Source organism: Gordonia gummivorans, assembly GCF_022513585.1.
Taxonomy (GTDB): Bacteria; Actinomycetota; Actinomycetes; order Mycobacteriales; family Mycobacteriaceae; genus Gordonia.
The window spans coordinates 1-57,671 of the sequence record NZ_JAKWBF010000029.1 but is presented as its reverse complement, the minus strand read 5'-3'; the positions used below and the strand labels follow the sequence as shown (position 1 = coordinate 57,671).

The window sequence follows — 57,671 nt, the reverse complement described above, 5'->3', positions numbered from 1 at the left end:
CAGACCCGCGAGCAGAGCATCGTTGACGTTGCCGGAGAAGACCTCTGGCACGGCGGCGAGCAGGGTATCGGTGACATCTGCGGCGAATCGGTGCGCGATGGTCTGGGAGGTGTGCTGCCGATCCCGGCCACGATCGATGGCGGTACCGAAATCTGTGGGCTGCAACGGAAGTCGCTGCAGCCAATGTCCGATCTCGTCGGTGCGCACCGAAAGCCGTTCAGCGAGTTCGCCGAACCAGGTGCGGGCCGAGGTGCTGTTCTCGCGCAACTGATACGGCTGTCCCGCCGTTCGTTGCGCCCAGGCGGTGACCAGGTCCTCGATGATGGCACGCCACGAGACCGCGTCGACACCGATGTGGTGGATCACCATCAGGATGCGCTGTGCGCCTGCGGCATCGCGAACCAACACGGCGCGAACGAGCCGGCCGGTCGCCGGGTCCAGTCGCGCGGCAGCTTGAGCGTGGGCGGCAATCAGGTCTGCGTCGAAGCCCTCTGTACCGACCGTCGCGGTCGTGGACAGTTCGGTGACCGCGGCGATCTCGTCGAAGTCGCCGCCGGCGACCAGTTGCCAGCCGTTCGGCGTCTCGGTGAGTACGGCGGTGAGCATCGGATGATGCCGGACGACGACACCGAGAATCTCACTCAGTGCGCCTGGGGTCAGGTCGGCCGGCGCAGCCAGGACCAGAACCTGCGAGTAGTCGGCGAAATCCGCTGGTGAGTCCGAGAACTCGAGCATCCACGAGATCACCGGTGGCAGCACCGCTTCTCCCGTACCGCCGCCGGGAAGCTCGGCGAGGTCCGGCAGCGCGGTCCCCTCGCTCTTCATGGCCGCGGCCATCGCCCGGACGGTCTTGTGCTCGAAGATCTGTCGTGGGGTCAACGGATGACCGGCCGCGCGCATCGCGGACGCCAGCTGGATGGACATGATCGAGTCACCGCCGAGCGCGAAGAACGACTCGGTGACGCCGACCCGCTCGACGCCGAGCAGACCTGCGACCACGGTGGCCAGTTGCTGCTCGAGCGTCGACGCCGGAGCAACGTACTCGGTGTCGAGGACTCCGAAGTCCGGCGTCGGCAGGGCGCGCCGGTCGATTTTACCAGCGCTGCCCAGTGCCAGCTCGTCGACTGTCATCCACAGCGACGGCACCATGTAGGACGGCAGCGCTTCCTCCGCCACCGCCTTGACCGCCGCCACATCCACCGACGCCGGGGTGAGGAACGCGACCAGATGATCCGCCCCGCCGGGGGTCTGCACGACCGTGGTGGCCGCCATGACCACACCCGGCGCACCCGCCAGCACCGCCTCGATCTCACCCAACTCGATCCGCTGACCACGCAACTTCACCTGGAAGTCCGTGCGCCCCAGATACTCGATCTCACCTCCGGTGTTCCACCGCACCAGATCACCCGTGCGATACAGGCGCGTCCCCGGCGCACCGAACGGATCGGCCACGAACCGCTCCGCCGTCAGCCCCGGCTGCCCGGCATAACCGCGCGCCAGCTGCACCCCACCCAGATACAACTCACCCGGCACCCCCACCGGCACCGGACGCAACCGGGCATCCAACACCAGCATCGAGGTGTTCCACACCGGCGCACCGATGCTCACCACCTCCGGCGCATCCGACACATCCGCCCACGAGACGTCCACCGCGGCCTCGGTCGGACCGAACAGGTTGTGAATGCCCACCCGCTCGGGCAACACCGCCCGAGCCTTGGCCACCACCGCAGGCGCCAGCGCCTCACCCGAGGCGAACAACCACGTCAGACTGTCCAGACCCGCCAGCCGCTGCGGATCGACCACATCCAGGAACACCGACAACATCGACGGCACGAAATGCACCGACGTCGCCGCCGACTCCTCCAACAAACCCACCAGATACTCAGGATCCGTATGCCCACCTGGCCGCGCAATCACCATCGACGCACCCGCCATCACCGGCGCGAACAACTCCACCACCGACACATCGAAGGTGTAGGGCGTCTTCAACGTCACCCGATGACCTGTCGTCCAGACGAACACATCCAGACTCCACCGCAACCGGTTGACCACAGCCCGGTGGGACACCGTCACACCCTTCGGGCGGCCCGTCGACCCCGACGTGAACAAGGTGTACAGAGCGTGATCGGCACGCAACGGCGCCAACCGATCAGCGTCGGTCACCGCCGGCGCAGAAAGATCCACAGCGCCCCGCGCATCAACCTCCACGACAACGACGGCGGCACCACGCCCGACGAGCTCATCAAGCCACGCCGGACGCTGCCCGGCCGCCACGAGAACCGCACGCACACCCGCGGTCTCGCTCATGTACCGGGCACGATCAGCCGGCGCTTCGGTGTCAATCGGCACATACTGCCCACCCGCAGCGACCACCGCATGGATCGCCACCACCATCTCCACGCTGCGGTCGATCGCGACGCCGACCGCCACATCCGGGCCCACCCCCGCTCCGATCAACTCCCGCGCACACACATTCACCCGCGCACCGAACTCTCGGTACGACACACTGCGGCCCTCGAACCACAACGCCTCCGCCCCCGGAGTTGCTGCCACCTGCGCCGCAACCGCATCCGCCATCGTCTCCGCAGGCACCGCGTGCACCGGACCCGACGACGCCGACAGCAAGGTCAGTCGCTCCTCCTCAGAGCCCAGCACCGCATCCGCCACCGGCCGCGACGGCACCGATGTCAGGTCCTCCAGCAGCCCGACGAACCGCGCCATCATCACCGACACCGACGACGCATCGAACAGATCCGTGGCGAACACGGCCGTCCCGGCCCAGTCGCCCTCGGTACCGGACCGGATGATGACCGACAGATCCAGCTGCGCCGGCACCACCGGCGGATCGAGCAACTCGAAGCCGACACCGGCCACCGAGACCTCGAGGTTCTCCGCAGAACCCGCCGGATCAAACGACAACATCACCTGGGCAAGCGGCGAAAACGCCTCGCTGCGGACAGGATCCAGCGCCTCGACCACCGACTCGAAGGGCACATCGGCATGCGCGAACGCGTCCAGATCGACAGTGCGAACCTCGTCGAGCAATTCGTTGAACGAAGCGCCACCGTCCACCCGGGCCCGCAGCACCAGTGTGTTGACGAACATGCCGACCAGATGGTCCAAGGCCGATTGTCCACGCCCCGCGATCGGCGTCGCCACCGCGATGTCGTCGGTCGCGCTCAATCGCGACAGCAGCACCGCCAGCGCGGCGTGTACCACCATGAACGCCGTGGTCCCGCTGCCCCTGGCCAACTCACCGATGCGCTCGCCCACCTCGGCCGGAATCGTGAACGCCACCTGGTCACCACGATGTGAGGCGGTCTTCGGTCGCGGACGATCCGCCGGCAACTCCAGAACGTCGGGAAGGCCGGCCAGCTCCTCGCGCCAGTACACGATCTGCTTGCCGATCACCGAGTTCGAGTCGTCGGGAGAACCGAGGACCTCGTGCTGCCACAGTGCGTAGTCGGCGAACTGCACTGCGAGCGGGGCGAAATCGGGCTGCGAGCCGGCGACGCGTGCCTGATAGGCGGTCACGATGTCGCCGACCAGCGGTGCCATCGACTCGCCGTCGGCGGCGATGTGGTGGACCACCAAGGCGAACACGGCGGAGCCGTCGTCCTCGGTGAGCAGGCGGGCTCGCACCGGCCAGTCCCGTGCGACGTCGAAGCCGGTGGCGACGGCTGCCACCACGTCCTCGCGGGACGACACGACCTGCCAGTCCAGTCGTTCACGCACGTCGTCCGCCGGGGACACCTGCTGCACGGGTGCGCCATCGCGGCTCGGGAAGACGGTGCGCAGCACCTCGTGACGGATCACGGCATCGACCACCGCTGCCCGCAGCGCCTCGACGTTCAGGTCTCCGGTCAGCCGCAGTACCGCCGGGAGGTTGTAGGTTGCCTCGCTCGGATCGAACTGGTTGATGAACCACATCCGGGCCTGCGCAAACGACAGCGGCACGGTCGCCGGCCGCGGATCGACCTTGACGATCGGCGGGAGCCCGGCCTCGACGTGGCCGGCCCGCTCGGCGAAGGCACGGACCGTCGGCGCTTCAAAGAGGTCCCGGAGGTTGAGTTCGACGCCGAGTTCGTCGCAGGCCCGCCCGACGATCCGCGCTGCCAGCAGCGAGTTGCCGCCGACGTCGAACACCGACTCCACCACGCTGATCTCGTCGAGGCCGAGCACCTCGGCGAAGGCTCGGGCGATGACCTCTTCGGTCGGCGTCGCGGGCGCGACGAACTCGGCCTGGGCGGTGATGACCGGCTGCGGCAGGGCTTTGCGATCGAGCTTGCCGTTGACGTTCAGCGGCAACTGCTCGAGGGTCATGATGATGTCGGGCACCATGTAGTCGGGGACCTTGGTCGCGGCAGTTCGCCGGATCTCGGCGGGGTCGAGTTCGCTGCCGTCGGCGTTCGCGCCGACGACGTATCCCACCAGCTGGTCGGGGAAGCCCGGGCGGGACTTGATGGCCGCGGCGGCCGCGTTCACCCCGTCCGCGGCCAGCAGCCCGGCTTCCACCTCGCCGAGCTCGATGCGGTAGCCGCGCAGTTTCACCTGATCGTCGGCGCGGCCGAGAAATTCCAGGCTGCCGTTACGGAAGATCGCGACGTCGCCGGACTGGTACATCCGCTCGCCGGGACCGCCGTACGGATCGGCGACAAAACGGGTGGCGTTCAGTTCGAATCGGCCGGCATAACCGCGGGCCAGCTGGTCGCCGGCCAGATAGAGATCACCCGGCACGCCGTCCGGGGACTTGGCGAGCCGCGAGTCGAGGACGTACATCCGAGAACCGGGAAGCGCAGCGCCGACGTCGCTGGCGGTGGTCGCCACGACGAAGTCCAGGGTCAGCACCCGCCGGGTCATGTACACCGTCGCCTCGGTGGGCCCGTACATGTTGTTCAGTTCCGGACCGTCGTTGCCGTCGTAGCGCCGACGGTCGGCGAACCAGCGGCGCACCTGCTCGAAGTCGAGGGCTTCGCCGACGAAGATCATCGAACGGACCGACTGCGGCATGGTGCCCGGCGCCGGCTCGCGAACTGCACCGGCGAGCTGGTAGAACGCTGACGGAGTCAGATTAACGATGGTCACCGATTCCTCGGCGAGCACCTCGACGAAGCGGTCCGGCGTTCGGGTGGTGAGGTAGTCGAGCACCACCAGACGGCCACCGAACGCGAAGGCCACCCAGATCTCGCCGACCGATACGTCGAAGGCGTACGACTGGAACATCGTCCAGACGTCGTCGGGCGAGTAGTCGTACTCCTGGCCCATCGCCGACAGCAGCGTCACCACATCGTCGTGGGTCACCACCACGCCCTTGGGCTTTCCCGTCGACCCCGAGGTGTACATGACGTAGGCGGGGTGCGAGCCGCGCACGCGCTGCGGGATCGCCTCGTGACTCCGTGCGGTGGCCCGGGCGGTCACCGTGTCGATGGTGGCCAGTTCGACGTCCAGATCGGCCCACGCTGCGACGGTCTGCGAATCGGTGAGCGCGAGCACGGGATGCGCATCGTCGACGATGGCGGCAAGTCGGTCGAGCGGATGCGACTGGTCCAGCGGCAGGTAGGCGGCGCCGGATTTGACCACGCCCAGCAGCGCGACGATCAGGTCCGCGTCGCGTGGGAGGGCGACGCCCACCAGTTCCTCGGGACCTGCGCCGGCGGCGATCAGGCCCGCAGCGAGAGCATCCGACCGCGCGTCGAGCTCGGCGTAGGTGAGCTGGGTTCCGGCCATGTCGGTCAGCGCGATCCGGTCGCCGAACCGGGAGGCGATCGACCGGAAGATGCCCGGGAGCGAACCCAGATCGGTGCTGCCGACGAGCGCGAATGCCGCCTTCCGCACCTGGTCCAGTGCGTCCTTGGTGGCCTCGGCGATCTCTTCGGGCGCCCGTCCGGCGGCAACGGCCGGGGTGACCGCGGCACTGACGGCGACATCAGGATCGAGGCCCTGTGCGGCGAAGACACCTGCGGTCGCTGCCACCTGTGTGTTCAGTGTGGTGAAGGTGACCGGCCCGGCCACCCCATCGAAGGCGGTGACGTCTGGTCCGGCGACGGCGGCGAACGCGATCAGATCCGCTGTGGCCGGTGACGCCCCCCACGTCCGAGAGAAGCTTGCCGCCAGCACAGTGAGATCAGACACCAGTATCCTGCTCCGTCAAATCGGTGATGTTGCGGTGGGTAGAAGTAGAAATTGCCTCGGTCGCGTTGCTCCGGATCGTCTCCAGCGCCACGCCGAGCCCACCCGGACCATCGGTGGCCAGAGACGGGACAAGACTCATCAGCGCGGTCACCAGCGCCGAGTCGGCATCCGGCAGCGCTGCCGCCATCGCCGTCGTCATCGCGGCCAGCGCGGCGAAGGTGACCTCCGAGCCTACTCCGGACAGGGCCGGGGCCTCCGGCGCCCGATCCGCGGCTTGGGCGACCAGTTCCGGAAGCGGAGCCGCCGGCTCCTCGGTGGCTTCCGGACCGGACGACAACTCGTCGCCGGTCGCGATCGAGATGTCGCCGACCACGATCGACGGATCGTCTGCGATCTGCTCCAGGATCCGCAGGTATCGCTGCGCGTACTTCTCGACGGTGGATTCGTCGAAGAGGTCCGTGGCGTACAGCAACTCCCCGCGCATCGGTCCGGGCGCCTGGCCCTGACCGAGATCGGCGGGATCGTCGGGGAACAGCGTGAGCTGCAGATCGACCTTGGCCGCGGTCAGCTCCTCGTGCACCGGCGAGACGGTGAGCTCGCCGAGGGACACCGACGGGAACTCGATGTTCTGGAACCAGAACATCGCCTGGAAGACCGGGCTGATCGCCGACGTGCGGGCGATGTCCAGCGCGGTGGTCACCTCGTCGAAGGAGACGTCGGTGTTGGCCAGATCGGCCAGATCGTCGGCTCGCACTCGCGCCAGCAGAGCCGCGAATTCCTCCCCGGGATCGACGGTGGTCCGCAACGCGAGGGTGTTGACGAACATGCCGATCACGTCATCGAGGGCAGCATCGCTGCGGCCGACGTACGGTGTGCCGACGACGACGTCGGTACTCCCGGACAGCCGGGCCAGCATCAGGGCATAGGCGGCCTGAGTCACCATGAACAGCGTCGCGTTGAACCGAGCGGCAACCGACTCCAGACCCGCGACCAGTTCGGCCGGAATCTCGAAGGGCACCGTGGCACCGTCGAAACTCGGCGTGGGCGGCCGTGGGCGGTCAGCCGGGAGGTTCAGCGACTCCGGTGCCCCGGCCAGGCGCCGGCGCCAGTAGGCCAGCTGGCTGTCCCGTTCGGTGATGCCGGCGGCGTCTGCCGCGGCCAGACGTTCGGCCTGCCACAGTGCGAAGTCCGCGTACTGAACTCGCAGTGGCACCCAGGTCGGCTCGTGGCCCGCGGTCCGTGCACCATAGGCGAGCATGAGATCACGCGCCAGCGGCACCATCGACACACCGTCGGCACTGATGTGGTGGATGACCAACACGACGACGTGCTCGTCGGCCGCGACATGCAGCAGGGCCAACCGGACCGGCGGGGCGATGGTGACATCGAAGCCGCGACCGGTGACTGCGGCGATCGCCGGTTCCAGCGCGCCGTGGACCGTCACCTCTTCGAGCGTGACCTGCCGGACGACCGAGTCGACGGTGCCGATGAATTGTGTTGGCTCACCGTTGATCATCGGATAGCTCGTCCGCAACGACTCGTGGCGTGCGAGGACGTCGGCGACCGAGGCCCGCAGGGCCGACACGTCGAGGGCGCCTCTTAGGCGCAGCGCCAGCGCGATGTTGTAGACCGGAGAGTCCGGGTCGGCCCGGTTGAGCAGCCACATGCCGCGCTGGACACCGGAGACCGGGACAGCCTCGGCGCGGACGTGTGGTCCGAGCGGAACCGCTGGCCGGCCGCCGATGAGTTCGACCGAACGTTCGGCCAGTGCGGCCACGGTCGGGGCGTCAAACAGCGCGGCCACCGGGACATCGGCGTCGAGTGCGACGCTCAGTCGCGAAGCGACCTTGGTCGCGGAGAGGGAGTTGCCACCGAGCGCGAAGAAGTCGTCGTTGACGCTGACCCGTTCCAGGCCGATCACCTGCCCGAAGATGTCGGCGATCACCGATTCGAGCTGGGTCCGGGGCGCCTCGTAGTCAGCACCCGAGGCAAAGTCGATGAGCGGCAGCTTCTTACGGTCGATCTTGCCGACCGGGGTCCACTCGAATTCCTCCACTATCTGTACGGCGCGCGGAACCAGGAAGGCCGGCAGCCGGTCAGCGACATAATCGGTGAGTTCACCGGACGTCACCTCACTACCCGGGACGAGCGTCACGTACGCTGCCAGAACCGTGTCTCCTGCGGGTCCCGGAATGCCCAGGGCGATCGCATGGGTGACCGCAGGGTGATCCATCAGTGCCGCTTCGAGCTCGCCCGGCTCGATCCGCTGGCCACGGATCTTGAGCTGGAAGTCCTGACGACCGTGGTAGTCGAACCGACCGTCGGGTCGCTGGGTGGCGCGGTCGCCGGTGCGATACATCCGGGTTCCCGGGGCAAACGGGCTCGCGACGAAGTTCGCAGCCGTCAGGTCCGGGCGGTCCAGGTAGCCCAGGCCCACCTGCTCACCGAGCAGATACAGCTCCCCGGTGACGCCGGTCGGGACCGGCCGCAGCCCACCGTCGAGGAGGACCACCCCGATTCCCTTGTCGACGGCGCCGATGGTCACGTCGTCACCGACGCGGAACGGCCCGTCCCAGGTGACCCAGACCGCGGCCTCTGTCGGGCCGTAACCGTTGTTGATCTTTCGGTCACCCAACCTGGCCCACCGGTGGACAACCTCTGGCGAGAGTCGCTCGCCGCCGCACAGAAGCCATTTCAGAGTCGGCACGTTGACCGGTTCCAGGGTTGCCGCCGCAGCGGGGGTGAGCACCGCATGGCTCACCTGATGTTCGGAGACAAAGGCTTCCAGTGCAGCCCCGGCGAAGGTGTCGAAGTCGGCGACGGCGATCTTCGAGCCCGCCAGCCAGGCCGGCACCAGCTCGCATATCGCCGCATCGAAACTCGGTGCACCCACGTGCAGCATGCACGAGGTCTCGGTCAGTTCGAGATTGCGTGCCGTGTTCACCGCAAGGTTGGCGGCGGCCCGATTGCTGACCACCGCACCCTTCGGTTTTCCGGTCGAGCCGGACGTGAACAGGATGTAGGCGGCGTTGTCCGGACGGACCGGCCGCACCAACTCGGCATCGGTCACCGTGCGGCCGCTGTGCCCGGCCAGCTGCAGTTCATCGGTCTCGGAGTCGAGGACGATCCAGTCCACCCCGGCCGGCCGATCCGGCACCTCCGTGGAGGTGAGCCCCAGCGCCGCACGCGCGTCGGTGATCAGCCCGCTTCGGCGGTCGGCCGGGTGTCGTGGATCGACCATCACGAACGCGGCTCCGGCCTTGGCCACCGCCGCCATGGCCACCACCGACTGATGCGACCGCGGGATACTCACTGCGACGACGTCGCCGGCGCCGATACCGCGTGAGATGAGTTCGCGGGCCAGCTGATTGGTGCGCGAGGCGAACAGACGATATGTGAGCGTGCCATTCCCGACGATCGCCGGGCTCAGCGGAGCCGCCTTCGCGGCGCCGGTCTCAATCAGTGCGCGCAACGTTCCGGGGGTCTCCTGCGCGACGATCGGTTCCGACAGTGCCCGGACGGTTGCCTCATCGAGCAGGTCGATGCGGCCGAGCGGCGCATCCGGCCTTGAGACCAGCGCCTCGAGCACGGTGCCCAATTGGTCGCTCAGGGTCTCGATCCGGGAGGGATCGAAAAGGTCAGTGGCATAGCAGAGTTCGATCGTCATACCGCCGGAGGTGTGAGTCCGATCGGTCACCGCGACTTCGAGATCAAACTTTGCGATGCCCGGCCGGGCGTCGAGCAACGCGCCGCCGTGCCCCTCGATGCTCGCTGCCGAGGCGGTGTCCCGCTGCATGGTGAAACTCACCTGGAACAGCGGACTGTGGCTACGGGAACGTTGCGGTGCAACGGCTTCGACCACATGCTCGAACGGCACATGCGCGTGTTGCATCGCGCGGGTCCGGGTCCGGTGCGCGGCGATGATCGCGTCGATGGCCGTCGCCGCCGGCGTCACCGCAGTTCGTAGGACCACGGTGTTGACGAACATGCCGATCATGTCGGCGGTGGCCGGTTCATCCCGACAGGCGATCGCAGTTCCGATGGCGACATCGTCGACGTCGGCCAGGCGCCCGAGCACCGTTGCCAATGCCGTGTGCAGGACGGTGAACGGCGTGACCCCCAGCCGGGCCGCCAGACGGTGGATCTCGCCTGCGAGGTTCTCCGACAGCTCGGTGTCCACATATGCACCACGACCCGACGGTGTCCTGGGCCGCGCCCGATCGGCGGGCAACTCCAAGGTCTCGGCCAGCCCGGACAATTCCCTACGCCAGTAGTCGAGTTCGGAGCTCAGTTGCGACTCCGGATCGTCGGCTGCACCGAGAACCTCTCGCTGCCACAGCGTGTAGTCGGCGAATTGGACCGGCAAGGGGGACCAGTCGGGTTCGAACCCGTTGTGTCGCGCGGTGTAGGCGGTCAGGAGGTCGGTGACCAGCGGCCGCAGCGAAGCGCCGTCGCCTGCGATGTGGTGCAGGACCACCACGAGCACGTGGGAGCCAACGGAACGCAAGAGCGTTGCCCGGAAAGGGATCTGCGTGATCAGGTCGAACCCGGCTGACGCCTTGGAGGCGACCGCTGACGCGAGTTCATCCGCTGCCACCTCGTGCACCGGCAACGCGAACTGGTCCGCAACCTGCGGTAGCGCCGAGACTTCCTGGATCGGTTCACCTTCGACCGCAGGGAACCTTGTCCGAAGGACCTCGTGCCGGCCGAGAAGATCGAGCACCGCCGATCGCAACGCCGGAAGGTCGACGTCGTCTCCGAGTCGCACGGCGGCGGGCATGTTGTACGCGGCCGAGGCAGGATCGAGGCGGTTGATGAACCACAGTCTGGTCTGAGCGTAGGCGACCGGCATCGGTGACGGCCGCGTCATCGGACGCAACGGGATTCGTTCGTGAGCCGCTGGCGAATTTGCTACCCGCGCTGCGAGTTCCGCGATGTCGGCGCTCTCGAAGACATCCGCGAGTTGCACGTCGCGCCCACTCTCCCTGCGCAGCCGAGACGCGAGCCGGGCTGCGGTCAGCGAGTCAGCGCCTAGCGCAAAGATATTGTGCCGCAGTCCGATAGGGCCGTCGTCCAGCAGGTCGGCGACCACCTGCACCAATTGCTTCTGCGCGTCTGTTACCGGTGGCACGTACTCGACATCCGCGACCGAGGAGTACTCGGGAGCGGGAAGAGCTGCGCGATCGAGCTTTCCCGACGAGTTGGTGGGAAAAACGTCCAGCACCACCAGCGCGGCCGGAATCATGTAACGCGGAAGATTCCGCGCGCACCAATGGAGCAGGCGGTCGGTGAGTTCTGCCGCGTCGGCACCGGTGGCGGAGGACCGTACATAGCCGACGATCGCGGGAGAGCCGGTGTCGCTCCGCACCAGTACCGCGACGGTGTCCACGCTGCCCTCGGACAACAGCACCGATTCGATCTCGCCCAGTTCGACCCGCTGCCCGCGGATCTTGACCTGGAAGTCGGTGCGCCCAATGTACTCGATGTCGCCGTCGGCGTTCCACCGCACCAGATCCCCGGTACGGTACATCCGAACGCCGCTTCCGAACGGGTCGGCAACGAACCTCTCGGCGGTCAACGCCTCCCGCCCGACGTACCCGTCGGCAAGTTGCGCGCCACCAAGATAGAGTTCGCCCGCGACGCCAATCGGGACCCGACGCAGGCGATCGTCAAGGATGTACGTCTGGGTGTTCGGCACCGGCCGACCGATCGGAACCACCGTTTCGCCGCCGCGCACCGAGTACTCGGTCACATCGACCGCCGCCTCGGTCGGTCCGTAGAGATTGACCAACTGGGCATCGGAGGCCCTGACCACGCGCTCGGCCAACCGGGCGGGAAGCCCTTCGCCGGAAGCGAATACGCGTCTCACGCTTGGTGGTAGCAGCGGCGTTCCCCGCGGTGTGGCGTCTACGTACACCTCTAGCATCGACGGGACGAAATGCATCGTAGTCACGCCGCGGTGAGCGATCAGCCTGCGCAGATAGTCGGGATCACGGTGGCCATCCGCCTGGGCGATCACCATGCGCGAGCCGACCTGGAGCGGCCAGAACAACTCCCAGACCGAGACGTCGAAGGTGAACGGGGTCTTGTACAGAACCGCGTCCGCGTCGCCGATCGGATAGTTGACCTGCATCCAGGCCAGACGATTCGCGACGGCCGAGACCGGAACGTCGACGCCCTTGGGTACACCGGTTGAACCCGACGTAAAGATCACATAAGCGCTGTGTCCACGGCTGATGGGCGGTGCCGCGGGTGTCTCGGGGTCACCCGCCGACGCGGTGAAACCGATGGACACCAGATACTCGGCGTCGATGACCAGGCGCGGCTGCGCGGTCGACAGGACCGCCTGGCGTCTGACCGCCGGCGCACCCGGATCCAGCGGCACGTAGGCAGCCCCGAGCGAGACGACCGCGTAGATGGCGACGACTTGCTCGATGCTCCGGTCGAGTTGCACGGCCACACGATCGTCGGGCGACACCCCTCGGGCCGCCAGGTCCCGCGCGACACAACGTCTCAGGGCGTCGAACTGCCCGTAAGTCCACTCTCTGGTGTCGTCTGCCACCGCGATCCGGTCGGGATGCGCCGCCACCTGATCGAGGTATGCGTCCAGCAATCCCAGGTCGGTCGTCCCTGCGACCACAGGTCCGTCTTCGAACGCCGCCAGCTGGTCGGCTTCTCCGGCCACCAGCAGATTCAGGTCGGGAATCGCCGTGTCGAGACGGCTGATGAACTCGTCGACAAAATCCAGGAAGCGCCGATGGTGCGACTCGATCTCCGCCTGCGTGTACAGGTTCGGGTTACCGTGAAGGTCCACGACCAACGGCGCGCCGGGACCCGATTGGTAGAGGTTGACCAGCAGGTCTTCCAGCATGCCCGAGGTCAGGATTCGGTACTCGATGTCGGCACCGTCGATGACGATGGGCTCATCGAAGAAGACCATGTTGATCCGAGGTCCGAACCCATAGCTGCTGCCATCGAGCCCTGCGTCCCGCTTGATGTCCTCGGAGCGGTAGCGCTGATGTCGGAGTGCGCCGGTGAGCTCCAACTGCGTCGCGGCGATCAACTCACGCACCGTCACGTCGAAGACGTCACGCAACCGGATGGGCAGGATGTTCGAGACCATCCCGCCGGATCGTTTGACGGCCGCGGTGGATCGGCCGGTGACCGGAAGACTCAGCACGACGTCGTCGGCGCCTGTCATCCGGGCAAGGAAGGCCCCGAACGCCGCTGAGAGCAGAACCGCCATCGAAGAATCGCAGTCGCGCGCGGTGGCGACGAGCCGCTGCTGAAGCCCCGGGTCGAGCTGAGTGCTGACGACGATGTTGTCCAGGACAACCGGGGCATTGGCCGAACTGTGCGAGAGAGTGACCCGCTCGGGGAGGTCGCGCACCCGCGTCAGCCAGTGTTCCCGGTCCTTCAGCCGGCGGGTACTGGTCTGGTAGGCGTCCTCGTACGCGACGATCTCGGCCATTGTCATCGGCGGCTTGTCCACCGGCTCCGCACCCCGACGCAGGGCGTTGTAGCGGTCGACAGTGCGACGCATGACCGACAGAGCTGCATAGCCGTCGAGGATGATGTGGTGACAGCGGTTGTACCAGAGCGTACGGTCGGCGGCGACACGCAACAGCGAGATCACGATGAACTGATCGTTGAGGAGGTCGACGGGCCGTCGGTAATCCGCCTGCATCCAGGCTATCGCGGCCGCTTCCGGATCGGGCTCTCCGCGGAAGTCGAGGACGTCCATGTGCTGGTCATACGCGAGATCGACGTACTGCATCGGCACGCCATCGACCTCGACCAATCGCACGAAGGGCGACTCGACGCTTCTGCCGACCTCTTCGCAGCAGTTCACGAAGAGGTCGATGTCGAACCCTTCGGGCTCGTGCCGGATCACGACGTACTGGGCGATGTTCACCGAGTAGTGGTGAGAGAGTGTTTCCGCGAACCACATCCCCCGTTGGGCGGGTGTCAAGGGCAGTAGCTCACGCAAACTCGTCGATTCCTCGGGCTGCTCCGCCCCAACCATTGCTTCCAATCTCTCCTCGGCTCGCCGAAGTCGCGCCATCGTCGGCACCGACTCGCGGTCTGTCACCGCGGTCGGCCGAGAGGCACCCGATCACTCCCAGTGGCTAGATGTGCGCCGATGTTGTCCGGAGCCACGCCCCGATCACGGTTGTGCGAGGGGTGCAGGCAGCGGACTCGCAGGCATCTCGATCGAGCACATCACATCACCGGCCCCTTCCGTGCCGGCTACTCGCTGCGGGTGTCAGCCATTGACAAGCACGGGAACCCGCGGGTCCTTCAGATCGCTGAAGGCAGGAACCTCGGCGGGATCATGACCCTCAGTCAGGATACGGTTGTGCCCATCGACAAACACCACGTTCGGCGAGTATTCGCGGATCTCGGCTTCGTTCAGCATGCCGTAGGCGATGATGATCACCAGGTCGCCCGGGTGCACCAGATGTGCCGCCGCACCGTTGATGCCGATCACACCGGTTCCACGAGCACCCTTGATGGCGTAGGTGACCAGCCGCGCCCCGTTGTCGATGTCGACAATCGTGACCTGCTCGCCCTCCAGCACTCCCGCGGCGTCGAGAAGGTCCTCGTCAATGGTGACCGACCCGACGTAGTGCAGATCTGCCTGGGTAACAGTCGCTCGATGAATCTTCGAGGTCATCATGGTACGCAGCATGGGGGTTCCTGTCCGTCAAGGGGTGCGATCTCCTCACCGTTCATCGTCCACGATCCCAGTGTTCGTTACAACTCTGTTCGAGGGCACCGAACCGGCACGCTGGGAGGATGCCACACAAGTTCATTTGTTTGTAGGAGTGCCCGCGACCTGCGCGGTTTGCTGCGATGCTACTCGATTCGTCAGCGACCGGCGGCGGCCTTGCGGTAACCGTGCAATGCAGGATAAAAGCCGGCCACCACGAGCACACCGGTCCAGATCAGCACTTTGGTGAGATCGCCGGCCACGGGCCCACCGGCCGCCAGCGCCCGCATCGCCTCGATCGCCGGAGTCATCGGCTGGTTGGCGACGATGGGCTGCAACCAGCCCGGATAGGCTTCCACCGGCGAGAATCCGGAATTGAAGAACATCATCAACGTCGTTCCGAGTCCCAGGTACTGGACCAACGGGGCACCTGGACTCGCGTTCACCGCGCACGCCAGGGTCACCATCGCGAAGGCCGCGCCGTAGGCGAGCGCGATCGCCACCAGGCCGATGGCCGGTCCGATTCCCTGGGTGAAACGGAAACCGATGAGGTGCCCCGCCGCCAGGATCAACACCGTCGTGACCAGGATGCGAGCGAGTTCGCCGCAGATCCGGGAGGAGAAATCGGCCGACCGGTTCACCGGAAGCACCCACAGCCTGCTCAACAGTCCGGTTCTGCGTTCCATGTTCAGCCTGGTGGCCGCCACGACCGACCCCGACATCGCGCTGACCAGGACGACCAGCGGGACCGTACCGAAGGCACTGTCCTGTCCGGTCGCACCTCCGACGATGTCCCCGAGCACCACCTTGAACATCAGCATCGTGAGCGCGGGGAACACGAGAACCTGTACCAGCGTCGGAACGTCGCGTGAGGCCACCAGCAACTGACGCCCGGTGAGTACCAGCGTCTGGTTTCGCCACGCCTTCGGTGCACCCTCGGACAGCCGATCAGGCTCGGGAAAGCGCAGGGCGGCGGACAGCTCCGCGGTCATCGTGCAGTCCTCCGTTGATATGTGCCGAACAACAACACCGCCACGGCCAGCAAACCCAGGCACCAGTACACGGTCGGGGCGAAGGTCTGCCAGGTCAACGTCCCCGACTGCGCCCTGTTCATCACCGAGACGATCTGCGAAATCGGCTGGTTCTTCACGAAGCCCTGAATCCACTCCGGGAACGCAGCGAGCGGCATGAAGCCGGTTGAGAGCATGCCCAGGATCAGCGTGGGAAAGGCGATGAGTTGGCTGGTGGCCTCGGGCGTTTTCGCGACCAGCCCGATCCCGTCGGCGCACAGCGCGAGCAGCAGGCCGAACGCGACCACCACCGAGACCGCCACAAGGGTGCCGGACCAGCCCGTTCCGCCATCCTCTGCGGACAGCGGCCGCCAGCCGATCATCCAGCACACCGACAGACCACAGATCACGGCTACCAGAAGTAAGGCGACGTTTGTCGTGGTGCGCGCCAGCACCGGCACGAGCTCAGCCATGGGTAACACCCGAAATCGCGCATGGACCCCCTCCAGCCCGTCCATCGCAGACCTCATCGCCGCCGCGCTCGCCACGAAGGACATCGATTGCAGCATGATGATCGGCATCAGGAACTGGGCATAGTTGTAACCGAGTTCGGCCACCAGACTTCGCAGCGGGAGATAAAAGCATGCCGCCAGCATCAAGGGCGACACGAGCGCGAACAGGACCTCGCCGTTTCGTACGACCTTGGTGAGTCCGCGGTTTGTGAGAACCCACCACTGTTGCAGGGCGCTGATGCGGACGATCGCCTGCGGCAGCGCGAGGCCCCCTGACGAAACCGCCGCCGTCATCGTCTGTTCCCGCCCGTCAGCGACATGAACACCTCGTCGAGCGACGGGCGGCGCAGGCTGATGTCCGCGAGCGGGATCTCAGCCGCTTTCGCAGCGGCGATGACCTGCGCCAGCGTCTCCACGCCGTTCGGCGCGGGTACCGAGATACGGTCGTTGACCTCGGTCACCTGCAGGCCCACCACGTCGGCGAGCTCGGCGCGTAGCCTCGGCAGCGACGCCGGTTGAACAGGTGTGATCTCGCAGAAGGCGCTGCCGATTTGGGCCTTGAGCTCGTCGGAGGTCCCTTCGGCGATCACTCGGCCGTGGTCGATCACGACCACGTTGTCCGACAGTCTGTCCGCCTCTTCCAGGTACTGGGTGGTGAGCAGCACCGTGGTGCCGGAGTCTCGTAACCGTTCGACGAGCGTCCACACGTCCTGTCGACTCCGCGGGTCCAGGCCCGTCGTCGGTTCGTCCAGGAACACCACCTCGGGCTCCGTCACCAGACCGCAGGCCACGTCTATACGCCGACGCATACCGCCTGAATACTTGCCCACCTTGCGGTTGGCGGCTTCCTCGAGTCCGAAGGTCTCGAGCAGGACATCTGCTCTGGCCTTCGCCGCCTTCTTCCGCAAGCCGAGCAGGCGACCGAACATGATCAGGTTCTCACGTCCGGTCAGCCCTTCGTCGAGCGCCGCGAACTGACCGGTCAGCATGACAGATCGACGGACCCCGGCAGCATCCTTCACCACGTCGTGGCCGGCCACCACGGCGGTGCCGTCGTCCGGCTTCAGCAACGTGCACAGCATGTTGACCGTCGTCGTCTTGCCTGCGCCGTTCGGGCCGAGCAGCGCGACGATGCTGCCCCTGGGGACCCGAAAGCTGACTCCATCCACGGCGACGAAGTCTTTGAAACTCTTCCGAAGGCCGACTGCTTCGATGGCGATCTCGGTGCTCTCGCCGACCTCGACCGCCGGTACCGGCTCGAGCGACGATGAGGAGACGTCACCCGCCTGCGACTGCGCCATGGGCTCTGCTGACATACCGACCATCATCTCCGGCCGTTTCGCAGGGGGTTCCTGCAGCCCGGTCACATCCCAACCGACACGCCCACCGTAGGGAATCGGTGGCCCCGCGCCATCGTCGAGAGGTTCTTCGATGGTCGACTCCCCGGTCGGCGTCCATCCAATGCCCGGGATGACCCAGGCGCTGGGATGCCGCCGGCCAGCGCGGTCGTGCTGTCGGTGTGGCTCGAGCCCGTCGTCGGGCTTTCGGTGCCGCGTGCGCCGAGGCTGCGGACGCGCCGGCATGTTCTTGCGGGCGCCGAATCCCTTGGGCCGGTCGTCGCTGGGAGTCAGTGAATCGCGATCCGCCAGCGGAACGCCGTTCACCTTGCCTGCGGATACCTCGGGGCCTGCCGACGCCCCAGGGTCTGCGGATACCTGAGGGTAGGCAGGTACTTCAAGGTCTGCAGATACCTGAGGGTAGGCAGATACTTCATGGTCTGCGGATGCCACGGGGTCTGCGGGCGCCCTGGGCTCACCGAGGGCATCGAGCTCCGCGCGCCACGCTCGCAGCTGCCGGAGTGTCGGATCCTCGTCGGGAATCCAGCTCATAGCGCCCTGAGCCGGCTCGGCTGAAGGACGCGATTCACGCCACTGCTCCGTCCTCCCCGTCGACGGCTGCAGGCCGTCGTAGGAGGAGCGATCATCGGAGTCCGCCATGAGGTCCTAGTCGTTGGTTTGCGTCGGGTGTTGCCCGCCCGGTCGTCGACTGCTCAGCTATCCGGGGCGAGTAACCTCACTCAGCCTATAGGTGGCCCGGTGCGATCTGTTTCAGGGCACCTGATAAGAGACCGATCGGCTGACGATTGTTCGCCGGTGTGATCACCGGGCTCCATAGCCAGACACAACCGGGACCGCGCACTCCGATCGGCCCGTTGCGACCGGTCCTGCTGCCGGCCCCGTCGGTCCGGGTCGCCAGCCGTCAGCCGGTCCCCGGCGCCGTGCTCGCAGCGAGAACATCGCCGGCCTTGAACTCGGAACGGTCGTACTCGTAGCGATCGTGCCGATCCGGGGTCTCGACGCTGATGGAAGCGATCGTGGGCCGTCCCGGAGGCTGGATGCGGACCGTCACCCGTCCGTGATCGGTCTCGTCGAGAGTCCGGATCACGCGTGCCACGAGTTGCTCGCGGACTGCCCACCCGTCGCCGTTGAACTCGGTGAGTCCACCGTCGTCGAGCAGGACCACCTCGACGCCCCGCTGACGGGCTCGCCACGCAGCAACGCGCACGTCGGGTAGATCTAGTCCCGAGGCCCGGATGCCGTCGCGCAACTGAGCCTCGAGAAGTCGCGCTGTCGCCACCTCGTCCTCGCTGAATTCGTGCCGCTCGGCGATTCGGGTGAGGATCGGCCGAGCCCGCTCGTCTAGGGCTGCGAGCCGGTGGGCGCGGACCTCCGTGGCGGCCGCGGCTGCGGCATCGAGCGCCGCCTGTCGCTCGTTGGCCTCACGCAATGCGTAGATGTTGCGAGCCATCGGTCGCAGCATCACCGAGAACAGCGACCCCATGATCATGATCGCGTAGCCGGGCAGGGTGATCGACAGACCCCACATCGCATCGAGTGTGGCCACGTGAGCCCAGACCGCCGCGATCACCGAGATGCATCCGCTCGCGACCCACGCCGCGAGAGGCCGCCCGCGAACCGCCAGGAGGGCGAGGATGACCACAGACGCCCCCGTCACCGGTCCGGTCTGTAAGGCCAGCTCCGGCGGGGACGGCAGCGAGAACAGCGTCACCGCCAGGGCGGCGACCCCGAGCACGGCCACCACCGCGGTCGAGCGCCGCGGAAACGGGTCCCCGGGGGCGGTGAGGATCACCAGGGCGGCCACGACGATGAGGGCATACCCGCTCAGAAGCCCCGCCCACTCCAGCGGACCGGCCAGGCCCGCGTTGGTGTGGACCGTGACCGCGAGGTAAGCGACCGCGAAGAAACCCATCGTCAGCCACAGCGGACGCGAGCCTATCCCGAAGGCGCTGACCACCGGACCCCGTCCGAGGTCGCGATCATTCATGCGCGTTTCCAAGCGATCTGGACGGTGGTGCCCCGTCCGACCCGGCTCGTCATCCGAGCACTCCCACCGGGGAGTTGCGCCATGCGCTCGCGAATACTCACCGCGATCCCGATTCGCCCCGGCGCGACCGCGTCCGGATCGAATCCCGCACCGTCGTCGACGACCGCCATGCTCAGCGCATTCGCGGTGAGCTGGACGATGACGGCGGACTCCGCATCAGCCCCGGCATGGCGGACCACGTTGCGCAGCGCTTCCGACATCGCTTCCACGACCGCATCGACGACCTGCGCCGGGAATCCCGCCTCGGGCCCATCGCTGCGGGCGGCGCTCGTCCCGATCTCATCCGGGTCGAGATCGGCACGACCGAGGATCTCGACGTCGGTCCGTTCGGAGATCTCCCCAGCCGCCGAACGGATACGCCGGATCACTTCGTCACGCGACATGTCGAGGTGATCGGCCGCGGGATCCGGGACCCGGGCCAGTTCCTCCAGTGCCGACGCCGCCTGCCCGGCGAGGTGTGCATCGGGACGTCCGGGGCCCACCGCGAGCAACGACGCGATGACCCGGTCATGGACGATGGCATCGAATCGCACTTTCTCCATCTGGCGGGATGCTGCGGCCGCCACGCCCGCCGCTTTCCGGTAGGTCTCTTCACGGGTTTCGTCGAGCATGCGTCCGGTGCGAGTCGCGACCAGCGCGATGGCCAGGAACACCGAGATGAACGCCACCGTCCACAGGATCTCGAACGGCAGATCGTTGTTCAGTTCACCGAACCTGCCCAGTTGCTGTGAGACACTGGCCGCCGTCGACGCCACGATCATCGCGGCCACACCGAGCAGAGGATGCACCAGCATCAGGACCATGCTCGGCATACCACAGAACGCGATCATCCACTGTGCTGAGTCGCTCGCTGTGGAGATCGTCGTCCCGTCCCAGGCCGGAAACCACAACGCGACCCCGAGAAGATAGCCGGCCGAGGTTGCCGTCGCGAGGGGACTCAACCATCCCGTTCCGGGACGAAAGCTCGCCGCGACCAACAGGATTCCGGGCCCGACCGACAGCAGGACACTCAGCGGAGGCCACCATGGCGCGGTCAACGACGCCGAGGAGATGATCGCCGACACCGAGACGACCGGGTATCCGATGAACCCCAGCCCGAGAAATCGTGCACCGATTCGTCGGACACGGTCGAGATCAGGTTCGGCCGAATCGGATTCGAACATACGGCGACGGACCGCCGAACGCCGGACCGGCGCGTCGGTCACGATGAGATCTGTCGGCGACGGATCTGCCGACGACCCAGTGGATGAGGTCATTGCGCCCACCCTCGCATCGACGATGGAGGCGGTCAATCCTCCGATGAGACCAAACCCGCAGTTCAGACGCGGAGTAGCGCGACGCCGGCCTCACGACACGTCGAACGGCCCACTCCCCCTTGGGGAACGGGCCGTTCGATCAATCTCGTTGAGAGAAAGCCTTACTTGGCCTTCTCCAGCACCTCGACGAGACGCCAGTGCTTGGTCGCCGACAGCGGGCGGGTCTCCATGATCCGCACGCGGTCACCGACGCCGGCATCGCCGTTCTCGTCGTGGGCCTTGACCTTGGACGTGGTCCGGATGATCTTGCCGTACAGCGCGTGGCGCGTACGATCTTCCAGCTCGACCACGATGGTCTTCTGCATCTTGTCACTGACGACGTAACCGATCCGCTCCTTGCGGCTGTTACGCACCTCAGTCTGGGTTTCGGTCACCTTCTGGTCCTCACTCATGCGTCATCACCATCCGGTCCCGACGCCAGGCCCAGCTCACGCTCACGCATCACGGTGTAGATGCGCGCGATCTCGCGACGCACGGTCCGCAGACGACGGTTGTTGTCGAGCTGGCCGGTGGCCATCTGGAACCGAAGGTTGAACAGTTCTTCCTTCGACTCTTTCAAGCGGTCGACCAGATCGGCGTCGTTGAGCTCACGCAGCTCGTTCGCAGCAACTCCGAGTGCCATCAGAACTGCTCCTCTCTGGTCACGATCCGGGTCTTGATGGGCAGCTTGTGTTGCGCGCGGCGCAGGGCCTCGCGAGCGGTGTGCTCATCGGGGTAGGTCATCTCGAACAGCACGCGACCCGGCTTGACCGGGGCGACCCACCATTCGGGCGAACCCTTACCCGAACCCATGCGGGTTTCGGCCGGCTTCTTGGTCAGCGGACGGTCCGGGAAGATGTTGATCCACACCTTGCCGCCACGCTTGATGTGCCGGTTGATGGCGATACGAGCGGACTCGATCTGCCGGTTGGTGATGTAGGCACTCTCCAGAGCCTGGATGCCGAAATCACCGAACGTCACCTTGGTGCCGCCCTTGGCCTGACCCTTCAGGCTCGGGTGATGCTGCTTGCGGTGCTTGACCCGCCGTGGGATCAGCATGAATCAGCCCTCCTGCTTCTCGGTGCCCGCACCAGCAGTGGCCTCAGCAGGAGCTTCCGCCGCACGTCCGGCGTCGGTGCTCGTGGCAGTGGTGCCCGAGGCACCGCTGCGGCGAGGCCGGCTGGGCCGGCGCGGACGACGGTCCTCGGCTGCCGGAGCGGCCGCGGCCAGCTCACGACGTCCACCGACGATGTCGCCCTTGTAGATCCACACCTTCACGCCGATGCGGCCGAAGGTGGTCTTGGCTTCGTAGAGTCCGTAGTCGATGTCGGCGCGCAGCGTGTGCAGCGGCACCCGGCCTTCGCGGTAGAACTCACTGCGGCTCATCTCTGCGCCACCCAGGCGACCCGAGCACTGGACCCGGATGCCCTTCACGTTCGGCTGACGCATCGCCGACTGGATCGCCTTGCGCATCGCGCGGCGGAATGCCACACGGTTGCTCAGCTGCTCCGCGACGCCCTGGGCCACCAGCTGGGCCTCGGACTCTGCGTTCTTCACCTCGAGGATGTTCAGCTGCACCTGCTTGCCGGTCAGCTTCTCCAGGTCGCCACGGATCCGGTCGGCCTCGGCGCCACGGCGACCGATGACGATGCCCGGGCGGGCGGTGTGGATGTCGACGCGAACCCGGTCACGGGTGCGCTCGATCTCCACCTTGGCGATGCCGGCGCGCTCGAGCCCCTGCGAGAGGAGCTTGCGGATGGCGACATCCTCTTTCACGTACTCCGCGTACTGCTTGTCGGCATACCAGCGCGACTTCCAGTCGGTGGTGATGCCCAGACGGAAGCCGTGCGGGTTGATTTTCTGGCCCACTACTAGGCTCCCTTCTTCTTCGGCTGACGCGACCGGGCGCGGCCTGCGGTTGCCTTCTCCGGCAAGGACTCCACGACCACGGTGATGTGGCTGGTGCGCTTGCGGATGCGGAACGCGCGACCCTGCGCACGCGGCTGGAACCTCTTGAGGGTCGGGCCCTCATCGGCGTACGCGGTGGCGACGACCAGGGTCCGGCGATCCAGACCCTCGTTGTTCTCCGCGTTGGCAACGGCGCTCGCGAGCACCTTGTAGACGGGCTCCGACGCGGACTGCGGGGCGAACCGCAGGATATCCAGTGCCTCGTCGACGTTCTTGCCGCGAACCAGGTCCAGCACACGGCGGGCCTTCATCGGCGTCACGCGAACAAACTTCGCGGTGGCTTTCGCCGTCGGATTATCGGTCTGCGTAGTCATCAGCGGCGCTTCGCTTTCCGGTCATCCTTGATGTGACCCTTGAAGGTGCGGGTGGGGGCGAACTCGCCCAGCTTGTGCCCGACCATGTTGTCCGAGATGAACACCGGGACATGCTTGCGACCGTCGTGGACGGCGAAGGTGTGACCGATGAAATCGGGGATGATGGTCGAACGGCGCGACCAGGTCTTGATGACCTGCTTGGTGCCCTTTTCGTTCTGTGCGTCGACCTTGGCAAGCAGGTGGTCGTCGACGAACGGGCCCTTCTTGAGGCTGCGTGGCATTCTCTAACTCCCTCCTGTGCTTATCGCTTGTTCTTGCCGGTACGACGGCGACGGACGATGAGCTTGTCGCTCGACTTGTTCTTGCGGGTGCGGCCTTCCGGCTGTCCCCACGGGCTCACCGGGTGGCGACCACCCGAGGTCTTGCCCTCGCCGCCACCGTGCGGGTGGTCGACCGGGTTCATCACGACACCGCGGACGGTCGGGCGCTTGCCCTTCCAGCGCATGCGGCCGGCCTTGCCCCAGTTGATGTTGCTCTGCTCGGCGTTGCCGACCTCGCCGACGGTGGCGCGGCAGCGCACGTCGACGCGACGGATCTCGCCGGACGGCATACGCAGGGTCGCGTAGGTGCCTTCCTTGCCGAGCAGCTGGATCGAGGCACCCGCGCTGCGGGCCATCTTCGCCCCGCCACCCGGACGCAGCTCAACAGCGTGCACCTGGGTACCGGTCGGGATGTTGCGCAGCGGCAGGTTGTTGCCGGGCTTGATGTCGGCGGTCGGGCCGCTCTCCACCACGTCGCCCTGCGACAGGCCACGCGGCGCGATGATGTAGCGCTTCTCGCCGTCCAAGTAGTGCAGCAGCGCGATGCGCGCGGTGCGGTTGGGGTCGTACTCGATGTGTGCGACCTTGGCGTTGACGCCGTCCTTGTCGTTACGACGGAAGTCGATCAGACGGTAGGCGCGCTTGTGACCGCCACCCTTGTGCCGGGTGGTGATGCGACCGTGGGCGTTGCGACCACCGCGACCGTGCAGCGGACGAACCAGCGACTTCTCCGGATGGTCACGGGTGACCTCGGCGAAGTCGGCGCCACTGGCACCACGACGACCGGGGGTCGTCGGCTTGTACTTACGAATAGCCATGAGTTCTCAGTCCTTCTCTCGAGGTCCCGGTCAGCTGACCGAGCCTCCGAAGATCTCGATGGGCTTGCTGTCTTCGGTGAGCGTCACGAAAGCGCGCTTGGTGGACTTGCGCTGGCCGTAGCCAGAGCGGGTCCGCTTGCGCTTGCCCTGCCGGTTCGCGGTGTTGACGCTGGCAACCTCGACGCCGAAGATCTGCTCGATGGCGATCTTGATCTGCGTCTTGTTGGAGTCCGGGTGCACCACGAAGGTGTACACCTGATCTTCCATGAGTCCGTAGGACTTCTCGGAGATCACCGGCGCCAGAACGATGTCACGGGGGTCAGCCTGGGTAGCCATGCTCACGCCTCCTTCTCAGTCGCGGTGTTGGCGGCGATGAACGCGTTGAGCGTCTCCACGCTGAACACCACTTCGTCCGAGTCGAGGACGTCGTAGGTGTTGAGCTGATCCGGCGCGATCGGCAGCACGTTGCCCAGGTTGGCCACGCTCTTCCACGCCGTCAGGTCCTCACGGCCGAGCACGACCAGGAACTTGCGGCGATCCGACAGGCTCTCCAGGAACAGACGTGCCGTCTTGGTCGACGGGACCTGCCCGGAGACCAGTTCGGTGATCACGTGGATGCGCTCGTTGCGGGCGCGATCGCTCAGCGCGCCGCGCAGGGCGGCCGCCTTCATCTTCTTGGGGGTGCGCTGGCTGTAGTCACGCGGCTGCGGGCCGTGGACGGTGCCACCACCGGCGAACTGAGGTGCGCGGGTCGAACCCTGGCGGGCGCGGCCGGTGCCCTTCTGCCGGTACGGCTTGGCTCCACCGCCGCGGACCTCGCCGCGGGTCTTGGTGGCGTGCGTGCCCTGGCGCGCGGCGGCCTGCTGGGCCACCACGACCTGATGCATCAGCGCGATGTTGGCCGTGACGTCGAACAGCTCGGCGGGCAGGTCAACGGTTCCGTTGGTCTTGCCGTCGGCAGTTTTGACGTCCAGCGTCAGCTTGGTTGCGGTACTCATTTACCGGCTCCCTTCACTGCGTCGCGAACCACCACGACGCCGCCCTTGCGACCCGGGATGGCTCCCTTGATCAGCAGCAGGCCGGCCTCGGCGTCCACCTTGTGGACGGTGAGGTTCTGCGTGGTCACCTTGTCGTTACCCATGCGTCCGGCCATCCGCATGCCCTTGAACACGCGTCCCGGGGTGGCGCAGCCACCGATGGAACCCGGTGCGCGGTGCACGCGGTGCGCGCCGTGGCTGGCGCCCAGACCGGAGAAGCCGTGACGCTTCATGGGGCCGGCGAAACCCTTGCCCTTGGAGGTGCCGGTCACGTCGACCAGCGAACCCTCGGCGAAGACCTCGGCGGTCAGTTCCTGACCGACCTCGAACTCGCTGACATCGTTGACGCGGATCTCGGCCAGATGGCGGCGTGGCGTGACACCGGCCTTGGCGTACTGACCGGTGACCGGCTTGGTCACCTTGCGCGGATCGATCGCACCGTAGGCCAGCTGCACGGCGGTGTAGCCGTCGCGGTCGGCGGTACGGAGCTGGGTGATCACGTTCGGGCCGGCCTGGATGACAGTCACCGGAACGACGCGGTTGTTCTCGTCGAAGACCTGGGTCATGCCGAGCTTGGTGCCCAGAATGCCCTTGGTCGCACTTTGATTACTCATGATTCTTCTCGCCCCCCGCCTACTGGATGTTGACGTCGACGCTGGCCGGCAGGTCGATGCGCATCAGCGCGTCGACCGTCTTCGGCGTCGGGTCGAGGATGTCGATGAGTCGCTTGTGGGTGCGCATCTCGAAATGTTCGCGGCTGTCCTTGTACTTGTGCGGCGAACGGATGACGCAGTACACGTTCTTCTCGGTGGGCAACGGCACCGGGCCGACGACGCGTGCACCCGTACGGGTCACGGTCTCCACGATCTTGCGCGCCGAAGCGTCGATCGCCTCGTGGTCGTAGGCCTTGAGCCTGATGCGGATCTTCTGTCCCGCCACGCTGTGTCCTCTTCCGTCAGTTGTTCTCGACAGACAAACACCGCGTGACCAGGGACGGCCTCTCGCCGGCTGAGCACATGACCACCGTGTGAGATTCGGCAATCGACGCTGTTCATCTGTCGTTGTACGTTTGGCTCGTAGCTGGTACGAGCCGTTTCGCTCCGGCACCCGCGGTCGGGCGTGTCGTGACCATGAACCGGATTCGGCGCATGCGTTACACGCCCAGTCCCCGTTTCCCGGGCCTGGGAGTCATTCACCTCACTGGCGCACCGAAATGCTTCAGTCCGCAGAAAATCCTGCGTCCGCCGGTGAAGGCAACCCGACAAGTATGCACCAGGTCGGGGTCGGTATTCAAATCCGTGGTCGGGACCGCCCCACCTGCGGAAATCTGTACGCCACAGCCCCGCCAACTGCACAGTGCACCTGGCTCGCCTCCCAGGTACAGACATCCGACGCCGGACCGATCCATCGATCACCCGGCAGGCCCGTACCGAACCCAATACGCTCTGATCAGGGAACCGAGACGTGGCTCGCCAGCCCCGAGCCGACCGGAAGGCCTGGCATGAGCACGCTCATCGGACCGCACTCCGACGCTGACGCACCCATTCCCGAACCGCGCACGACCAGCGCATTGCCGACCTCGCGCCCGCCCCGACCGAGCAACGTGACGCTGAAGGTCACGATGGCGCTCACCGGTACGGTGTTCGCCCTGTTCGTGCTGGTCCACATGATCGGGAATCTCAAGGTCTACACCGGCGCCGACCATTTCGACGCCTACGCCCACTGGTTGCGCACCCTGCTCGAACCGCTGCTCCCCTACGAGGGCGCCCTGTGGATCTTCCGGTTGGTGCTGCTCGCCTGCCTGGTCGCACACATCGGGGCGTCATTCATGCTGATCGGCCGGTCGCATAAGGCCAAGGGCCGGTTTCGACGCAAGGGCATGAGCTGGAAACGACTGCCCGCGACGCTGATGCCCTACACGGGGCTGGTGCTGTTCGCGTTCATCGTCTTCCACATCCTCGACCTGACGACCGGCACCAAACCGGCAGCGAGCGACGACTTCATCTCGACCACCGAGCAGCAGTCGTACGCCTATCACAACCTGGTGGAAAGCCTTCAGCGCTGGCCGGTTGCGCTCTTCTACATCGTCGCGATGGCGCTGCTCGGCCTGCACCTCGTCCACGGTCTCTGGAGCGTCGTCAACGATCTGGGCGCCACCGGCAAACGGGTCCGGCAGGTCGGGGCCGCGATCGCCCTGCTCCTCGCCGCAGCGGTCTCGATCGGCAACATCACCATCCCGCTCGCGGTGCTCACCGGGGTGGTGAGCTGATGACGATCGACCTGGGCACGCTGCGCACCGTCGGATCGGACCTGTCCTCCGGCGTGCCCGACTGCGACCCCGCCGACGCCTGGCAACGTCGCCGCGACGAATACAAACTCGTCGGCCCGCTCAACCGGCACAAGTTCCGGATCATCGTCGTCGGCACCGGACTGGCCGGCGCCGGTTGCGCGGCCGCGCTGGGGGAGCTCGGCTACAACGTCTCGTCCTTCACCTTCCACGACGCCCCGCGCCGCGCGCACAGCGTCGCCGCGCAGGGCGGCATCAACGCTGCGCGGGCTCGCAAGGTCGACAACGACTCGATCCACCGCTTCGTCGTCGACACCGTGAAGGGCGGCGACTTCCGCTCCCGCGAGGCCGACGCGTTCCGGCTCGCCGAGGAATCGATCCGCGTGATCGATCATCTCAACGCGATCGGCGCCCCGTTCGCCCGCGAGTACGGGGGCAGCCTGGCCACTCGGAGTTTCGGCGGCGTGCAGGTGTCGCGCACTTACTACACGCGTGGGCAGACTGGTCAGCAGTTGCAAGTTGCCGCGTCGCAGGCCCTGCTCCGCCAGGTCGCGGCCGGCACGGTCACGCTGCACACCCGCCAGGAGATGCTCGACCTCATCGTCGCCGACGGCCGCGCTCAGGGCATCATCACCCGCGACCTGGTGACCGGAGAGATCAGCGCGCAGACCGCCCACGCGGTGGTGCTGGCCACCGGCGGCTACGGCACCGTGTACTTCCAGTCGACGCTGGCGCGCAACTGCAACGCGACCGCGTCGTGGCGCGCACATCGCCGCGGGGCGCTGCTCGCGTCGCCGTCGTTCATCCAGTTCCATCCGACCGCCCTGCCGGTGAGTGCCGAATGGCAGTCGAAGACCACGCTGATGAGCGAGTCGCTGCGCAACGACGGACGGATCTGGGTGCCGCGCAAGCAGCACGACGATCGCCCGCCGAACGACATCCCCGACGCCGAACGCGACTACTACCTCGAACGCAAATACCCGACCTTCGGCAACCTCACCCCGCGCGACGTGGCCTCCCGGGCGGCCCGCGAGCAGATCGAATCCGGCCACGGGGTCGGCCCGCTGCGCAACAGCGTCTACCTGGATTTCCGGGATGCGCTCGCCCGACTCGGCAAATCGACCATCGCCGAGCGGTACGGCAATCTCTTCTCGATGTATCACGACGCCACCGGTGAGAATCCGTACGAGGTGCCGATGCGGATCGCCCCTGCGGCGCATTTCACCATGGGCGGACTGTGGTCGGACTTCGACCAGATGACCTCTGTACCAGGCCTTTTCGTGGGCGGCGAGGTCGGCTGGGGCTACCACGGCGCCAACCGTCTCGGTGCCAACTCGCTCCTGTCGGCCTGCGTCGACGGCTGGTTCACGCTCCCCTACTCGATCCCGAATTACCTTGCGCCGCTGTTGAACACCCCACCACTGGCACAGGACGACGACGCTGTGCAAGCTGCTGCCGCGTCGGTCGCCGCCCGCGTCGATGCGCTCACCTCGATCGGCGGCACCGAGGGCCCCGACCGTTTCCACCGCCGCCTCGGCGCCATCTTGTACCGCGGGTGCGGGGTGTCGCGCAGCGTCGAGTCGCTGAGCACGGCGATCGACGAGATCCGTTCCCTGCGTGACGAATTCTGGTCGAACCTGCGCGTCACGGGCGGTGGCCGGGAGTTCAATCAGGAACTCGAGCGCGCCGGCCGGGTCGCCGACTTCCTCGAACTCGCCGAACTGATGTGCGTCGACGCCCTCGACCGCGACGAGTCGTGTGGCGCGCACTTCCGCACCGACCATCAGACGGCCGACGGTGAGGCGATGCGCGACGACGAGAACTGGTGTTTCGTGTCGGCCTGGGAGACCACCGACGACGGCGCGCAGATCCGCCACGACGAACCACTCTCCTTCCCCGCCGTCGGCCTGCAGACCCGGAACTACCAGTGAGGTGGCACCGATGAAACTGACGATCAAAACCTGGCGACAAGAGAACGCCGATGCCGCAGGGCATTTCGAGACCTACACCCTCGACGACGCCACTCCCGAGATGTCCTTGCTCGACGTCCTCGACCGACTCAACGACCACCTGGTGGCCCGTGGCGAGGAACCCGTCGCCTTCGATTCGGACTGTCGCGAAGGCGTGTGCGGATCGTGCGGGATGATGGTCAACGACCGGCCGCACGGCCCCACCCCCAACACGCCGTCGTGCCGTCAGCATCTGCGACACTTCGGCGCCATCACCGAGCTCAAACTGGAACCGCTGCGCGCCAAGTCCTTTCCGGTGGTGCGCGACCTCGTCGTCGACCGTTCCGCGCTCGACCGCGTCATCGAAGCAGGTGGACATGTCGCGGTGAATGCCGGCCAGGCCACCGATGCAGACGCCCAACTCGTGCCGCACGACACCAGCGAAGCGGCCCTCGACTATGCCGCGTGCATCGGCTGCGGCGCCTGCGTGGCGGCCTGTCCCAACGGTGCGGCGCACCTGTTCGCCGGCGCGAAACTCCTGCACCTGGCCGCGCTGACGCAGAGCAAGCAGGAACGCGGCCGTCGGGCCAAGGCGATCACCGGGCAGATGGAACACGACTTCGGGCCGTGCTCGACCTACGGTGAATGCGCGACGGTGTGCCCGGCCGGGATTCCGCTCGACGCCATCGCCGGCGTCAACCGGGAGGCGATGCGATTCGGCTTCCGCCGCAAGCCGAATTGATCACCGGCCGTACAGCGTGACTTGCTCAAGCCGAAGAGCGTGGCCTCGCCACAGAAACCGCACCTGCCGTCAGAAACCTCAGGTGTGGCCGGAAACCGCTGGTGCGCGTCGGGTTTCTGGCCAGACACGCGGTTTCTGACATCGCGACACGCCGACCGATCCTTGGCCGGTCGGCGAAGCGGCCGCCATCACAGCCACCACAGAGACCTCACCTGCGGTCAAAGACCGGCAGCCCGAAGGTCTCTGATCAGAAATGAGGTCCCTGTCGCAGTGGCGGTTCGGAACAGATTGCTGCCACAGATGACACCGATGAGCGTCGATACGCAGATATACGCATCTGCGGGCTCAGTGGTGTCATCTGGGACAACCGGTCCGGACCCGAACCGGCCCCGTGGGTCGCTGTTGCCCACCGCGTTCCGCCGAACGTGGTAGCGCCGTTGACCAGGTGCGCAAGCGCCGCCGTCGGCCGTCGGCCAGATCGGGCCACTGAAAGTAGGGGAAGTAACTCGTCCCCGAGGCTTGGTGTCTTCCCCGCCAATTTTCCAGGGGACGACTCCGAACCTCGCGGAAGAAACTTCTTCCCCTACTTTTGGTGGGATGGCCACGGACGGCCCCTCCGTCGGCGTTGCCGACGATCATAGAGGCGGGAAGTGTGCGGCCGTCCGAAACGGTCTCCGTCAGAGGCCACCGAGGGCAGATTTCCCTCGGAGGCACCTCAGGACGACCGCTTCGGACACCATGTCGATAGGCCCGGCGATCTGGCCCCGGCAGAAGCACCGTCGATCCGACGACGACCGCAGAAAGCAGAGGATTGCCGACCTGGCAGCCCGAAGTCACCGCTACCGAGGCCTATTGCGACGGCCACTGATTCTGGCCGGGGTACTGGTTGTACCCGCCGGGCTGGTTCCCGTATCCGCCGTAGCCCTGACCTCCGGTCGGGTAACCGGTCTGGGGCATTCCGCCGTTCTGGTATCCGCCGGCCGCGTATCCACCTGGCTGATATCCGCCCTGTTGCGGCCAGCCACCATACGCGGTCGGCTTCGGCTTCTGCGGCAGCAACAGCATCACCAAGGCGGCGACGGCCACGAAGAACGCGATCAGTGCAGCGAAGAAGACGATCCACAGTCCGTAGCCGGCGCCCCAGTCGTCGGTGTTCCCCTCGACGTCACTGTCGGCCACCGCCGACACCGGGTCGGCGAAGAAGACCGACGCCATCACCATCAGCGCGAAGCCGATCAGCACGGCGGCCACCACACCCCACTGGGTGATCTTCGGGAAGAAGAACACCACAGCCGACGCGATGAGCAGGATGCCGAAGATCAGAGTCCACACGCCGGGAGTCGAGGTCTCCTTCTCGATCTCCTTTTCCTGGTCCTTGACCCTGTCGTTGTCCGTGTCCACGCCATCCGCGTCGACATCCAGCGACACCGAACCCAGTCCGGTGATGCTGGCACTGGTGGAGACGCTGTAACTCCCCGCGCTGCTCTCGTCGCTCGCGGTCGCCCACGACAGGCAGCTGAAGATCACCAGCAGGACACCGAGAAACGCGAGAACTCCACCGAAAATGGTGTACAGCTGCTTGTTCGCCGGCCCGGCGAGGAAACGTTCGACGATCACCGGACGGGGCGCACGCGGCTGCGGCGGATAGCCACCGCCCATCGGCTGACCGGGGAAGCCGGCGCCGGGCTGCTGCCCGGGGTAGCCCTGCTGGCCCGGGTACCCGCCAGGCTGCCCGTACGGCTGACCTGGAACCGGACCGCCGGCTGGATTGTTCCAGCCACCCGTCGGTGGTTGGTAAGTCATCAGTTCCCCTTTGTGTGGCTGCGGCCACTCGACAACGATTCATCGCGCAGCATAGCGAATCGCCAGATTGCCGTATCCCACCCGAATGCCCCGGGCTGGGTCACGGTGGCGACCACGAACTCTCTCAGATAGGAGAACCGCACCCGCGGCCCACGGCAACTGACTCGCCGGTAAGGTAGGGACACATGGCCAACTCCGACGACGGCAGCCGGACCGCAAACGTCAGTGGCACGTACGCCCTGCGACGTCGTCTACCGGCAAACATCGTGGGCAACGCCCTGTTCTCGCTGGGAATGGTGGCCCGGGTGCCCTACTTCGGCACCGTGCTGCCATTGGTGCAGGAGATGGAACCCGGCTACTGCAAGGTGACCGCGCCGAACTGGTTCGGCGTCCACAACCACATCGGCACCTTTCACGCCATCGCGGCGTGCAACCTGGCCGAAGCCGCGATGGGGATGCTGATGGAGGCCACCACCCCGACCACGCACCGCTGGATCCCCAAGGCGATGCAGACCAGCTACCTGGCCAAAGCCGGCACCCGACTCACCGCCGAGGCCCGACTCGCCGAACCGATCGACTTCACCGCAATCACCGAGGGCACCGACGTCACCATCTCGGTGCAGGTCCTCGACACCCACGGCACCGAGGTGGTCCACTGCGACATCACCACCTGGGTGACCCCGGCCTGACGGGTCCGACGACGCGCCCGATCCCCTCGGCCTGCCACCACCCCGCCGACCTCTTAGGGTGGAGTGAACCCGGCTCCGAGAAGAAAGGCTGACCATATGTGCGGCATCTGCGGAGAAATCCGGTTCGACGGCACCAGCGCCGACGTGAGCGCCGTGGACACGATGACCTGTGAGATGACCCGACGCGGACCCGACGCGAACGGTCTCTATGCCAAAGGTTCGGTCGCGCTGGGCCATCGACGGCTCAAGATCATCGACCTGTCCGAACGCGGCAGCCAGCCCATGGTCGACCCCGACCTCGGACTCGCCCTCGTGTTCAACGGGTGCATCTACAACCACCGCGAGCTCCGCGCCGAACTCGAGGGCAAGGGCTACCGATTCTTCTCCCACGCCGACAGCGAGGTCATCCTCAAGGCCTTCCATGCCTGGGGCAAGAACTGCGTCGACCACCTGCTCGGCATGTTCGCGTTCGCCGTCGTGGAGACCGATTCCGGAACCGTCACCCTCGCCCGCGACCGCCTCGGCATCAAACCGCTCTACCTCGCCGAGCGCCCCGGCCGCCTCCGGTTCGCGTCGTCGCCGCAGGCCCTGTTGCGCGCCGGGGAAGTCGACACCACCATCGACCGCGTCGCACTCCATCACTACTTCAGCTTCCACGCCGTGGTCCCGGCGCCGCACACCATCTACAACGGTATCCGCAAGCTCCCCCCGGCCACCGTCCGGACCATCACCCCAGACGGTCGTAGTACCGAATTCCGCTACTGGACACCGGCTTTCGAGCCACACCCGGATCGGGCCGAGTGGGACGAGAAGCGGTGGCAGCACGAACTGATCGACTCGCTGCGCACCTCGGTGAAACGCCGTATGGTCGCCGACGTCCCGGTCGGCGTCCTGCTCTCCGGCGGCGTCGACTCCTCCCTCGTCGTCGCCCTGCTCGCCGAACAGGGACAAACCGACTTGGCGACCTTCAGCATCGGATTCGATTCCGCCGGAGGCGAAGCCGGCGACGAGTACGCCTACTCCGACGTCATCGCCGACACCTTCGCGACCGACCATCACAAGATCCACATCGGCACCGAACGGCTGCTGCCCGCGGTGCCCGACGCCATCGCCGCCATGGGCGAACCGATGGTCAGTCACGACTGCGTCGCCTTCTATCTTCTGTCGCAAGAGGTCAGCAAATCGATCAAGGTGGTGCAGTCCGGTCAGGGCGCCGACGAGATCCTCGGCGGATACAGCTGGTATCCGCCGCTCGCGGACACCGCGCGCAGCGAGACCACCAAGGCGTACGCGAACGTCTTCTTCGACCGTTCTCACGCCGAGATCGGCGCACTCCTCAACGAGCCGTACCACGTCGGGGATAACGATTACGACCCGAGTTGGGAATTCGTGGCGGCCCACCAGGCCGCCCCCGGCGCCGATTCGGCGGTCGACGCAGCGCTGCGCATCGACACCACCATCATGCTCGTCGACGACCCGGTGAAGCGCGTCGACACCATGACGATGGCGTGGGGCCTGGAAGCACGTGTGCCCTTCCTCGACCACGAGTTCGTCGAGTTGGCCGCGACCTGCCCGCCCGCCCTCAAACTCGCCCACGGCGGCAAGGGCGTTCTCAAAGAGGCCAGTCGCGCGCTGCTGCCGTCGGCGGTGATCGACCGCACTAAGGGCTATTTCCCGGTTCCCGGCATCCGTCACCTCGAGGGCGGGATCTTCGACCTCGTCGCCGACACCCTCAACTCACAGGCCGCCCGCGATCGGGGACTCTACCGGCAGACCGCGCTCGATCGGCTCTTCGCCGATCCCAACGGGTTCCGAACGCCGTTGGGCGGCAACGAACTCTGGCAGGTGGCACTCCTGGAGATGTGGCTGCAGACCATGGAGTCCGGTACCGCATGAGCCTGGCCACCGACTCCGACGACTCCGCCCTGTCGCCGGTACGTTTCGACGAACGCAGTTGGCACACCTATGCGCCGTCGGTATCGCCGGACGGCAGCGCGTTCGCCTACATCGTCGACGACGGCACAGGCTATCCACGGGCCGCACAGCGATCACTGTCGCGGGGCGGCGTCGGCGAATTGCGGTGGGTCCGCATCCCGGCGAGCGGCCCGGTCCGAAAGCTCGTGCACTCCACCGACGGTCGCTGGCTGGCCGTCGAGATCGCCCCCGGTGGCGGCGAGCACCACCAGGTGTGGGTCGTCACCACCAACCCCGACGACGACATCGCACACCGCGTCGGCGCCGTGCGCACCGACGGCGATCCCGGCCGGCCCACCCGCGTGGCCTCCGGGCGTTCATTCGGCACCGTCACCCTCGTCGGCTGGGACACCGACTGGGTTCTGCTCACCGCAACAGAACTCGACGGCACCGCGCATGCCCTCCGCGTCCACCCCGGGACGGGCACCGTGATGACCCTCGACGTCCGCGTCGGCGGCGCGCTGATCGACTCGTGGAAGGGCGCAACGCTTCTGCGCGTCGGCCCGCGTGGCTATCGCGACATGCTGTTGATCCGGCGTCCTCTCGAGGAGCCCGACGCCGAGGCGACGATCATGACGCCACTGCTGCCCAACGATCCGGGTTCGGTCACCGACGACGGCTACATCCTCGACCAGGGTTACGATCACCCGTCGCTCGTCTTCGTCGGACCGCCCCAGGATTCCGAACGCGACCTCGATTCCGTTCAGGCACTGGTGCTCAGCGATTTCGACGCCAAGTTCCCGCGCCTGCTCGGCGTCGAGGTGGGTGCCGACGGCAAACGGTTCCGGGTCCTCGCCGAGCGGCCCGACGCCGGTCTCGACGAATTCGCCGTGTCGCACAACCAGTCGACGGTGGCATTGCTGTGGAATGTGCGCGGGCGCAGCGAGTTACAGATTCTGACCCTGCCCGACCAGACCCTGCACACGCCGATCCCGCTGCCCGGCGAGGTCGGTGCCAACCTGTCCATCAGTGCGGCCGGAACCCTGGTGGCACTGACGGTGTCGAGCCCACAGCATTCGGCGCTGGTGCATCTGGTGAACACCTCGACCGGCGAGGTGACAGCCGTGCGCGACGATGTGGTGATCAGCGGCGGTCCGTCGACAGCGCTGCGAGGCGAACGCGTCGAGTTCTCCGCGCGAGACGGAATGCCGTTGTCGGGCTGGCTCTATCGAGCACACCTCGAGGATGGATCACCGCCGCCGTGCCTGATCTACTTCCACGGCGGTCCCGAAGCGGAGACCCGGCCCGACTACCAGTTTCTGTTCGGCCCTCTCGTCGACGCCGGGATCAGCGTGTTCGCACCCAACGTGCGCGGCTCAGGGGGCTCGGGCCGTCTGTTCTCGCACGCGGACGATCGGTACGGGCGCTACGCCGGCATCGACGACGCCGCAGACTGCGCTCAGTTCTTGTGCGACAACAAGATCGCCGACCCGGAGTCGGTGTACTGCGGAGGCCGCTCCTACGGCGGCTACCTCACGCTGGCCTGCCTCACCTTTCACCCCGGGGTCTTCGCCGCCGGGATCGCCATCTGCGGCATGAGTGACCTCGAGTCGTTCTTCCGCAACACCGAGCCGTGGATCGCCGTTGCCGCCTACACCAAGTACGGCCACCCGGAATCCGACCGCGAGTTGCTGGCCGATCTGTCTCCGATCCATCGGATCGCCGAGGTGCGCGCTCCGCTCCTCGTCGTCCACGGCGCTCACGACACCAACGTGCCGGTCAGCGAGTCCCAGCAGATCGTGAACGAACTGCGTGCCCTCGGCGCCACCGCGAAGATGCTCATGTTCGACGACGAGGGCCACGAGATCGTCAAGCGGCACAACCAACAACGTATGACCCAGGCGATCGCGGACTGGATTCACGGTCACCCGACCCGCTCGCAAGCGCACACCGCGCTGCCCGTGCGGTGGAGCGGCTGATCCGATGAGTCGCCGAAACCCGAATCGCCTGGTGGCTCAGCTCGTCGAAACCCGTTCCGGCAGTTCGCGAACCGATGTTCTCGAAGAGCTACGCCGGCTGATCTTGTCCGGTGCGGCCGCACCCGGAACCCAGATCCCGCCCGGCGAGGTCGCCGACGCCCTGTCGGTCAGTCCGATACCGGTGCGCGAGGCGCTCAAGACCCTCGTCGGCGAGGGACTGGTGGTTCACCAACCCAACGCCGGATATCGCGTGAGTCAGTTGTCGGTGCACGAGTTGCGCGAGATCTATTTCGTGCGTGGCGTTCTCGAGCAGGCAGCACTCGCGCGTTCGGTCGGCAACATCACCGACGCCGATCTCGACGCCGCCCGCAGGCATCACGCCGATCTCCTCACCGCGGTTCGCTTCAGCGACGGCAAGTCCTTCCACGACATCTCGCGCGAGTTCCATCGCTGCCTCGCGATCCCGTGCGGCATGCCGCGCCTGCTCAACATGTTCGAGGCCACCTGGAATCTGACCGAACCGTTCCAGGTCATGCGCTCGGTCACCGTCGAGACCCAGAATCTCCTCAACGACGACCACGCCGCACTGCTCGACGCCTTCGCGGAGCGCGACACCGCGAACGTGCTCGAGGTCGCGCGCATCCACCATGCGCGGTTGGAAGGCGCGATCATCGAAACCGCCGAGCGACTCGGCGTCCGCCCCGACTGAACTGCGAGCCGAAGCCACCGCCGGCCCAGAAAGATGTACCCAGAAAAGATATACCCGGGAAGATATATCGGTCTGTTCATTCCTCGGTAACAAAGCATTCCTACGTTGTTTGCAGCGGTAAATTCCATCGCCACAACAAGGACCTGCCCCCGAGGAGACCCCCATGTCGGCACCGACATCCGACAGTGCACCCGCGGCGCATCACAGCGCCGCGGGCGAAAGCGTCATCAAACCCGACTACGATCCCGCACTCACCAACGAGGATCTCGCGCCACTGAAGGAACAGAAGTGGACGTGGTACAACATCTTCGCCTTCTGGATGTCCGACGTACACAGCGTCGGCGGATACGTGTTCGCCGGCAGCCTGTTCGCACTGGGCATCGCTGCATGGCAGGTGCTCATCGTGCTGCTCGTCGGCATCATCGCGGTCAACCTGCTGTGTAACCTCGTCGCGAAACCGTCGCAGCAGGCCGGTGTCCCCTACCCGGTGACCACGCGCGTCGCCTTCGGCATCAAGGGCGCCAACATCCCGGCGATCATCCGCGGTCTCATCGCGGTGGTCTGGTACGGCATCCAAACCTACCTCGCGTCGGTCGCCTTCGGTCTGCTCGCGCTGAAGTTCTGGCCCTCGCTGGAACAGTATGGCGAGGATGGCTCACACTTCTTCCTCGGTCTGTCCGTCGTGGGCTGGGCCGGCTTCATCCTCATGTGGATCCTGCAGGCGTTCGTGTTCTGGAACGGCATGGACACCATCCGCAAGTTCATCGACTTCTGCGGTCCCGCAGTCTATGTCGTGATGATCGCACTGGCCGGCTACCTCATCGTCAAGGCCGGCTGGAGCAATGTGCACTTCGACCTGTCCGAAGGCCCCGGCAAGACCGGCTGGGCGTCGATCACGGCCATGATCAGTGCCTTCGCGCTCGTCGTGTCGTACTTCTCCGGTCCGATGCTCAACTTCGGTGACTTCTCGCGCTACGGCAAGAGTTTCGCCGAGGTCAAGAAGGGCAACTTCTGGGGTCTGCCGGTCAACTTCCTGTTCTTCTCGATCCTCGTCGTCTGCACCGTGTCGGCTGCCGCCACCGTGATCGGCCGTGACCCGGAGACCGGCAAGTTCATCACCGACCCGGTGCACATCGTCGACAAGATCGACAACACCACCGCGGCCGTCCTCGGCGTGCTCACCTTCGCGATCGCCACCATCGGCATCAACATCGTCGCCAACTTCGTGTCGCCAGCATTCGACTTCTCCAACGTCGCACCGACCAAGATCTCTTGGCGCACAGGCGGAATGATCGCGGCAGTCGGTTCGGTCCTCATCACCCCGTGGAACCTGTTCAACAACCCCACCGCCATCCACTACACAATGGACACGCTGGGCGCGGTGATCGGCCCGCTGTTCGGCATCCTCATCGTCGACTTCTACCTCGTCAAGAAGCAGAAAATCGTGGTCGACGACCTGTTCAGCAGCAAGCCGGAGGGCACCTACTTCTACCGCAACGGCTGGAACCCGGTGGCCGTCATCACCGTGATCGCCGCGTCCCTGCTGCCGATCTCGTTCGTCATCTGGGGCACCGTGTACCAAGCGAGCTTCACCTGGTTCATGGGTGCGGGCGCCGGTGCCGTGATCTATTGGGCCGGAATGAAGTTCGCTCCGGCCTCGTTCATCTACGGGGCCCCGAAGGCCACCGCCACCTCCGACATCGAGGTCGCCGCCGACGGCACACCGATGCCGGCAACCTCGATGACCGACACGGTGAGGACCGGCGAAGGCGCGGAGGCCGACACACGGACCGTCGAGGCCGAGGTACCCACCACCTCGTCATGAGTCGGCTGTCATGAGATTCTGTGTCATCAACCCGAATACGACGGCGGCGATGACCGCGGTGATCTCGGCGGCGGCGCGCTCTGTGGCGCGACCCGACGGCGAGATCGTCGCGATCACGTCCCCGATGGGACCGGCCTCCATCGAGAGTCATTACGACGAGGCACTGGCCGTGCCGGGGGTGCTCCGCGCGATCGCGGACAACCCCGGCATGGACGGGTACCTGCTCGCCTGCTTCGGCGACCCAGGACTCGACGCCGCCCGCGAGATCGCCGACGCACCTGTCCTCGGGATCGCCGAGGCCGCATTCCATCTCGCGGCGCCGCTCGGTCGCGGATTCTCGGTCGTCACCACCCTCGGCCGGACGGTCGGACGCGCTGATGATCTGGTGCGGCACTATGGTTTTGCACGACAGTGCCTGGGCATCCACGCGTGCGAGGTCCGGGTGCTCGAACTCGAGTCCAACCCGGACATCGCCGACATCCTGGTCAAGTCATGCCGCGAGGCGTTGCTGACCGACGGCTCGGACGCGATTGTCCTCGGTTGCGCCGGCATGGCCGACCTCGCAAGCCACATCAGCAACGAGATCGGCGCCCCCGTGATCGATGGCGTAGCTGCGGGTGTAGGGATGCTGTCGGCCATGGCGGCCATGGGCCTGCACACCGGTACCGCGTCCGGCGAATTCGCACCACCACCCCCGAAGACCTACACCGGCCCGCTCATCGACTTCGGCCCCCCACTGCGTTGACCGTGCGGCCCCAAACCGTTGACCGTGCATCGCAATTCGTTGACCGTGCGTCGAACCCGCCGTCAGGCGCTGACGTCGAGGTTCGCGATGACCTTGGTCGGTTCGATCCAGACAGCCAACTCGCCGGGCACACCGTTGCGGGCGCCGAACTCGTCGGCGCGGTCGTCACCCATGTATCGGGCACCGCACAACGTCGCGATCCGACGCACTTCACCGAGGTCTTCGCTGACGACCGCACGTCCCTGCACTTGTACGAACGCGAACGGCGGCGCGGGTAGGTCGACCGACAACGTGACCCGCGGATCACGCAGCACTGCACGACCTTTGGCTGTCGTCGCCCCGGTGTTGAAGGCGATTCGATCGCCGTCGAGAACAAACCACACCGGCGCGACGAGCGGTCGGCCGTCGGACGCGGTGAACGCGAGATGCCCGGTGCGGGTCCCGTCGCTCAGGAACGTGCGCACATCGGGGTCATGGAGATCTGCGGCCGCCATCACTCCACGGTACCCGCCAGCAGCGCACCGATGCGACACGCCATCATCATGATGGTGGCGTGTGGTCCGCTGCGTCCGGAGTTCGGCAGGATCGATCCGTCGACGATGCGCAGCCCCTTGGTCCCGTACACGCCACCGAGCCAGTCGGTCCGGACCCCCATCGGCATGCTGCCCCGCGCATGCTGGGAGGTGCCGAACCCGTCGGCGACCGTGATCGAACCGGGCTCGATGACCTCGGCGAACTCCGGAGAACCCAACATGTCCACCACGTCTGCCGCGGCGGACCGCAGGGCGTCGGCCATCGCCGGTTCGACGGCCCCGAAACCCACCGCGACATCGCGCCCTCGCAACCGGAGCGACGCGGGCGAACTCCGCATGGCCGCGACCCCGATCTCGGGTCCGGTCGGCTCCAGTCCTCGAATGTACGACGCGAAATCATCTCGATAACAACGGATCTCCAGCGAATCCTCAGTATGCACCACACTGGGTAGCAGCGGCCCGGGCGTCGCCGGCGAGCCACGGCGATACGTCACCGCCAGGGTGCGGTGCTCGTCGACGGCGAGTTCACGATCGAGGTCGAGTGGCCCCAGTGACGAGCGCAGCAGAATGCCTGCGGTACCGAGCGTCCCCGCGCTCAGGATCACCTCCCCCGCCGACACGGCCGTCGAACCGGCCCGCACCCCGGTGACCACCCGACCGTCCGCCACGATCAACTCGTCCACGTCGCATTTCGTCACGACCCGAAGATTCGGACGCGTCAACGCGGGACGCACGTATGCCTCGGCGGCGGTCATCCGCACGATCCCCGTCCGATTGCCCAGCACCCGGTTGACCCCGACCACGGGCCATCGATCCGCAACCGCGCGCACCGGCACGCGCGACGACCAGTACTCCTCGAAAGCGGATGCGGCATCACCCAATTCATCGTCAGAGACCGGTTCGACGCCCATCGTGCCGCCCGGTGCATCGAGTTCGGCATAGGCGGCCGCGATGTGGTCGATCTCCCACCCCGTCGGCCAGTCGGCGAAGTCGTCGGGATGCCACCGCATGAAGTAACCGCCGTTGACTGCCGACGAGCCACCCAACCCGCTGCCGCGCACGACCCCCAGGCCCTCGCTGTCATGCTGGACGGCAAACGCTGCCCCCGGTTCGATGGGAAGCCGCCGCACGTCGCGGATCTCGACGCCGGGCCAGTCGGCGGGTCCACGTTCGAGGACCACCACCGAGCGTTCGGGATCGCGCGAGAGCCGCTCCGCGAGTACGCATCCGGCACTTCCGGCGCCGACGATCACCACGTCCGCCCCGCGAGGGAGATCAGGGGTCGCCACGGTTATGGGCGCAGCACAGGGCGGAGCGCCCCGACGTCACGACGCTCGACGACGCCCTGCCACAAGCCTGCCCCATAGGCGAGGTCGTCGAGGCGGTGCATCAGCATGTACTTGACCGGGCCGAGCGTCGGTGTCGCGGGATCGGCGATCACCTGCCGCACCCAGGAGACGGCCCCCTCGGCGATCGCCACCTCGATCGCGAGTTTGCGGAATCGGGCGGAGATGATCGCCAGGATCAGCGCGACCGGCCAATAGTGCCGACAGATCGCGCCAGCCGCCTGCAGCAGACCGAATCCGGCGGCGCGGCCGGTCATCTGGGCGGCGACGAGCGGCGCCTGCGGCAAATCGCCGAGACGACGCCGCAACCGAAAGGCGACCTGCGCCAGAATGATCATGGCCAGCGCCGTGCCGATCTTGGTTCGCGTGAGCAGCGCGCCGACCGCGACGGCCATCGGGATCGACATCACGACCGGGGCCGCGCGGTTGCCGTGAAGTTCGGCCAGCCGCGCCGCTCCGGTGCCGTAGTAGCGGCGACGCGACAGCACCGAGCGAAGATCGGTGCGGTGGTCGTGCGACACCCGCGCCACCGGGTCGTAGCGAATCCGCCATCCCGCCTCGTGCATACGCCAACACACATCGACGTCCTCGGCGACCCGGAGCGACTCGTCGAATCCGCAGAACACGTTGCGGCGCACCACCATTGCCGCACTGGGCACATATGCGACGGGAGTCGACGGCACCACCGCGGCCTCGTCGGGGCCCATGTCGAGCGACGACCAGCCGTTCTCGTACCGCTCGGCGAGACCCGGCCCGGAGTCGTTCCCATGCGCCTGCGACCAGTTCAAACCCACGATGCGCGGCGCCACCACGGCGACCGACGGATCGGAGAAGTGCCCGAGCAGCACGGTCAGCCAGTCGGCACTGGGCACCACATCGGAATCGAGGAACGCAACGAATTCGGTGGTCGCCATCGCGGCGCCGACGTTGCGCGCGGCCGACGGTCCGCGGTTGCGCTCAGACCGGATGACCTTGACCGCCGGATCGTTCACGACGATCGGGGTGCGCGATCCATCGTCGACGACGATGACCGGTGTTCCGCTGACCGCGGCGAGCAGCCGGTCGACGCCGGCCTGGTTGTCGCGGACCGGGACGACGATGGTGACCTCATGCGCCTGCGGTCCGAACATCGGCCGCGGGTTGGCGATTCCGGAATCGAGCAGGGATCGGGCCAGGCGACGGGTTGCGTTGTCGCACACCGCTATCCGACCGTCGTCCGACGTCATCCCCAACGCCGCGTCGGACATGCGCAGCAATCGCGTCGGCGAACCGCCCACGAGATAGCGGAGGTCGCCGTGACGTGCGCAGCGCATGTCGATCTGCACCTGGAAGCCGTCCGGCAGGCAGGTCTGAGCCGGCGCCGCCTCGATCGACTGCTCGACGGCGGTCATCTCAGGCGCCCGTCGTCGGCGACCTGCCAGGCATCGACGGCCGCACTGCACACCTCGACCATCGCGTCGAGCAACCGGCCACCTTCGGCAGCGGTGGCATCGCTCGGATCGCCGAGCACCCCATTGGGGCTGACCGCGGCCACTCCACCCTCCCGCATGGCCGGCAGGAGCGTGGCCACCGCAGCACAGTTGCCCGGTTCGCTGCGGTCAGACCGGACGAGTTCCGGCGAAAGATGCAGCAGCGCAGATGTTTCGGTGAATCCGGCGTGCGCGTCGGCACTCGGGAACGCGCACGGGAACCACGCTACGTCACGCCCCTCGTAGCGGAGCCTGGCGACCGCGGACCGCAGCGTCGGCCCGTTGCCACCATGTCCGTTGACGAAGAGAAGCCGGTCGGCCCACCGGCATGCGCTGCGCCCGTATTCCAACAACACCTGATACAAAGCCTCGTGGCCGATCGAGATCGTGCCGGCAAAACCCTCGTGCTCACCGCTGGCGCCGTAGGCGAGTTCGGGGGCACGAAACACCGTTCCGGATTCGGCGTGCACGCGCGCGGTGACCGCCGACGCGATACGGGTGTCGGTGTCGAGCGGAAGGTGCGGACCGTGCTGCTCGAGGGCCCCGAGCGGAACCAGCAGCGTGATGGACGGTCCGAGATCTGGCCAACTCTGTTGCCCCAACGCCGACGGTCCCGTCATTCGATCCATGCTAGCGAGACGCTGGTTGGGGCGGAACCGCGTCGCGACAAAAAGTGTGCCCGATTCCGGACTTGAGCCGATCCGCCAACCCACATCCGGACCACTTTGACGAGCGTTCGATCGGTTGTGGGATGCTATGTCACAGCGTGACGCCCGACACAGCGGGCACGAGATGGGGAGCGAGAGGACACTATGACGACGCCGGCACCGCACCACAGCGGAAAGAACGGACCGCTCAGCGCAATCCGGGTGATCGAATTCGCCGGGATCGGACCGGGCCCGCACGCGGCCATGATGCTGGCCGACCTGGGCGCCGACGTGATCCGGGTCCAGCGCCCCGGCTCGCTGCCCCAGGAGGGACGCAACGCGGACGCGCTGCTGCGCGGGCGCCGCGTGGTGGAGGCAAACCTCAAGGACCCGGCAGATCGGGAGACCATCCTCGGCCTGGTCGCCAAGGCTGACGTCATCATCGAGGGTTTTCGCCCGGGGGTCATGGAACGCCTCGGCTTTGGTCCCGCCGACCTCGAAGCCGTCAATTCGGGTCTCGTCTACGGCCGCATGACCGGCTGGGGGCAGGACGGTCCGCGGGCCAATCTCGCCGGACATGACATCAACTACATCTCTCTCACCGGGATGCTGCACGCGATCGGCCGCAAGGGCGAACGGCCCGTTCCGCCGTTGAACCTCGCCGGCGACTTCGGCGGCGGATCGATGTTCCTCGTCATGGGTGTGCTCGCGGCCCTCCTCGAACGCCAGACGTCGGGCCGCGGACAGGTGGTCGACGCCGCCATGGTCGACGGCGCTTCCGTTCTGGGCCAGATGATGTGGGCCTTCCGCGGCACCGGCTTGTGGAGCGACGTGCGCGGCGTCAACCTGCTCGACACCGGCGCACCGTACTACGAGGTGTACGAGACCTCCGACGGCAAGTACATGGCCGTGGGCGCGATCGAACCGCAGTTCTATGCGGAGTTGCTCAAGGGTCTCGGCCTCGACGGCGCCGACCTGCCCGACCAGAACGACATCGCCAACTGGGGCAAGCTCAAGGACGTCTTCACCGAGACCTTCAAGTCGCGCACGCGCGACGAGTGGGCCAAGATCTTCGACGGCACCGATGCCTGCACGTCCCCTGTGCTCACCTTCGCCGAGGCGCCCGAGGACGCGCACATGGCGGCGCGGTCGAATCTCGTGGAGATCGACGGCGTGGTGCAGGCGCAGGTCGCCCCGCGATTCTCCCGTACCCAGCCGGAGACCCCGCAGGGGCCCACCCGCACCGCGACCGACCCGTCGACCCTCTGGGCGGACTGAGCACTCCGTCGGCTCGGCCCACCCGAGGCATCCCCGCCGGCTGGGTGCGAGGAGAGTGGTCGCAGTCGCGAGGACTGGGGAGATTCAGTCGACGGTCAGTATGATCCTGGGCTGCCTTGAATGCCGCTGCCGCCGCGATCATTTGGTGTGAACTCGGGTCGTGCGCAAGCCCGGAAGCAACCGCCAAGAGTAGGGAGCGGGTGGGACTCTTCGGATCAGCGGCCCATCGTCGGCCTTGCCGACGATCGTGGAGGCGGGAAGAGCGAGCCCGTCCGGAACGGTCCGCGTGAGAGGTCTCCGAGGGCATCTTTCCCTCGGAGGCACGTCACGGCGACCGTTTCGGACATGATGTCGATCGGCCGTCTATCTGGCTCGGCATAGGCACCATCGGCCTGCAGGTCCATCCCCAAGAAAGTAGGGGAAGAAACTCTTCCCCTACCCTTGGAGTCCTCCCCGCGAATTTTCCGGGGGACGACTCCAAACTTCGCGGAAGAAACTTCCTCCCCTAGTTTTGGTGGGTCGGCCGCGGGGGCGGCGGCGGTCCACTCAGACCTTGGAGTGCCCCATGTCGATCTGGAACTCGGCACCGGTGATCGCCTTGGCGCCGTCGGAGGCGAGGTAGAGCACGGCGTCGGAGATCTCGTCGGTGGAGGCCACCGGGTGATAGTCCAGCATCGACGGGAAATACCGCTCCGCCCAAGGGGTCTCGAACGCCTTGAGCGCTTCGGTGTCGGCCACTCCCATCGGGGTGTCGACGGCATACGGGTGGATCGAGTTGACGCGGATGCGGTAGCGGCCGAGTTCTTTGGCGGCGGTCTGGGCGAGTCCGCGGACGCCGTACTTGGATGCCGCGTACGACGCCTGCAGCGGCATCGCCTTGAGGCCGGCAACCGAACTGATGACGGTGATCGACCCCCCATTGCGCGCCTCGATCATGCCCGGGATGGTCGCCTTCAGGGTCTTCCACGTGCCGACGAGATTGACGTCGACGACGTCGGTGAACTGCTCCTCGGTCAGTTCCCACACCGCACCCCAGGTGAGGATACCGGCGTTGGCGACGACGTGATCGATCCGCCCGAACTGCTCCAAGGCGTCGGCCACCAGTTGCTGCTGGAAGGCCAGGTCGCGTGTATCGCCTTGTCGGGCAAGGATCTTGCCGCCGACGCCTTCGACCAGACTGACGGTCTCGGCCAACTCGTCGGCCGACGCGGCCGGGTAGGTGGCGTGGTCGATCACCGGCCCGGCGATGTCGAGACCGACGATCGCCGCGCCTTCACGTGCAAAACGAATCGCGTGATTACGGCCCTGACCGCGCGCCAGGCCGGTGATGTAGACGACCTTGCCGTCGAACTGTCCCATGCCAGAACTGTAACACGTTCTAGTTCTGGCGGAAGGCCGGTTTCCCTCAGGCGTGACCGAACGAACGGGTGAAGTCGTCGGGGATGATCAGGTCGTCGCGCGACAACTCGTGAACGCTCTTGTGGCCCAAGCCCATCACCACTCCGTCGAGGCCCATGCGGAGCAGGTCGAGGACGTTCTCGACGCCGGCCTGGCCGTTCGCGGCGAGCCCCCACAGGTAGGCGCGGCCGACCATCACCGCACGCGCACCGAGGGCGAGTGCCTTCGCGACGTCGCTGCCGCGTCGGATGCCGCCGTCGAGCAGCACCTCGATGTCGTTGCCCACCGCGTCGGCGATGTCGGGCAGCAGACGGATCGTCGCCGGGGTGCCGTCGAGGTTGTTGCCGCCGTGATTGGACACCGAGAGCGCCGTCGCGCCGATGTCGACCGCACGCTTGGCATCGTCGAGACGCGTGATGCCCTTGACCATGAACGGGCCGTCGCCCCACTGTTCACGCAGCCATGCCAGGTCTTCCCACGTCGGCGGAGGAGTACCCATCCATTCGCCGTACGCGCCGAAGAACGTCGGACCGGGCACGCCCTGCGGCGTCAGGTTGGGTGCGGTGAGATCCGGGATGGTCACCTTGCCACCCTTGACCCAGTCGAGCGCATAGCGCGGCTTCACCGCGATCTCCGGCGCCAGACGCAGCAGTGCCTTGAAGTCGACCTTCTCGGGGATCTCCGGGCTGCCCCAGTCACGTCCGATGTTGAACACCCAGTCGGTGGTGACGATGATGCCCTTGGCGCCCGCGGCCCGTGCGCGCTCCACACGAGCTGCCATGTCCTCGCGCGAGCCGAGCCAGTAGAGCTGGAAGAGGATCTTGTCGTTGACCGCGGTCACCTCCTCGATGGGGTGCGACGCGAAGCTCGACAGCCCCATCGCGGTACCGCGCGCTGCGGCGGCCCGCGCAACCGCGACCTCCCCGTCCGGATCGACGGCCTGCACACCCGTCGGTGAGATCATCACCGGGAACGAGAGTTCCTGTCCCAGTACCGAAGTGGACAGATCACGATCCGGCTGCGCGCCGACCACATGCGGGGCCCATTGCAGTTCGCCAAAAGCGTTGACGTTGTCGCCCAACGTCACACCGGCCTGTGTGCCGGCGATCAGCGACGCGTACACCGACTTCGGCAGCCGCTTCTTGGCCCGACGCTGGGCCTCGGTGACGGTCTCGAACCAGGGATTTCTTGCCCAGGGGTTGGCAGCCATAACTCAGGTTCCTACTCAATCTTCATCTCGGCGGCCGCGTTAGGGCGGCCGGTGACGCTGGTGTGGGATTGCGCCAGCTCGCTCTTACATTCCGGCGGGCGAGAACCCGGCCAGCGGGTTCTCGTCGCAGCTCTTGGACGGCGGTGCGCCGATCGGCAGCAGCACCCCGTCGGACTTGCGGGTCATCAACGTCAGCGGAGTGCCGCGCGAATGATCCTTGTTGGCAGTGGGTTTGGTGCGGTCACCGGCCAGCAGCTGCTCGCCGTAGCCCTGCACGCACTCCGGGTCGGGCCCGGCGAGCGGGAGTCCGGTGAAGAACTTGGCCGCCATGCAACCGCCCCGGCAGGCGTCGAAGTGCGCGCACTTGGTGCAGGCACCGGCGTTCTGCGGTTCGCGCAGTTCGGTGAACAGGTCCGAGCGCTGCCAGATCTCCTGGAAGCCGCCGTCGCTGAGGATGTTTCCGGCGAGGAAGTTCTCGTGGATCGCGAACGGGCATGCGTAGACGTCGCCGACCGGGTCGATCAGACACACGACGCGACCGGCTCCGCACAGGTTCAGTCCGGGCAGGCCGCTGCCGCCTCCGGTCGAGAAGGCCGAGAGATGGAAGAACGAGTCGCCGGTGAGGACCCGATCACCATGCGCGACAAGCCAGTTGTACAGTTCGCGCTGCTGCTGCGGCAGTGGGTGCAGGTCGTCCCAGACGTCGGCGCCGCGACCCGACGGCCGCAGACGCGTGATGCGCAGCGTCGCGTTGTAGCGGTCGGCGAGCGCCTTGAACTCGTCGAGCTGCGCGACGTTCTGCCGCGTCATGACGACGCTGATCTTCGCATCCTTGAACCCTGCCTCGTGCAGGTTCTCCAGCGCGCGGACGGCCATGTCGAAGGAACCGGGGCCGCGCACCGCGTCGTTGACCTCGGCGGTCGCGCCGTCGAGCGAGATCTGCACGTCGACGTAGTCGGAGGCGGCCAGCCGTGCGGCCACCTTCTTGTCGATGCGCAGCCCGTTGGTGGAGAACTTGACACCGACCTGATGGCTGGTCGCGTAGTCGACGAGCTCCCAGAAGTCCGGTCGCACAGTCGGTTCGCCACCGCCGATGTTCACGTAGAACACCTGCATCCGCTGCAACTCGTCGATGATCGCCTTGCACTGCTCGGTGGACAGCTCGCGCGGATCGCGCTTGCCCGACGACGACAGGCAGTGCACGCACGCCAGGTTGCAGGCGTAGGTCAACTCCCACGTCAGACAGATCGGCGCGTCGAGTCCGCGTTCGAACTGGTCGACGAGGCGTCCCACCTTGGGCGGTGCGGACTGTTCGGGGGCCACGAGTGCGGTTGTGGCGGGCGGCATCTCGAGCGTGGTCATCGCGGCGAGTCCTCCTGGTACTGGGCTGTCGGGGTGGGCTGTGGGTGTTGCGAGTCGGTCAGACGGTGCGGCGGATGATCATCCCGGACTCCGCGAGCGCCCCGAGCGCCTGCAGGTACAGAGGACGCTGCGCCGGGGTGATCCCGGCGGCGAGCATCGCCGCCTCGGCACTGTCGACGTCACGCAGGGACTGCACGATGTCGACGACCGTGAGGTTCTTCAGGAACGAGAGCTTGCGCGTACCGAAGTGGTACAGCAGCGCCCCGAAGGGTTCCGGCCGCAGCGCGACTTTGGGATTGAGTTCCCACGCGTCGAGAGTGTCGAATACTGGAGCGTCTGGGGCATCCGCGCCCCCGGCGACCGCGCTGCGATCGCCGGGAGCGGGATTCGATGTCGGGGCTGACATCAGTAGACCCCGCACATCCCGTCGATCGACACTTCTTCGACGAGGGATTCGCCCACGAGTTCGGTCTCGGCATCTGCGGGCACCGAGAACTCCTGCGCGGACTTGGCTGACTGATCGGCCATGATCCAGACCTCCTGATAATCGAGTAGTGATGTGGATCACCGCATACTATAATGGCACTCGGTGCAAGAAACCAGCCCAGACCGGAAACTACCCAGACGGACAGGTGCTCGATGACCCGATCCGACAGCCCCGCCACCGTCGGACGCAGGACGCCCGCCGGTCGCCGACCGCTGACGTCGCGTGCGCAGATCAGTGCGATTGCCATCGACCTGTTCGCCGAACGGGGCTTCGACGAGACCAGCGTCGACGACATCGCCGAGGCGGCCGGCATCGCCCGCCGCACCCTGTTTCGCTACTACCCGTCGAAGAACGCCGTCCCCTGGGGCGACTTCGACGCCCACCTCGACGAGATGCGCGCCCTGCTCGCGCACATCCCCACCGAATTGCCCATCGCCGACGCGCTTCTCGAGGCCCTGGTGTCGTTCAACCGGGTCCCACCGGCTGAACAGGACAGCCATCGCCGCCGTATGGCATTGCTGCTCGGCGTCCCGGCCCTGCAAGCACATTCGATGCTGATGTACGCGGACTGGCGTCACGTCATCGCCGAGTTCTGCGCCACCCGCCTCGGCGTCTCCGAGCACGATCATCTCCCGCAGACCATCGGCTGGCTGTGTCTGGGCGCCGCACTGGCCGCCTACGAGCAATGGCTCGCCGATCCGAACTCCGACCTGGAGAGACTCATCGCCGAAGGCGGACGTACCCTGGCCCAAGGAGTGGGCGCCCTGTCGTGACCGCGCGGCATGGACTAGACTCGAATTAGAACATGTTCTAGTTTCTTCTCATGAGTGCGGAGAAATGGTGAGATGACCGACCTGACAACCCACGGCTCACGCAGCGTGATCCTGACCGTCGCCGAGGTCATCGACGAGACGGACGACGCGAAATCCATCGTGTTCGACCTCCCGGACACGGCGTCGGACCAGTTCGTCGCGTACAAGCCCGGACAATTCCTCACCCTGCGTATCCCGAGCGACCAGACGGGTTCGGTCGCCCGGTGCTACTCCCTCGCGTCGTCGCCGTCGACCGACAAACTTCCGAAGGTCACCGTCAAGCGCACCGTGGACGGCTACGGATCGAACTGGGTCTGCGACAACCTCACTGCCGGCTCGCAGATGGAGGTACTGCCCCCGTCGGGCGTGTTCACCCCGAAGACCTTCGACGAGCCGCTGCTGCTGATCGCCGCCGGAAGCGGTGTGACGCCGGTGATGTCGATCCTCAAGACGGCGCTCGCCACCAGCGACTCGCCAGTTGTGTTCTTCTACGCCAACCGCACCGCCGACGACGTCATCTTCGCCGCCGAATTGCGCTCGCTCGCCGAAGCGCACGCCGACCGTCTGACCCTGATCCACTGGCTGGAAACGCTGCAGGGCCTGCCCTCCGCACGCGCCCTGGCAACGCTGTTCGGTCCGTTCGCCGACAAGCATGTCGCCTACATCTGCGGCCCGGGACCGTTCATGGATGCCGTGCACAAGGGGCTGGCCGACGCGGCTTTCCCGCACCACAACGTGCACACCGAGGTCTACAACTCGCTGTCGGGAGATCCGTTTGCCGACGTCGTCCTCGACGAGGTGTCCGAGGACGAGCAAGCCGAGGCGGCCACCGTCGACGTCGATCTCGACGGCGAGACCCACACGCTGAGTTGGCCCCGCAAACGCACACTCATCGACATCATGCTGGCCGCAGGCCTCGACGCCCCCTACTCGTGCCAAGAGGGCGAGTGTGGCTCGTGTGCGTGCACCCTCACGGAGGGTACGGTCGAGATGGACAATCCGGGAGCGCTGGATCCGGAGGACATCGAGGACGGTTACATCCTGGGCTGCCAGGCACGCCCCACCTCTGATTCACTCAAGATCGAATTCTGAACCAGCACAACAACTCCGGGCCGAATACGACCAGGACGGCAAACACAATGTCAGTGCTCGCACGCATCGGAAAGTACACGCCCGAACAACTGGCCCGCGCCTTGGCCGGCATGCTGATGACCATCGGGGTCCTGCATTTCGTCGCGCCCAAACCCTTCGACGAGATCATCCCCGAGGAGATCCCGGCCGACCCCCGGACACTCACCTACGCATCGGGCGTTGCCGAGGTCGCCATCGGTGCCGGTCTGCTAGCGCCGCAGACGCGCAAGGCCTCGGGCTGGTTGGCAGCCGCACTCTTTCTCGCGGTCTACCCGGCGAACATCAACATGGTGCGCCTCTGGTGGGACAAGCCGTTGCCGTACAAGGTGATTGCCATCGCCCGACTCCCCTTCCAGATCCCGATGATCGTCGCCGCGCTCAAGGTCGCACGGTCCTGAGACTTCAGCGCAACGACCGGTAGTACGTGCGCCGCTGTGGCGGCAGGTGCTCGATCGCGTAACTCAGTGCGGTCCGACCCATCTGCGCCGCATGATCCTCCAGGTAACCGGTGAGGGTGTCGGAGTCGACGCGTTTGCCGATTTCGCGCAGCATCCATCCGAAGGCCTTCTGCACCAGATCACGGCGGTCGTCGATCACCAGTGGCGCGACCGCCAGCGTCGCAGTGGCGTCGCCGTGTTTGATGAACGCGAAGGTGCCGATGATGCCGACGCGCCGCCGCCACAGATCCTGCTGCGCTGCGAGTTCGACGAGGGGTTTCCGGTCGTCGCGGGCATGCAGATATTCACCCAGAATGGGGTCCGCCGACGAGTCGACGAGGTCCCAGTTGTTCACGCGACCGCGGTCGACGGCCGCGAGGTACAGTTCGATCCACCGTTCGCGCGCGGCGTCGTCGGCGGCACGGTCGAACTCGGCGCGCAGGCAGAACAGCGCGATCAGGCGGTGCTCATGCACCGGTGACGCCAGCAGCTCGACGATGGCGTCGGCACCGATCCCCCTGAACTGCTTCGCGATTCGACGCTGCAGCGGGACCGTGAGGCCGATGAACTCGTCCCCCTCGCCGTATCCGCCGGGCTTTGCCTGGAAGAATCGCGCCGAGTTCACGGCACGCTCTGGGTCGGCCTGCGCGGCGGCCGCGGCCATCACCGCTGCCGCAGTCGCCACCGGCCGGTCATTCATCCGGCCGCTCAGATCACCTCGGAGATGGGTGTGCGGGTTTGCAGTTTCGGACGCGTCTTCATGACCGCACCGACCTTGCCCGCACCGATCACGGCGGTGAGGTACCCATCGCGGCTGTAGTAGGCGAGGAACTTCTTGCCGTCGTCGGACGCGATGTGCAGGTCGTCGTCGGCGCGCGGGCTGCCGAGAACCTGGATCTTCAGGTCGAACTGATCGCTCCAGAAGTACGGCACCGACGCGGTGACGGCATCACCGCCGACGATCTGGTGGGCGACGATCGATGCCTGCTCGACGGTGTGATTCCAATGTTCCACCCGCTTCGGCTTACCGCTGTCGTCGAGCCAGTTGGCCACGTCGCCGATCGCGAACACGTCGGCTGCGCTCGTGTGTCCGGTTGTATCACAGGCAATTCCGCCGCCATCCTCCCGTGCCGCCAGGGCAATGCCCGACCCATCGAGGTAGTCGGTGACCGGCGTCGACCCGATTCCCACGACGACGATGTCTGCTGCGAGTTCGGTGCCGTCGGAGAGCTTCACTGCGCGCACCTTCCCCGCGTCGGCGATGAGCTCCGAGACACCCACCCCCGCGTGGACGTCGATGCCGTTGTCGGTGTGCAGACGTGCGACCAGCGCGCCGATCTGCGTGCCGAGCGCTGCGGCGAGCGGCGTCTGCGCCGGTTCGACGAGGCTGACCGACAGGCCGCGGGTGAACAGACTCGCTGCAACCTCACACCCGATGAACCCGGCGCCGATCACGACTGCGGTTTGGGCCGCATCGATCTCACTGCGCAGGGCCACCGCGTCGTCGTAGGTACGCAGCAGGTGCACTCCGGCCAGATCGGGGTCGGCGCCTGGAAATGCACGGGGCGCGAGCCCGGTGGCGAGGACAAGCGTGTCGTACCGCAGAGTTTCGCTGTGCGCCGGATCGTCGGGCCGTTCGATGGTCACGGTCTTGTCGTCGGGCGCGATGGCGGTGACACGCTCACCGAGTCGCAGTTCGATGCCGTGCTCGCCGTAGAAGTCCCCCGGCTTCAGGTCGACGCGGTCGTCCTTGCCCAACAGGACGGATTTGGACAGCGGGGGGCGGTCGTAGGGTGGGTGCGCCTCGGCGCCGATGAGCGTGATCGATTCCACGTACCCGTTTGTGCGGAGGTTCTCCGCAAGACGGATCGCGCCGAGTCCGGCTCCCACCACGACCACGCCGGCCGATGATTCACTCAACAATCTCTCCTCAGCGGGTGATGTCCCATGTGTGACGTCGCTCACATGGTGATGTCACCGACCGGTTGAAGGTCGGCGAGCAGCCAATTCCCGTCGACCTTACGCATAGTCGCCCACCTTGCGGAAGGGGTTGTCCCACTCCGTTGATCGGCGCCTTGCGCGGGTGCGTCGGCACGGTGTAGCTGCTGATCGACGAACACCAGGACCCGCGCGGTGTCCCCCGGCGAACCGTGAAGTCCGACGCCGACCACACGTGCCGACACGGCAACTCCGGCCTCGATCGCACCGGCTGCGATGACCCCGTATCCGCGCGCGCGAAAATCCAGCGCGATCGGATCGGTCAGCAGCGACGCGGTGTGCCGGGTCTGATCCGCGGTGGTGCCGGGGCCGAAGTTCAGGAGCGCGGTGACGGCCGATTCGGTGGAGCGCAGGATGTCGGCCCGTTCGGTATCGGACACGCCCCGATCGGCGCGTAGAACACCGACCCACCCGGCCAGCGCCACACCAAGTGCGAGCACCACGACGATCGCTGCGTACGCCGCCCGCCTGCGCTGTTGACGAGTCAGTCGGCGCGAACCCACCAGAGAACCGTGCTTCATCTACAGGGCCCTCGCGTCGGCGACCCGCCACCCGTCGGCGGTCCGGATCATGGTGAGTGCCACGGTGATCCGCTGAGCGGTCACATCGCGGGACGGCGATGGCGCCCCGCCCCCGAGCAATGCCGGATTGGTCGCGTCGGCGACAGTGAGGACGTCTGCTCGCGCGCCGTCGGCCGGATCGTCGGGTGGGTCGCTGACGAGTCCGCTCGAAATCACCTGTCCCACACTCGGACCGGACTGCTTGCCGACCTCCGCTGCGATGGCGTCGCGCAGTCCTTCGAGCCTCTCGCGCCGCGCCCCGGCGCTCACGTCGAGCACCTTGTCGACATACGCCTGCGGATCGGCCGGATCTGCCGACAGCATGGCGACCACCGCCGCGTCGGCAGCACCGATGACCGCCGCCCGCTCGTCGTCCAGGGCGTCGGCGGACCGCACCTGCACTCCGAGGATCACCGACGCAACCATTAGCCCGACGACGACCACGACCGCGCCCGCCATCGTCATCCAGAACCAACGCGAACGACGACGCGCGCGGTCGAGGAGCGCCGGCGCAGCCTCAATGCGGGCGGTACGCGCCCCACGGGTCGCCTCCTGCACGCGCTGGATCCCGCGCTCGACGCGGACGGATGCAGCATCAGAACTCTTGTCGCTGTTGCTCATCCGACGATGTCCGCCCGGTCCAGGAGCCAGTGGTCTGCGTGTTTCACGAAGTGGGTGAGCACGGTCTGCCGGGTCGGCGCCGGGTCTGGTGCCGCCTGGGTGCGGGTCGTGACCGCAACTCGGATCAGCACCTCACCGTCCCCTTCTCCGACGCGCACCAGACCGACCGTCTCCGGGCGCCACACCACAGAGACCACGGGCTCTGTCGGCGCCCGATTCAGCTGTGCACCATAACTTTCGGTGAACTCGGGCCCCACCAGGCCACGCGCACGATCTCGGTCGGACTGCCACGTGCGCGTGTCCACCGAGAACACGTCGGCAACGATGCGTCCGGCCTGTGCTCGCAACTCGTCCCGGTTGGCCTCGACGGTGTCGTCGGCGTGGTGAGTGCGCGCGAGCACGCCGACGACGACGCCGAGCGCAACCAGCACGGCCACTGCGATCACGGTCAACAACGCGGCACGTCCGCGGGACACAACTTTCATGGCAGGTACTGCACCGCCGCGAGTTTCAGCTCACCGTCCGCAGGTGTCACCAGCACCCGGAGCCGAAACCGGCGGACCGCTTCCGCTCGCGGATCCGGTTTCGCGGATGCACGGTCGAAGGTGACCGTGGCCGCAACGAGGACCGATGCCGTGTCGTCGGCGCGGCCGGCCACTCCCGTGCCGTCGACCGACGAATGTGTCACCGTCCCGTGGGCCCGCACGAATGCGGTGTAGGCGTCGGCGGATTGGGCGAACTCGTCGTAGAACGCCCCCGTCGCCCCGGACAGAATCCGCCGCACCTGCTGCGGGTCCCGATGGTTCGGCGACAGCAACACGGACACTCGTTCGGCGGCGGCGCTCTCGAAGTCCGCGTCGGTGTAGTGATTGGACGCACGGACCCATGCCGTCACCATGACTGCGGCGAGGGCGACCGCGACCACCACACCGCCGACGACCGCGATCCACCAGACGCGGGACACCGGCGACCGCGTGCCCGCCGCGATCTCCGCTGCGTGCAGCTCGTCGACGGCCTCGGCCAACTCGCGACGAGCTGAGCGGTCCGCCGACAGGAGTTCGGAGGACTGCGACGGCATCGGGCCCTCCTGCCTCGTAGGTCCACCCCCACGTGTCGGTCGTCACACTCCACACTAGTGGTGCACGTTGTCGCACACCGACGCGACCCGACGCGGCCGTTGTCGTCTGCGACGATGTCTATGCTTGCCGTGGGTGCTTCGGTAGCGCGGCAACGGTTTCCCCGTGGCGTCGCGTTTCACACTATGGAGTTCTCAAAGGTCGTGCGCGGAGCGAACTCCGCTGTTCGGGATGGTCACCGGCGGATCTCGACACGGTGCCTCGCCCCTGGGGCTCGGTACCGGCTCGATCAGCGGCAGGGGCGCGAGATCACGTGGTCGGGTTCAGGCGGCGTTGTCGAGTCGCATGGTGCGTCGGTTGTAGGCCGGTAGTGGTCTCCTTTCGGGATCAACGGAGGCCGGCGGGACCAGCCAGGGGTGGCGGTCAGCCCCGAGGACGACGTCCCACCCGTTGTGGTGCACATCGGTATGGCAGGACGGGCAGAGTAGGCACCCGTTGTCCAGGACGGTCTTGCCGCCATCGGCGTGGTGCTTGATGTGGTGCGCGTGGGCCCAGGACGCCGGGGCTCCGCATTTGATGCAGCACCCACCGTCACGCACGATCAACGCTCGACGCAGGTGCGGTGGGAACAGTCGTAGGTTGTCGGTCATCGCGACCGGTACCCCGTCCTGATCGACGGTGATCGCGGTGACCGTCGCATCACACGTCAACAACCGGGCGGTGTCCAGGGTGACGGGTCCGGTGAACGCCATGCTCGCGAGGTCGGGGTTGTCGGCCGGCAACGTGAGCAGCACTTGATGTTTGGGCATCCCGATCAAACCATCACCAGCCGCGGCGGCGTCGAGGATGCGTTCCAACGCTTCGGAGCGGCGGCGGCCGGGCGAGCGGGCGTCGGGGGAGCCGTCGGGTTCGGGGCGGGGCGCGGCCAGGGCGTCGATCATGGTGTGCAGTTTCTCCCCGATCACCGCATCCACATCCCCACGCACCACGACCCGACCGTCACCGTCGGTGGCAACATCAAAGGTGTTGATGTCGCGGTCATCGCGAGCGGGTACCGCGGCAGGAGCATCGTCGGCGACCCGGTTGCCTAGGGTGCGGGCACGGCGGTCGATGTCGGCGGGAGTGGCGCCGGAGAAGGCT

49 protein-coding genes (1 of these 49 running past the window's edge) are annotated in these 57,671 nt (G+C 66.6%); 13 read left to right on the top strand and 36 right to left on the bottom strand.

Annotated features, from left to right (window positions below):
* The 19 genes from MKW15_RS19050 to rpsJ form a co-directional block, all read right to left on the bottom strand.
* Positions 1-5,835: part of an amino acid adenylation domain-containing protein coding region (locus MKW15_RS19050; RefSeq protein WP_462476168.1), annotated on the bottom strand (this coding region is incomplete at its 3' end). 10,899 nt of the annotated region lie to the left of the window's left edge; the window shows 5,835 of its 16,734 annotated nt.
* Between the two features lie 289 nt (positions 5,836-6,124).
* A complete protein-coding gene (locus MKW15_RS19045) occupies positions 6,125-14,158 on the bottom strand; it encodes a non-ribosomal peptide synthetase (protein WP_240860882.1) in 8,034 nt (2,677 codons plus the stop codon).
* Positions 14,159-14,398: 240 nt separating this feature from the next.
* Positions 14,399-14,824, bottom strand: coding sequence for an aspartate 1-decarboxylase (panD, locus tag MKW15_RS19040; RefSeq protein ID WP_240860881.1), 426 nt, complete (start codon positions 14,822-14,824; stop codon positions 14,399-14,401).
* A 179-nt stretch (positions 14,825-15,003) separates the two neighbouring features.
* On the bottom strand, positions 15,004-15,837 hold the full coding sequence (locus MKW15_RS19035; RefSeq protein ID WP_240860879.1) for an ABC transporter permease: 834 nt from the start codon (positions 15,835-15,837) through the stop codon (positions 15,004-15,006).
* On the bottom strand, positions 15,834-16,661 hold the full coding sequence (locus MKW15_RS19030) for an ABC transporter permease (RefSeq protein WP_240860878.1): 828 nt from the start codon (positions 16,659-16,661) through the stop codon (positions 15,834-15,836). Before MKW15_RS19030 ends, MKW15_RS19035 begins: the two co-directional genes overlap by 4 nt.
* On the bottom strand, positions 16,658-18,031 hold the full coding sequence (locus MKW15_RS19025; protein ID WP_240860877.1) for an ATP-binding cassette domain-containing protein: 1,374 nt from the start codon (positions 18,029-18,031) through the stop codon (positions 16,658-16,660). Before MKW15_RS19025 ends, MKW15_RS19030 begins: the two co-directional genes overlap by 4 nt.
* Before the next feature lie 595 nt (positions 18,032-18,626).
* The gene (locus MKW15_RS19020) at positions 18,627-19,712 is read right to left on the bottom strand and encodes a hypothetical protein (protein ID WP_240860876.1); all 1,086 of its coding nucleotides are present in this window, start codon (positions 19,710-19,712) and stop codon (positions 18,627-18,629) included.
* Positions 19,709-21,028 carry a sensor histidine kinase gene (locus MKW15_RS19015; RefSeq protein ID WP_374247458.1) on the bottom strand — a complete coding sequence of 440 codons (1,320 nt, stop codon included), beginning with the start codon at positions 21,026-21,028 and terminating at the stop codon, positions 19,709-19,711. Before MKW15_RS19015 ends, MKW15_RS19020 begins: the two co-directional genes overlap by 4 nt.
* A 161-nt stretch (positions 21,029-21,189) precedes the next feature.
* On the bottom strand, positions 21,190-21,480 hold the full coding sequence (rpsQ, locus tag MKW15_RS19010) for a 30S ribosomal protein S17 (RefSeq protein WP_240860875.1): 291 nt from the start codon (positions 21,478-21,480) through the stop codon (positions 21,190-21,192).
* Positions 21,477-21,710: a 50S ribosomal protein L29 gene (gene rpmC, locus MKW15_RS19005; protein ID WP_004020547.1), complete on the bottom strand. Its 234-nt coding sequence runs from the start codon at positions 21,708-21,710 to the stop codon at positions 21,477-21,479. Before rpmC ends, rpsQ begins: the two co-directional genes overlap by 4 nt.
* Positions 21,710-22,126, bottom strand: coding sequence for a 50S ribosomal protein L16 (rplP, locus tag MKW15_RS19000; protein WP_240860874.1), 417 nt, complete (start codon positions 22,124-22,126; stop codon positions 21,710-21,712). The genes rpmC and rplP overlap by 1 nt, the downstream gene beginning before the upstream one ends.
* A 3-nt stretch (positions 22,127-22,129) precedes the next feature.
* Positions 22,130-22,936: a 30S ribosomal protein S3 gene (gene rpsC / locus MKW15_RS18995; protein ID WP_240860872.1), complete on the bottom strand. Its 807-nt coding sequence runs from the start codon at positions 22,934-22,936 to the stop codon at positions 22,130-22,132.
* A 2-nt stretch (positions 22,937-22,938) separates the two neighbouring features.
* Positions 22,939-23,349: a 50S ribosomal protein L22 gene (rplV, locus tag MKW15_RS18990; RefSeq protein WP_240860870.1), complete on the bottom strand. Its 411-nt coding sequence runs from the start codon at positions 23,347-23,349 to the stop codon at positions 22,939-22,941.
* Complete coding sequence (gene rpsS, locus MKW15_RS18985; protein ID WP_005193585.1) at positions 23,349-23,630, bottom strand: 30S ribosomal protein S19; 282 nt, start codon at positions 23,628-23,630, stop codon at positions 23,349-23,351. The genes rplV and rpsS overlap by 1 nt, the downstream gene beginning before the upstream one ends.
* A gap of 20 nt (positions 23,631-23,650) precedes the next feature.
* A complete protein-coding gene (rplB, locus tag MKW15_RS18980; RefSeq protein WP_240860867.1) occupies positions 23,651-24,487 on the bottom strand; it encodes a 50S ribosomal protein L2 in 837 nt (278 codons plus the stop codon).
* Positions 24,488-24,517: 30 nt separating this feature from the next.
* Positions 24,518-24,823, bottom strand: coding sequence for a 50S ribosomal protein L23 (gene rplW / locus MKW15_RS18975; RefSeq protein WP_240860864.1), 306 nt, complete (start codon positions 24,821-24,823; stop codon positions 24,518-24,520).
* Positions 24,824-24,825: 2 nt separating this feature from the next.
* On the bottom strand, positions 24,826-25,485 hold the full coding sequence (gene rplD / locus MKW15_RS18970; RefSeq protein ID WP_240860863.1) for a 50S ribosomal protein L4: 660 nt from the start codon (positions 25,483-25,485) through the stop codon (positions 24,826-24,828).
* Positions 25,482-26,138: a 50S ribosomal protein L3 gene (rplC, locus tag MKW15_RS18965; RefSeq protein WP_240860860.1), complete on the bottom strand. Its 657-nt coding sequence runs from the start codon at positions 26,136-26,138 to the stop codon at positions 25,482-25,484. Before rplC ends, rplD begins: the two co-directional genes overlap by 4 nt.
* A gap of 19 nt (positions 26,139-26,157) precedes the next feature.
* On the bottom strand, positions 26,158-26,463 hold the full coding sequence (gene rpsJ, locus MKW15_RS18960) for a 30S ribosomal protein S10 (RefSeq protein ID WP_003938093.1): 306 nt from the start codon (positions 26,461-26,463) through the stop codon (positions 26,158-26,160).
* Positions 26,464-27,025: 562 nt separating this feature from the next.
* Here rpsJ and MKW15_RS18955 point away from each other — a divergent pair.
* From MKW15_RS18955 to MKW15_RS18945, 3 genes are read left to right on the top strand one after another with little or no spacing between them, the layout of a single operon-like run.
* Positions 27,026-27,793 (top strand): succinate dehydrogenase cytochrome b subunit, encoded by a 768-nt coding sequence (locus MKW15_RS18955; RefSeq protein ID WP_240860858.1) that lies wholly within the window; start codon positions 27,026-27,028, stop codon positions 27,791-27,793.
* Positions 27,793-29,742 (top strand): fumarate reductase/succinate dehydrogenase flavoprotein subunit, encoded by a 1,950-nt coding sequence (locus MKW15_RS18950; RefSeq protein ID WP_240860856.1) that lies wholly within the window; start codon positions 27,793-27,795, stop codon positions 29,740-29,742. Before MKW15_RS18955 ends, MKW15_RS18950 begins: the two co-directional genes overlap by 1 nt.
* Positions 29,743-29,752: 10 nt before the next feature.
* The gene (locus MKW15_RS18945; protein ID WP_240860854.1) at positions 29,753-30,502 is read left to right on the top strand and encodes a succinate dehydrogenase/fumarate reductase iron-sulfur subunit; all 750 of its coding nucleotides are present in this window, start codon (positions 29,753-29,755) and stop codon (positions 30,500-30,502) included.
* 849 nt (positions 30,503-31,351) lie between these two features.
* On the opposite strand, the gene MKW15_RS18940 is transcribed toward MKW15_RS18945, so the two are convergent.
* Positions 31,352-32,305 carry a hypothetical protein gene (locus MKW15_RS18940; protein WP_240860853.1) on the bottom strand — a complete coding sequence of 318 codons (954 nt, stop codon included), beginning with the start codon at positions 32,303-32,305 and terminating at the stop codon, positions 31,352-31,354.
* A 185-nt stretch (positions 32,306-32,490) separates the two neighbouring features.
* Between MKW15_RS18940 and MKW15_RS18935 the strand changes: the two genes are divergently transcribed.
* From MKW15_RS18935 to MKW15_RS18910, 6 genes are all read left to right on the top strand, one after another.
* Positions 32,491-32,994, top strand: coding sequence for a hotdog fold domain-containing protein (locus tag MKW15_RS18935; RefSeq protein ID WP_240860852.1), 504 nt, complete (start codon positions 32,491-32,493; stop codon positions 32,992-32,994).
* Between the two features lie 96 nt (positions 32,995-33,090).
* The gene (locus MKW15_RS18930) at positions 33,091-34,890 is read left to right on the top strand and encodes an N-acetylglutaminylglutamine amidotransferase (protein ID WP_240860851.1); all 1,800 of its coding nucleotides are present in this window, start codon (positions 33,091-33,093) and stop codon (positions 34,888-34,890) included.
* On the top strand, positions 34,887-36,887 hold the full coding sequence (locus tag MKW15_RS18925) for an alpha/beta hydrolase family protein (protein ID WP_240860849.1): 2,001 nt from the start codon (positions 34,887-34,889) through the stop codon (positions 36,885-36,887). Before MKW15_RS18930 ends, MKW15_RS18925 begins: the two co-directional genes overlap by 4 nt.
* Before the next feature lie 4 nt (positions 36,888-36,891).
* On the top strand, positions 36,892-37,596 hold the full coding sequence (locus MKW15_RS18920; RefSeq protein WP_240860848.1) for a GntR family transcriptional regulator: 705 nt from the start codon (positions 36,892-36,894) through the stop codon (positions 37,594-37,596).
* A 163-nt stretch (positions 37,597-37,759) separates the two neighbouring features.
* Positions 37,760-39,421, top strand: coding sequence for an NCS1 family nucleobase:cation symporter-1 (locus MKW15_RS18915; RefSeq protein WP_240860847.1), 1,662 nt, complete (start codon positions 37,760-37,762; stop codon positions 39,419-39,421).
* A gap of 10 nt (positions 39,422-39,431) precedes the next feature.
* Entirely contained in the window at positions 39,432-40,166 is a 735-nt protein-coding gene (locus MKW15_RS18910) for an aspartate/glutamate racemase family protein (RefSeq protein WP_240860846.1), read from the top strand.
* Between the two features lie 62 nt (positions 40,167-40,228).
* Here the strand turns inward: MKW15_RS18910 and MKW15_RS18905 are convergent, their stop codons facing one another.
* The 4 genes from MKW15_RS18905 to mftE are packed head-to-tail and all read right to left on the bottom strand — an operon-like array spanning position 40,229 to position 44,134.
* Positions 40,229-40,660 (bottom strand): PPOX class F420-dependent oxidoreductase, encoded by a 432-nt coding sequence (locus tag MKW15_RS18905; RefSeq protein WP_240860844.1) that lies wholly within the window; start codon positions 40,658-40,660, stop codon positions 40,229-40,231.
* A complete protein-coding gene (mftG, locus tag MKW15_RS18900) occupies positions 40,660-41,994 on the bottom strand; it encodes a mycofactocin system GMC family oxidoreductase MftG (protein ID WP_240860884.1) in 1,335 nt (444 codons plus the stop codon). The genes MKW15_RS18905 and mftG overlap by 1 nt, the downstream gene beginning before the upstream one ends.
* Positions 41,991-43,436, bottom strand: a complete 1,446-nt coding sequence (gene mftF, locus MKW15_RS18895) for a mycofactocin biosynthesis glycosyltransferase MftF (protein ID WP_240860842.1) — start codon at positions 43,434-43,436, stop codon at positions 41,991-41,993. Before mftF ends, mftG begins: the two co-directional genes overlap by 4 nt.
* Positions 43,433-44,134 carry a mycofactocin biosynthesis peptidyl-dipeptidase MftE gene (mftE, locus tag MKW15_RS18890; RefSeq protein WP_240860840.1) on the bottom strand — a complete coding sequence of 234 codons (702 nt, stop codon included), beginning with the start codon at positions 44,132-44,134 and terminating at the stop codon, positions 43,433-43,435. The genes mftF and mftE overlap by 4 nt, the downstream gene beginning before the upstream one ends.
* A gap of 192 nt (positions 44,135-44,326) precedes the next feature.
* Here mftE and MKW15_RS18885 point away from each other — a divergent pair, with 192 nt between their 5' ends.
* A complete protein-coding gene (locus tag MKW15_RS18885; RefSeq protein WP_240860838.1) occupies positions 44,327-45,439 on the top strand; it encodes a CaiB/BaiF CoA transferase family protein in 1,113 nt (370 codons plus the stop codon).
* A 546-nt stretch (positions 45,440-45,985) separates the two neighbouring features.
* Here MKW15_RS18885 and MKW15_RS18880 read toward each other — a convergent pair.
* From MKW15_RS18880 to mftA, 5 genes are all read right to left on the bottom strand, one after another.
* Positions 45,986-46,798: a mycofactocin-coupled SDR family oxidoreductase gene (locus MKW15_RS18880; RefSeq protein WP_240860837.1), complete on the bottom strand. Its 813-nt coding sequence runs from the start codon at positions 46,796-46,798 to the stop codon at positions 45,986-45,988.
* Positions 46,799-46,844: 46 nt separating this feature from the next.
* The gene (gene mftD / locus MKW15_RS18875) at positions 46,845-48,047 is read right to left on the bottom strand and encodes a pre-mycofactocin synthase MftD (protein ID WP_240860836.1); all 1,203 of its coding nucleotides are present in this window, start codon (positions 48,045-48,047) and stop codon (positions 46,845-46,847) included.
* An 84-nt stretch (positions 48,048-48,131) separates the two neighbouring features.
* Entirely contained in the window at positions 48,132-49,409 is a 1,278-nt protein-coding gene (gene mftC, locus MKW15_RS18870) for a mycofactocin radical SAM maturase (protein ID WP_240860835.1), read from the bottom strand.
* 58 nt (positions 49,410-49,467) lie between these two features.
* The gene (gene mftB, locus MKW15_RS18865) at positions 49,468-49,815 is read right to left on the bottom strand and encodes a mycofactocin biosynthesis chaperone MftB (RefSeq protein WP_240860834.1); all 348 of its coding nucleotides are present in this window, start codon (positions 49,813-49,815) and stop codon (positions 49,468-49,470) included.
* Positions 49,815-49,937 (bottom strand): mycofactocin precursor MftA, encoded by a 123-nt coding sequence (gene mftA, locus MKW15_RS18860; protein ID WP_240860832.1) that lies wholly within the window; start codon positions 49,935-49,937, stop codon positions 49,815-49,817. Before mftA ends, mftB begins: the two co-directional genes overlap by 1 nt.
* A gap of 111 nt (positions 49,938-50,048) precedes the next feature.
* Between mftA and mftR the strand changes: the two genes are divergently transcribed.
* The 3 genes from mftR (at position 50,049) to MKW15_RS18845 (ending at position 52,237) form a co-directional block, all read left to right on the top strand.
* Positions 50,049-50,669 (top strand): mycofactocin system transcriptional regulator, encoded by a 621-nt coding sequence (gene mftR / locus MKW15_RS18855; protein ID WP_240860830.1) that lies wholly within the window; start codon positions 50,049-50,051, stop codon positions 50,667-50,669.
* A gap of 72 nt (positions 50,670-50,741) precedes the next feature.
* A complete protein-coding gene (locus MKW15_RS18850; RefSeq protein WP_240860828.1) occupies positions 50,742-51,800 on the top strand; it encodes a ferredoxin--NADP reductase in 1,059 nt (352 codons plus the stop codon).
* Positions 51,801-51,847: 47 nt separating this feature from the next.
* Complete coding sequence (locus tag MKW15_RS18845) at positions 51,848-52,237, top strand: DoxX family protein (RefSeq protein ID WP_240860826.1); 390 nt, start codon at positions 51,848-51,850, stop codon at positions 52,235-52,237.
* Between the two features lie 4 nt (positions 52,238-52,241).
* Here MKW15_RS18845 and MKW15_RS18840 read toward each other — a convergent pair whose 3' ends face one another.
* The 7 genes from MKW15_RS18840 to MKW15_RS18810 all read right to left on the bottom strand — a co-directional run.
* Positions 52,242-52,976 (bottom strand): DNA alkylation repair protein, encoded by a 735-nt coding sequence (locus MKW15_RS18840; protein WP_240860824.1) that lies wholly within the window; start codon positions 52,974-52,976, stop codon positions 52,242-52,244.
* Positions 52,977-52,984: 8 nt separating this feature from the next.
* A complete protein-coding gene (locus tag MKW15_RS18835; RefSeq protein ID WP_240860822.1) occupies positions 52,985-54,196 on the bottom strand; it encodes an NAD(P)/FAD-dependent oxidoreductase in 1,212 nt (403 codons plus the stop codon).
* Positions 54,197-54,237: 41 nt separating this feature from the next.
* Positions 54,238-54,795 carry a hypothetical protein gene (locus tag MKW15_RS18830; protein ID WP_240860820.1) on the bottom strand — a complete coding sequence of 186 codons (558 nt, stop codon included), beginning with the start codon at positions 54,793-54,795 and terminating at the stop codon, positions 54,238-54,240.
* Positions 54,796-55,455, bottom strand: coding sequence for a hypothetical protein (locus MKW15_RS18825; protein WP_240860818.1), 660 nt, complete (start codon positions 55,453-55,455; stop codon positions 54,796-54,798).
* On the bottom strand, positions 55,452-55,940 hold the full coding sequence (locus tag MKW15_RS18820) for a hypothetical protein (RefSeq protein ID WP_240860817.1): 489 nt from the start codon (positions 55,938-55,940) through the stop codon (positions 55,452-55,454). The genes MKW15_RS18825 and MKW15_RS18820 overlap by 4 nt, the downstream gene beginning before the upstream one ends.
* Complete coding sequence (locus MKW15_RS18815) at positions 55,937-56,533, bottom strand: hypothetical protein (RefSeq protein WP_240860815.1); 597 nt, start codon at positions 56,531-56,533, stop codon at positions 55,937-55,939. The genes MKW15_RS18820 and MKW15_RS18815 overlap by 4 nt, the downstream gene beginning before the upstream one ends.
* Positions 56,534-56,854: 321 nt before the next feature.
* A partial coding sequence (locus tag MKW15_RS18810) for an HNH endonuclease (protein ID WP_240860813.1) occupies positions 56,855-57,671 on the bottom strand: 817 nt, incomplete at its 5' end.

Excerpts from the sequence above, each read along its gene's own strand:
- MKW15_RS19045 (WP_240860882.1), bottom strand. The coding sequence starts at position 14,158 with ATGGTTGGGGCGGAGCAGCCCGAGGAATCGACGAGTTTGCGTGAGCTA.
- panD (WP_240860881.1), bottom strand. The coding sequence starts at position 14,824 with ATGCTGCGTACCATGATGACCTCGAAGATTCATCGAGCGACTGTTACC.
- MKW15_RS19035 (WP_240860879.1), bottom strand. The coding sequence starts at position 15,837 with ATGACCGCGGAGCTGTCCGCCGCCCTGCGCTTTCCCGAGCCTGATCGG.
- MKW15_RS19030 (WP_240860878.1), bottom strand. The coding sequence starts at position 16,661 with ATGACGGCGGCGGTTTCGTCAGGGGGCCTCGCGCTGCCGCAGGCGATC.
- MKW15_RS19020 (WP_240860876.1), bottom strand. The coding sequence starts at position 19,712 with ATGAATGATCGCGACCTCGGACGGGGTCCGGTGGTCAGCGCCTTCGGG.
- MKW15_RS19015 (WP_374247458.1), bottom strand. The coding sequence starts at position 21,028 with ATGACCTCATCCACTGGGTCGTCGGCAGATCCGTCGCCGACAGATCTC.
- rpsQ (WP_240860875.1), bottom strand. The coding sequence starts at position 21,480 with ATGAGTGAGGACCAGAAGGTGACCGAAACCCAGACTGAGGTGCGTAAC.
- rpmC (WP_004020547.1), bottom strand. The coding sequence starts at position 21,710 with ATGGCACTCGGAGTTGCTGCGAACGAGCTGCGTGAGCTCAACGACGCC.
- rplP (WP_240860874.1), bottom strand. The coding sequence starts at position 22,126 with ATGCTGATCCCACGGCGGGTCAAGCACCGCAAGCAGCATCACCCGAGC.
- rplV (WP_240860870.1), bottom strand. The coding sequence starts at position 23,349 with ATGACTACGCAGACCGATAATCCGACGGCGAAAGCCACCGCGAAGTTT.
- rpsS (WP_005193585.1), bottom strand. The coding sequence starts at position 23,630 with ATGCCACGCAGCCTCAAGAAGGGCCCGTTCGTCGACGACCACCTGCTT.
- rplB (WP_240860867.1), bottom strand. The coding sequence starts at position 24,487 with ATGGCTATTCGTAAGTACAAGCCGACGACCCCCGGTCGTCGTGGTGCC.
- rplW (WP_240860864.1), bottom strand. The coding sequence starts at position 24,823 with ATGGCTACCCAGGCTGACCCCCGTGACATCGTTCTGGCGCCGGTGATC.
- rplD (WP_240860863.1), bottom strand. The coding sequence starts at position 25,485 with ATGAGTACCGCAACCAAGCTGACGCTGGACGTCAAAACTGCCGACGGC.
- rplC (WP_240860860.1), bottom strand. The coding sequence starts at position 26,138 with ATGAGTAATCAAAGTGCGACCAAGGGCATTCTGGGCACCAAGCTCGGC.
- MKW15_RS18955 (WP_240860858.1), top strand. The coding sequence starts at position 27,026 with ATGAGCACGCTCATCGGACCGCACTCCGACGCTGACGCACCCATTCCC.
- MKW15_RS18950 (WP_240860856.1), top strand. The coding sequence starts at position 27,793 with ATGACGATCGACCTGGGCACGCTGCGCACCGTCGGATCGGACCTGTCC.
- MKW15_RS18945 (WP_240860854.1), top strand. The coding sequence starts at position 29,753 with ATGAAACTGACGATCAAAACCTGGCGACAAGAGAACGCCGATGCCGCA.
- MKW15_RS18940 (WP_240860853.1), bottom strand. The coding sequence starts at position 32,305 with ATGACTTACCAACCACCGACGGGTGGCTGGAACAATCCAGCCGGCGGT.
- MKW15_RS18935 (WP_240860852.1), top strand. The coding sequence starts at position 32,491 with ATGGCCAACTCCGACGACGGCAGCCGGACCGCAAACGTCAGTGGCACG.
- MKW15_RS18930 (WP_240860851.1), top strand. The coding sequence starts at position 33,091 with ATGTGCGGCATCTGCGGAGAAATCCGGTTCGACGGCACCAGCGCCGAC.
- MKW15_RS18925 (WP_240860849.1), top strand. The coding sequence starts at position 34,887 with ATGAGCCTGGCCACCGACTCCGACGACTCCGCCCTGTCGCCGGTACGT.
- MKW15_RS18920 (WP_240860848.1), top strand. The coding sequence starts at position 36,892 with ATGAGTCGCCGAAACCCGAATCGCCTGGTGGCTCAGCTCGTCGAAACC.
- MKW15_RS18915 (WP_240860847.1), top strand. The coding sequence starts at position 37,760 with ATGTCGGCACCGACATCCGACAGTGCACCCGCGGCGCATCACAGCGCC.
- MKW15_RS18910 (WP_240860846.1), top strand. The coding sequence starts at position 39,432 with ATGAGATTCTGTGTCATCAACCCGAATACGACGGCGGCGATGACCGCG.
- MKW15_RS18905 (WP_240860844.1), bottom strand. The coding sequence starts at position 40,660 with ATGGCGGCCGCAGATCTCCATGACCCCGATGTGCGCACGTTCCTGAGC.
- mftF (WP_240860842.1), bottom strand. The coding sequence starts at position 43,436 with ATGACCGCCGTCGAGCAGTCGATCGAGGCGGCGCCGGCTCAGACCTGC.
- mftE (WP_240860840.1), bottom strand. The coding sequence starts at position 44,134 with ATGACGGGACCGTCGGCGTTGGGGCAACAGAGTTGGCCAGATCTCGGA.
- MKW15_RS18885 (WP_240860838.1), top strand. The coding sequence starts at position 44,327 with ATGACGACGCCGGCACCGCACCACAGCGGAAAGAACGGACCGCTCAGC.
- MKW15_RS18880 (WP_240860837.1), bottom strand. The coding sequence starts at position 46,798 with ATGGGACAGTTCGACGGCAAGGTCGTCTACATCACCGGCCTGGCGCGC.
- mftD (WP_240860836.1), bottom strand. The coding sequence starts at position 48,047 with ATGGCTGCCAACCCCTGGGCAAGAAATCCCTGGTTCGAGACCGTCACC.
- mftC (WP_240860835.1), bottom strand. The coding sequence starts at position 49,409 with ATGACCACGCTCGAGATGCCGCCCGCCACAACCGCACTCGTGGCCCCC.
- mftB (WP_240860834.1), bottom strand. The coding sequence starts at position 49,815 with ATGTCAGCCCCGACATCGAATCCCGCTCCCGGCGATCGCAGCGCGGTC.
- mftA (WP_240860832.1), bottom strand. The coding sequence starts at position 49,937 with ATGGCCGATCAGTCAGCCAAGTCCGCGCAGGAGTTCTCGGTGCCCGCA.
- mftR (WP_240860830.1), top strand. The coding sequence starts at position 50,049 with ATGACCCGATCCGACAGCCCCGCCACCGTCGGACGCAGGACGCCCGCC.
- MKW15_RS18850 (WP_240860828.1), top strand. The coding sequence starts at position 50,742 with ATGACCGACCTGACAACCCACGGCTCACGCAGCGTGATCCTGACCGTC.
- MKW15_RS18845 (WP_240860826.1), top strand. The coding sequence starts at position 51,848 with ATGTCAGTGCTCGCACGCATCGGAAAGTACACGCCCGAACAACTGGCC.
- MKW15_RS18840 (WP_240860824.1), bottom strand. The coding sequence starts at position 52,976 with ATGAATGACCGGCCGGTGGCGACTGCGGCAGCGGTGATGGCCGCGGCC.
- MKW15_RS18830 (WP_240860820.1), bottom strand. The coding sequence starts at position 54,795 with ATGAAGCACGGTTCTCTGGTGGGTTCGCGCCGACTGACTCGTCAACAG.
- MKW15_RS18825 (WP_240860818.1), bottom strand. The coding sequence starts at position 55,455 with ATGAGCAACAGCGACAAGAGTTCTGATGCTGCATCCGTCCGCGTCGAG.
- MKW15_RS18820 (WP_240860817.1), bottom strand. The coding sequence starts at position 55,940 with ATGAAAGTTGTGTCCCGCGGACGTGCCGCGTTGTTGACCGTGATCGCA.
- MKW15_RS18815 (WP_240860815.1), bottom strand. The coding sequence starts at position 56,533 with ATGCCGTCGCAGTCCTCCGAACTCCTGTCGGCGGACCGCTCAGCTCGT.